The sequence below is a fragment of the Psychrobacillus sp. FJAT-21963 genome, from assembly GCF_001420585.1.
Taxonomy (GTDB): domain Bacteria; phylum Bacillota; class Bacilli; order Bacillales_A; family Planococcaceae; genus Psychrobacillus.
In genome coordinates this window covers 173,015-230,685 of the sequence record NZ_LJIY01000006.1, presented here as the reverse complement: position 1 = coordinate 230,685, position 57,671 = coordinate 173,015, and the positions used below count along the sequence as shown (strand labels likewise).

General features: G+C 35.4%; 66 protein-coding genes and 1 riboswitch (2 of these 67 running past the window's edge). Of the genes, 14 read left to right on the top strand and 52 right to left on the bottom strand.

The features are described 5' to 3' along the window. The 12 genes from accC to AN959_RS14685 form a co-directional block, all read right to left on the bottom strand. Positions 1-886: the 5' portion of an acetyl-CoA carboxylase biotin carboxylase subunit gene (gene accC, locus AN959_RS14740; RefSeq protein WP_056831741.1), read on the bottom strand. 464 nt of this gene lie to the left of the window's left edge; the window shows 886 of its 1,350 coding nt (coding positions 1-886); the start codon lies at positions 884-886; its stop codon lies off the left edge, out of view. A gap of 82 nt (positions 887-968) precedes the next feature. After that, entirely contained in the window at positions 969-1,466 is a 498-nt protein-coding gene (gene accB / locus AN959_RS14735; protein ID WP_056831739.1) for an acetyl-CoA carboxylase biotin carboxyl carrier protein, read from the bottom strand. A gap of 153 nt (positions 1,467-1,619) precedes the next feature. Then, on the bottom strand, positions 1,620-2,153 hold the full coding sequence (locus AN959_RS14730) for a SpoIIIAH-like family protein (protein WP_053588910.1): 534 nt from the start codon (positions 2,151-2,153) through the stop codon (positions 1,620-1,622). Positions 2,154-2,157: 4 nt separating this feature from the next. After that, positions 2,158-2,490 (bottom strand): hypothetical protein, encoded by a 333-nt coding sequence (locus AN959_RS14725; RefSeq protein WP_056831738.1) that lies wholly within the window; start codon positions 2,488-2,490, stop codon positions 2,158-2,160. A gap of 300 nt (positions 2,491-2,790) precedes the next feature. Continuing rightward, positions 2,791-3,702 (bottom strand): hypothetical protein, encoded by a 912-nt coding sequence (locus tag AN959_RS14720; protein WP_056831736.1) that lies wholly within the window; start codon positions 3,700-3,702, stop codon positions 2,791-2,793. A gap of 14 nt (positions 3,703-3,716) precedes the next feature. Then, on the bottom strand, positions 3,717-4,100 hold the full coding sequence (locus AN959_RS14715) for a hypothetical protein (RefSeq protein ID WP_053588907.1): 384 nt from the start codon (positions 4,098-4,100) through the stop codon (positions 3,717-3,719). A gap of 3 nt (positions 4,101-4,103) precedes the next feature. Then, positions 4,104-4,313: a SpoIIIAC/SpoIIIAD family protein gene (locus AN959_RS14710; RefSeq protein ID WP_053588906.1), complete on the bottom strand. Its 210-nt coding sequence runs from the start codon at positions 4,311-4,313 to the stop codon at positions 4,104-4,106. 426 nt (positions 4,314-4,739) lie between these two features. Further along, positions 4,740-5,297: an elongation factor P gene (gene efp, locus AN959_RS14705; RefSeq protein ID WP_056831734.1), complete on the bottom strand. Its 558-nt coding sequence runs from the start codon at positions 5,295-5,297 to the stop codon at positions 4,740-4,742. A 17-nt stretch (positions 5,298-5,314) separates the two neighbouring features. Beyond that, positions 5,315-6,379: a Xaa-Pro peptidase family protein gene (locus AN959_RS14700; protein ID WP_082461017.1), complete on the bottom strand. Its 1,065-nt coding sequence runs from the start codon at positions 6,377-6,379 to the stop codon at positions 5,315-5,317. A gap of 70 nt (positions 6,380-6,449) precedes the next feature. Then, positions 6,450-6,878 (bottom strand): hypothetical protein, encoded by a 429-nt coding sequence (locus AN959_RS14695; protein WP_056831731.1) that lies wholly within the window; start codon positions 6,876-6,878, stop codon positions 6,450-6,452. A gap of 134 nt (positions 6,879-7,012) precedes the next feature. Beyond that, a complete protein-coding gene (locus AN959_RS14690) occupies positions 7,013-9,577 on the bottom strand; it encodes a vitamin B12-dependent ribonucleotide reductase (RefSeq protein WP_053588902.1) in 2,565 nt (854 codons plus the stop codon). Between the two features lie 159 nt (positions 9,578-9,736). Next, on the bottom strand, positions 9,737-10,573 hold the full coding sequence (locus AN959_RS14685; RefSeq protein ID WP_056831729.1) for a biotin/lipoate A/B protein ligase family protein: 837 nt from the start codon (positions 10,571-10,573) through the stop codon (positions 9,737-9,739). A 111-nt stretch (positions 10,574-10,684) separates the two neighbouring features. Between AN959_RS14685 and AN959_RS14680 the strand changes: the two genes are divergently transcribed. Beyond that, entirely contained in the window at positions 10,685-11,059 is a 375-nt protein-coding gene (locus AN959_RS14680; protein ID WP_371256569.1) for a rhodanese-like domain-containing protein, read from the top strand. Between the two features lie 77 nt (positions 11,060-11,136). After that, positions 11,137-12,405 carry an ATP-binding protein gene (locus AN959_RS14675; RefSeq protein WP_056831726.1) on the top strand — a complete coding sequence of 423 codons (1,269 nt, stop codon included), beginning with the start codon at positions 11,137-11,139 and terminating at the stop codon, positions 12,403-12,405. Positions 12,406-13,011: 606 nt separating this feature from the next. Here the strand turns inward: AN959_RS14675 and gcvPB are convergent. From gcvPB to comGA, 11 genes are all read right to left on the bottom strand, one after another. Continuing rightward, on the bottom strand, positions 13,012-14,472 hold the full coding sequence (gcvPB, locus tag AN959_RS14670) for an aminomethyl-transferring glycine dehydrogenase subunit GcvPB (protein ID WP_056831724.1): 1,461 nt from the start codon (positions 14,470-14,472) through the stop codon (positions 13,012-13,014). After that, positions 14,465-15,811 (bottom strand): aminomethyl-transferring glycine dehydrogenase subunit GcvPA, encoded by a 1,347-nt coding sequence (gcvPA, locus tag AN959_RS14665; protein ID WP_056832102.1) that lies wholly within the window; start codon positions 15,809-15,811, stop codon positions 14,465-14,467. Before gcvPA ends, gcvPB begins: the two co-directional genes overlap by 8 nt. Before the next feature lie 24 nt (positions 15,812-15,835). After that, complete coding sequence (gcvT, locus tag AN959_RS14660; protein WP_056831721.1) at positions 15,836-16,939, bottom strand: glycine cleavage system aminomethyltransferase GcvT; 1,104 nt, start codon at positions 16,937-16,939, stop codon at positions 15,836-15,838. Between the two features lie 157 nt (positions 16,940-17,096). Next, positions 17,097-17,191, bottom strand: a riboswitch (glycine riboswitch). A 117-nt stretch (positions 17,192-17,308) separates the two neighbouring features. Continuing rightward, complete coding sequence (locus tag AN959_RS14655) at positions 17,309-17,821, bottom strand: shikimate kinase (RefSeq protein WP_056831718.1); 513 nt, start codon at positions 17,819-17,821, stop codon at positions 17,309-17,311. Positions 17,822-17,847: 26 nt separating this feature from the next. Next, positions 17,848-18,042: a hypothetical protein gene (locus AN959_RS14650; RefSeq protein WP_053588895.1), complete on the bottom strand. Its 195-nt coding sequence runs from the start codon at positions 18,040-18,042 to the stop codon at positions 17,848-17,850. Then, positions 18,020-18,475, bottom strand: a complete 456-nt coding sequence (comGF, locus tag AN959_RS14645) for a competence type IV pilus minor pilin ComGF (RefSeq protein ID WP_056831716.1) — start codon at positions 18,473-18,475, stop codon at positions 18,020-18,022. Before comGF ends, AN959_RS14650 begins: the two co-directional genes overlap by 23 nt. After that, positions 18,454-18,762 carry a type II secretion system protein gene (locus AN959_RS14640; protein WP_056831714.1) on the bottom strand — a complete coding sequence of 103 codons (309 nt, stop codon included), beginning with the start codon at positions 18,760-18,762 and terminating at the stop codon, positions 18,454-18,456. Before AN959_RS14640 ends, comGF begins: the two co-directional genes overlap by 22 nt. Continuing rightward, entirely contained in the window at positions 18,755-19,192 is a 438-nt protein-coding gene (comGD, locus tag AN959_RS14635) for a competence type IV pilus minor pilin ComGD (protein WP_056831712.1), read from the bottom strand. Before comGD ends, AN959_RS14640 begins: the two co-directional genes overlap by 8 nt. Then, positions 19,170-19,517, bottom strand: coding sequence for a competence type IV pilus major pilin ComGC (gene comGC, locus AN959_RS14630; RefSeq protein WP_056832100.1), 348 nt, complete (start codon positions 19,515-19,517; stop codon positions 19,170-19,172). The genes comGD and comGC overlap by 23 nt, the downstream gene beginning before the upstream one ends. A gap of 18 nt (positions 19,518-19,535) precedes the next feature. Next, on the bottom strand, positions 19,536-20,600 hold the full coding sequence (gene comGB / locus AN959_RS14625; protein WP_056831710.1) for a competence type IV pilus assembly protein ComGB: 1,065 nt from the start codon (positions 20,598-20,600) through the stop codon (positions 19,536-19,538). Beyond that, complete coding sequence (gene comGA, locus AN959_RS14620; protein WP_056831708.1) at positions 20,581-21,597, bottom strand: competence type IV pilus ATPase ComGA; 1,017 nt, start codon at positions 21,595-21,597, stop codon at positions 20,581-20,583. The genes comGB and comGA overlap by 20 nt, the downstream gene beginning before the upstream one ends. Before the next feature lie 167 nt (positions 21,598-21,764). Between comGA and AN959_RS14615 the strand changes: the two genes are divergently transcribed. Then, entirely contained in the window at positions 21,765-22,445 is a 681-nt protein-coding gene (locus AN959_RS14615) for a metalloregulator ArsR/SmtB family transcription factor (protein WP_056831705.1), read from the top strand. A gap of 187 nt (positions 22,446-22,632) precedes the next feature. Next, positions 22,633-22,875: a DUF2626 domain-containing protein gene (locus AN959_RS14610; protein WP_053588888.1), complete on the top strand. Its 243-nt coding sequence runs from the start codon at positions 22,633-22,635 to the stop codon at positions 22,873-22,875. A 243-nt stretch (positions 22,876-23,118) separates the two neighbouring features. Here AN959_RS14610 and AN959_RS14605 read toward each other — a convergent pair whose 3' ends face one another. Continuing rightward, positions 23,119-23,757 (bottom strand): MBL fold metallo-hydrolase, encoded by a 639-nt coding sequence (locus tag AN959_RS14605; protein ID WP_056832098.1) that lies wholly within the window; start codon positions 23,755-23,757, stop codon positions 23,119-23,121. Between the two features lie 152 nt (positions 23,758-23,909). Here AN959_RS14605 and AN959_RS14600 point away from each other — a divergent pair, with 152 nt between their 5' ends. Next, positions 23,910-24,089 carry a DUF2759 domain-containing protein gene (locus AN959_RS14600; RefSeq protein ID WP_053588887.1) on the top strand — a complete coding sequence of 60 codons (180 nt, stop codon included), beginning with the start codon at positions 23,910-23,912 and terminating at the stop codon, positions 24,087-24,089. Between the two features lie 46 nt (positions 24,090-24,135). On the opposite strand, the gene AN959_RS14595 is transcribed toward AN959_RS14600, so the two are convergent. The 5 genes from AN959_RS14595 to rpmG form a co-directional block, all read right to left on the bottom strand. After that, positions 24,136-25,245, bottom strand: a complete 1,110-nt coding sequence (locus AN959_RS14595; protein WP_056831704.1) for a hypothetical protein — start codon at positions 25,243-25,245, stop codon at positions 24,136-24,138. Positions 25,246-25,340: 95 nt separating this feature from the next. Continuing rightward, positions 25,341-27,245: an LTA synthase family protein gene (locus AN959_RS14590; RefSeq protein WP_056831702.1), complete on the bottom strand. Its 1,905-nt coding sequence runs from the start codon at positions 27,243-27,245 to the stop codon at positions 25,341-25,343. Between the two features lie 224 nt (positions 27,246-27,469). Next, the gene (locus AN959_RS14585) at positions 27,470-27,661 is read right to left on the bottom strand and encodes a YqgQ family protein (protein WP_053588884.1); all 192 of its coding nucleotides are present in this window, start codon (positions 27,659-27,661) and stop codon (positions 27,470-27,472) included. Further along, positions 27,645-28,247, bottom strand: coding sequence for a 5-formyltetrahydrofolate cyclo-ligase (locus AN959_RS14580; RefSeq protein WP_056831700.1), 603 nt, complete (start codon positions 28,245-28,247; stop codon positions 27,645-27,647). Before AN959_RS14580 ends, AN959_RS14585 begins: the two co-directional genes overlap by 17 nt. A 63-nt stretch (positions 28,248-28,310) precedes the next feature. Then, positions 28,311-28,460 (bottom strand): 50S ribosomal protein L33, encoded by a 150-nt coding sequence (gene rpmG, locus AN959_RS14575; RefSeq protein ID WP_053588882.1) that lies wholly within the window; start codon positions 28,458-28,460, stop codon positions 28,311-28,313. Between the two features lie 176 nt (positions 28,461-28,636). Between rpmG and AN959_RS14570 the strand changes: the two genes are divergently transcribed. Then, positions 28,637-28,987 (top strand): hypothetical protein, encoded by a 351-nt coding sequence (locus AN959_RS14570; RefSeq protein ID WP_056831698.1) that lies wholly within the window; start codon positions 28,637-28,639, stop codon positions 28,985-28,987. 1 nt (position 28,988) lies between these two features. Next, positions 28,989-29,480 (top strand): endolytic transglycosylase MltG, encoded by a 492-nt coding sequence (locus AN959_RS14565; RefSeq protein WP_056831696.1) that lies wholly within the window; start codon positions 28,989-28,991, stop codon positions 29,478-29,480. 50 nt (positions 29,481-29,530) lie between these two features. Here the strand turns inward: AN959_RS14565 and phoU are convergent, their stop codons facing one another. From phoU to AN959_RS14520, 9 genes are all read right to left on the bottom strand, one after another. Continuing rightward, positions 29,531-30,190: a phosphate signaling complex protein PhoU gene (phoU, locus tag AN959_RS14560; protein WP_056831694.1), complete on the bottom strand. Its 660-nt coding sequence runs from the start codon at positions 30,188-30,190 to the stop codon at positions 29,531-29,533. 18 nt (positions 30,191-30,208) lie between these two features. Next, positions 30,209-31,009, bottom strand: a complete 801-nt coding sequence (gene pstB, locus AN959_RS14555; RefSeq protein ID WP_053588878.1) for a phosphate ABC transporter ATP-binding protein PstB — start codon at positions 31,007-31,009, stop codon at positions 30,209-30,211. A gap of 28 nt (positions 31,010-31,037) precedes the next feature. Then, entirely contained in the window at positions 31,038-31,916 is an 879-nt protein-coding gene (gene pstA / locus AN959_RS14550; protein ID WP_053588877.1) for a phosphate ABC transporter permease PstA, read from the bottom strand. Between the two features lies 1 nt (position 31,917). Beyond that, on the bottom strand, positions 31,918-32,865 hold the full coding sequence (gene pstC, locus AN959_RS14545) for a phosphate ABC transporter permease subunit PstC (protein WP_056831692.1): 948 nt from the start codon (positions 32,863-32,865) through the stop codon (positions 31,918-31,920). A 78-nt stretch (positions 32,866-32,943) separates the two neighbouring features. Beyond that, positions 32,944-33,912 carry a PstS family phosphate ABC transporter substrate-binding protein gene (locus AN959_RS14540; RefSeq protein WP_056831690.1) on the bottom strand — a complete coding sequence of 323 codons (969 nt, stop codon included), beginning with the start codon at positions 33,910-33,912 and terminating at the stop codon, positions 32,944-32,946. Positions 33,913-34,096: 184 nt separating this feature from the next. After that, positions 34,097-36,310, bottom strand: a complete 2,214-nt coding sequence (locus tag AN959_RS14535) for a penicillin-binding protein 2 (protein WP_056831687.1) — start codon at positions 36,308-36,310, stop codon at positions 34,097-34,099. 204 nt (positions 36,311-36,514) lie between these two features. Then, complete coding sequence (locus AN959_RS14530) at positions 36,515-37,123, bottom strand: superoxide dismutase (protein WP_056831685.1); 609 nt, start codon at positions 37,121-37,123, stop codon at positions 36,515-36,517. Positions 37,124-37,240: 117 nt separating this feature from the next. Next, the gene (locus tag AN959_RS14525; protein ID WP_056832096.1) at positions 37,241-37,720 is read right to left on the bottom strand and encodes a DUF456 domain-containing protein; all 480 of its coding nucleotides are present in this window, start codon (positions 37,718-37,720) and stop codon (positions 37,241-37,243) included. After that, positions 37,720-39,351: a Na/Pi cotransporter family protein gene (locus AN959_RS14520; protein ID WP_056831683.1), complete on the bottom strand. Its 1,632-nt coding sequence runs from the start codon at positions 39,349-39,351 to the stop codon at positions 37,720-37,722. Before AN959_RS14520 ends, AN959_RS14525 begins: the two co-directional genes overlap by 1 nt. Positions 39,352-39,523: 172 nt before the next feature. Between AN959_RS14520 and AN959_RS14515 the strand changes: the two genes are divergently transcribed. From AN959_RS14515 to AN959_RS14500, 4 genes are all read left to right on the top strand, one after another. Continuing rightward, entirely contained in the window at positions 39,524-40,024 is a 501-nt protein-coding gene (locus AN959_RS14515; RefSeq protein ID WP_056831681.1) for a DUF1189 family protein, read from the top strand. A gap of 47 nt (positions 40,025-40,071) precedes the next feature. Beyond that, positions 40,072-40,398: a hypothetical protein gene (locus tag AN959_RS14510; RefSeq protein ID WP_056831680.1), complete on the top strand. Its 327-nt coding sequence runs from the start codon at positions 40,072-40,074 to the stop codon at positions 40,396-40,398. 93 nt (positions 40,399-40,491) lie between these two features. Then, positions 40,492-41,604, top strand: coding sequence for a flavodoxin-dependent (E)-4-hydroxy-3-methylbut-2-enyl-diphosphate synthase (ispG, locus tag AN959_RS14505; protein ID WP_172794391.1), 1,113 nt, complete (start codon positions 40,492-40,494; stop codon positions 41,602-41,604). A gap of 13 nt (positions 41,605-41,617) precedes the next feature. Then, entirely contained in the window at positions 41,618-42,196 is a 579-nt protein-coding gene (locus AN959_RS14500) for a hypothetical protein (RefSeq protein ID WP_056831678.1), read from the top strand. A 362-nt stretch (positions 42,197-42,558) separates the two neighbouring features. Here AN959_RS14500 and AN959_RS14495 read toward each other — a convergent pair whose 3' ends face one another. Genes AN959_RS14495 through AN959_RS14485 form a run of 3 tightly spaced genes read right to left on the bottom strand, consistent with a single transcriptional unit; the run spans position 42,559 to position 44,578 of the window. Then, positions 42,559-42,969, bottom strand: coding sequence for a Fur family transcriptional regulator (locus AN959_RS14495; protein ID WP_053588867.1), 411 nt, complete (start codon positions 42,967-42,969; stop codon positions 42,559-42,561). Next, positions 42,966-43,814 (bottom strand): metal ABC transporter permease, encoded by an 849-nt coding sequence (locus tag AN959_RS14490; RefSeq protein ID WP_056831676.1) that lies wholly within the window; start codon positions 43,812-43,814, stop codon positions 42,966-42,968. The genes AN959_RS14495 and AN959_RS14490 overlap by 4 nt, the downstream gene beginning before the upstream one ends. Next, positions 43,811-44,578, bottom strand: a complete 768-nt coding sequence (locus AN959_RS14485) for a metal ABC transporter ATP-binding protein (protein ID WP_053588865.1) — start codon at positions 44,576-44,578, stop codon at positions 43,811-43,813. The genes AN959_RS14490 and AN959_RS14485 overlap by 4 nt, the downstream gene beginning before the upstream one ends. A gap of 103 nt (positions 44,579-44,681) precedes the next feature. Here AN959_RS14485 and AN959_RS14480 point away from each other — a divergent pair, with 103 nt between their 5' ends. After that, a complete protein-coding gene (locus AN959_RS14480) occupies positions 44,682-44,948 on the top strand; it encodes a hypothetical protein (protein WP_053588864.1) in 267 nt (88 codons plus the stop codon). Positions 44,949-44,974: 26 nt separating this feature from the next. Here AN959_RS14480 and AN959_RS14475 read toward each other — a convergent pair whose 3' ends face one another. Together AN959_RS14475 and AN959_RS14470 are read right to left on the bottom strand one after the other, a co-directional pair. Further along, entirely contained in the window at positions 44,975-45,859 is an 885-nt protein-coding gene (locus tag AN959_RS14475; protein ID WP_056831674.1) for a deoxyribonuclease IV, read from the bottom strand. Positions 45,860-45,872: 13 nt separating this feature from the next. After that, a complete protein-coding gene (locus AN959_RS14470; RefSeq protein WP_056831672.1) occupies positions 45,873-47,171 on the bottom strand; it encodes a DEAD/DEAH box helicase in 1,299 nt (432 codons plus the stop codon). A gap of 102 nt (positions 47,172-47,273) precedes the next feature. Between AN959_RS14470 and vrrA the strand changes: the two genes are divergently transcribed. Both vrrA and AN959_RS14460 read left to right on the top strand, forming a co-directional pair. Continuing rightward, positions 47,274-47,807, top strand: coding sequence for a VrrA/YqfQ family protein (gene vrrA / locus AN959_RS14465; RefSeq protein WP_056831670.1), 534 nt, complete (start codon positions 47,274-47,276; stop codon positions 47,805-47,807). A 69-nt stretch (positions 47,808-47,876) separates the two neighbouring features. Beyond that, a complete protein-coding gene (locus AN959_RS14460; protein WP_053588860.1) occupies positions 47,877-48,857 on the top strand; it encodes a 4-hydroxy-3-methylbut-2-enyl diphosphate reductase in 981 nt (326 codons plus the stop codon). A 299-nt stretch (positions 48,858-49,156) separates the two neighbouring features. Here AN959_RS14460 and AN959_RS14455 read toward each other — a convergent pair whose 3' ends face one another. From AN959_RS14455 to AN959_RS14415, 9 genes are all read right to left on the bottom strand, one after another. Further along, positions 49,157-50,275: a Nif3-like dinuclear metal center hexameric protein gene (locus tag AN959_RS14455; RefSeq protein ID WP_056831668.1), complete on the bottom strand. Its 1,119-nt coding sequence runs from the start codon at positions 50,273-50,275 to the stop codon at positions 49,157-49,159. Next, positions 50,272-50,970: a tRNA (adenine(22)-N(1))-methyltransferase TrmK gene (locus AN959_RS14450; RefSeq protein ID WP_056831666.1), complete on the bottom strand. Its 699-nt coding sequence runs from the start codon at positions 50,968-50,970 to the stop codon at positions 50,272-50,274. The genes AN959_RS14455 and AN959_RS14450 overlap by 4 nt, the downstream gene beginning before the upstream one ends. Positions 50,971-51,056: 86 nt before the next feature. Continuing rightward, complete coding sequence (cccA, locus tag AN959_RS14445) at positions 51,057-51,443, bottom strand: cytochrome c550 (RefSeq protein WP_053588857.1); 387 nt, start codon at positions 51,441-51,443, stop codon at positions 51,057-51,059. A 137-nt stretch (positions 51,444-51,580) separates the two neighbouring features. Further along, positions 51,581-52,720, bottom strand: coding sequence for an acyl-CoA dehydrogenase family protein (locus AN959_RS14440; protein ID WP_053588856.1), 1,140 nt, complete (start codon positions 52,718-52,720; stop codon positions 51,581-51,583). Between the two features lie 257 nt (positions 52,721-52,977). Beyond that, the gene (locus AN959_RS14435) at positions 52,978-53,541 is read right to left on the bottom strand and encodes a hypothetical protein (RefSeq protein WP_056831664.1); all 564 of its coding nucleotides are present in this window, start codon (positions 53,539-53,541) and stop codon (positions 52,978-52,980) included. 91 nt (positions 53,542-53,632) lie between these two features. Next, positions 53,633-54,760 carry an RNA polymerase sigma factor RpoD gene (gene rpoD, locus AN959_RS14430; RefSeq protein WP_053588854.1) on the bottom strand — a complete coding sequence of 376 codons (1,128 nt, stop codon included), beginning with the start codon at positions 54,758-54,760 and terminating at the stop codon, positions 53,633-53,635. A gap of 26 nt (positions 54,761-54,786) precedes the next feature. Beyond that, positions 54,787-56,619, bottom strand: a complete 1,833-nt coding sequence (gene dnaG, locus AN959_RS14425) for a DNA primase (RefSeq protein ID WP_056831662.1) — start codon at positions 56,617-56,619, stop codon at positions 54,787-54,789. A 224-nt stretch (positions 56,620-56,843) separates the two neighbouring features. After that, the gene (locus AN959_RS14420; RefSeq protein ID WP_056831660.1) at positions 56,844-57,653 is read right to left on the bottom strand and encodes a pyruvate, water dikinase regulatory protein; all 810 of its coding nucleotides are present in this window, start codon (positions 57,651-57,653) and stop codon (positions 56,844-56,846) included. 11 nt (positions 57,654-57,664) lie between these two features. Continuing rightward, a protein-coding gene (locus AN959_RS14415; protein ID WP_053588851.1) for a helix-turn-helix transcriptional regulator crosses the window boundary here: on the bottom strand, positions 57,665-57,671 show its end. The gene runs 632 nt beyond the window's last position; 7 of the gene's 639 nt are visible here — the last part of the coding sequence; its start codon lies beyond the right edge, outside the window; its stop codon occupies positions 57,665-57,667.

Genomic DNA, 57,671 nt, shown 5'->3' with positions numbered 1-57,671 from the left:
CTACTTGAATACGCGTATTCATTTCCATAAAGTAAAATTTTTGATTGATATGATCAAATATAAATTCTACTGTTCCAGCACTCTTATAGTCTACAGCAAGCGCAGCTTTTACAGCTGCCTCTCCCATTGCAGAACGAATTTCTTCGGATAATGCTGGAGATGGTGCTTCTTCCACGAGCTTTTGCATTCTACGTTGAATAGAACAATCACGCTCACCTAAGTGTACAGCATTTCCTTGTCCATCTGCCAATACTTGGATTTCAACATGTCTAAATTCTTCTATAAATTTCTCTAAGTAAACTCCTGGATTACCAAATGCAGCAGCGGCTTCTTTTTGAGTAATTTTAATTCCTTTTACTAGTTCTTCTTCATCCCTAGCAACACGAATTCCTTTACCGCCGCCTCCAGCAGTTGCTTTAATGATTACTGGAAAACCAATCTCATTAGCAATTTTCAAACCCTCTTCTTCATCTGCGACAATTCCAACAGAACCTGGTACTACTGGTACTCCAGCTTTTCTCATTGTTTCTCTTGCAACGTCCTTAGTACCCATACTTGAGATGGCAGATGAGGATGGTCCGATAAATGTGATAGCACATTCTTCACATAACTCTGCAAAGCTTGCATTTTCTGCTAAAAAACCGTACCCAGGATGAATTCCATCACATCCAGTTAGTTTAGCAACACTAATAATATTAGAAAAATTTAAATAAGAATCCTTCGATAATCTTGGACCGATACAATATGCTTCATCCGCTATCTGAACATGTAACGCGTCGCGATCTGCTTCTGAATATACTGCAACTGTCTCTATATCCATTTCTTTGCAAGCTCGAATGATACGAACCGCAATTTCTCCTCGATTGGCTATTAATACTTTTTTCATCAATCTTGCCCCTTCCTCCGTAATTAAAAAGCAAATTTTTTCATAAAACCGAATCTACCTTGTTGAAGATAGCGTCTGCTTTTTAAACTTCTTTTACAAGGAACAAAGGCTGACCATATTCTACTAATTGTCCATCTTTTACAAGGATCTCAACCACTTCTCCATTTACTTCTGCTTCTATTTCATTGAATAACTTCATTGCTTCTACAATGCACACAACAGAATCAGTTGAAATCTTCGTTCCAACTTGAACGTATGCTGCAGCATCAGGAGATGAGGATTGATAGAAAGTACCTACCATAGGTGATGTGATTTTATGTAATGAAGTTTCTTCTACAACTTCTTCCACTTTTTCCTCCACTTTTTCTTTAGGAGTTTCACTTACCTGTACTTGTTTTTCTTCCACTACTATAGGTTGTTCTGAAACTACAGAACTTTCTAATGCGAATCCAGTAGAAGTTACAGAACCTTTATCATTCTTTTTTAATTTGATTTTAGTTCCTTCTGATTCATATAAAAATTCATCTAGTGTGGACTGATCAATTAATTTAATAATTTCTCTTATTTCTTGGATTTTCATTTTACCTGTCTCCCTTTTGTATACATAATTATACTTACTCTTCTCATTTTAGACGTTTTTATGATAATTTTAAATAGCTAGAGGATAAATCTTAGGAAATAATAAAAAAAAGCGCCAGTATGGCACTTTTTTTGACAGAACCTATAATATATGTTATTGACCGTCAAACTTAACTTCTACCTTATAAGCTTGTGGCCACTCTCTTTTTACAGCATAAATGATCTCATCCGCTTTTTGAGAGGACTGCTCATTTGACACAACATCTATTAATACAGATTCATTTTCAATTCTTACTAGCGCATCATCGTAACCTAATGATTTGATAATTAGCTCCAGCATTGCCTCTGTTGAATCTATTTTCACTAATTCTTCAATTTGGTTATATGCTTCATCTTTTTCTTCTGCAGTGAAATCGTTACTACCTACTTTAGTCGTTAATTGCTCACGAAGTTGACTTCTTTTCCCTTGAACTTCCATTCTCATTTCTTCAAAGGCATTGCTACTTGAAGTAAATGATTGTTCGTTTGTGGAAGAAGTTTCAACTAGGTCTACATCTTCTATTGTATCATTTGAGAATAATGCTATTCCATCGAATGGCGATGGTCGATCTGTTACATAAAAAACAGTAATAACAGCTACTAAACTAATTAAAGTTAAAAACCAAATAGATCTCTTTTTTACATTCATGTTATTATTCCTCCAATTCCATTTCTTCAATCACAATTCTATGTGGGGATATTTGTAAAACAGATGAAAGTGTTATTACAAGCTTGTTTTGAATGCGTTTATCGCTCGCTCCTTCCGCCACAACTAATACTCCAATTAGCTCCTCCTTGTCCCTTTTGCTGTCACTTGTCCATTGGAAAAATGATACATCACTCTCCGTAGCTTCCTCAGATCCATTTGAATAATGATAATAAACAGCTACACGACCAACGCCTCTAATTCTTTCAAGAACAGAAGCTAACTCATCTGGTGTTTGAAGTTCTTCTACATTCGTTTCTGTTTTACTAACATTATCCATATTGAGAAGACCTGAAAAAAGTAGACTTATGAAAAGTACTGCTCCTCCTATAACAACAAAACGAAAAGTGGGTTTTTGTTTAAGTGTGATAGTGCTTCACCCTTCTTTTCATTATGGATATAATACTTTATGCATCAAAAACTATTTATATGAAGAGATTAGACAGAATCCAAAATATTATCGCAATTTTTACTATAAAGCTCGATTTCTCTTTATCTACATGTTCTAATAGAATTGAAATAAGCTCCCCAATCACGACAATGATTAATATGCCAAATAAAATTGTTTGAATGATGAGAGTTATCCTTTCCCACTAACTAATAGTTTTGCAAAGAGCATCGTTAATATAATCGTGAAAAAGAACGCAAAAGCAATCAATACCGAAATAATAGATAGTACAAAAAGTGTTCTTCCAATATCATCTAGAAGCCCACTTATCCCTGAATCTAAAAACGGTTCCAAAATTGCAGCTAATAGTCTATATAAAAAAGCTATTAAAATTGTTTGAATCGTTGGAATCGAAACTAAAACTAATACGGAGATTAGTAATGAATTTCCAGTTATAACCGAGGCAGATGAAGAATACGTTTTCATCGTGCTAATACTTTCAGTTAATAAGGACCCTACAAATGGGATAGAGTTTTGTATTAATCGTTTAACAGATTCATTAACCGCTCCTCCTACCGTCCATGTAATCACACCATTGACTGTTATGAAGAAGCTATATAATACAAGGATTACTGACGTAATACCAATTAATGTCATCCTAATGAGATCTGACAGTTTTGAAAAAGAGGTTGCTGGATGTATTCGACTGATCAAATCTAGAAGAAATGCAGCCATAATTGATGGTATCAATACTTTCTCTGCCATAAATGCTGTAAACGTTGAAAAGAATACTACCGCTGGATTCCATAAAGTTACTAGCAACGCTCCACCAGAAACAGCAATACCTGCGGTTAGTACTGGATACATTCCTAAAAAAAGTGTAACTAACTGGCTAGTAAGGGTTTGAATCATTTCTAGCGTTCGATAAGCAGGTTCTAAACATAAGAAGCAAATAAGATAAATAAATAATAACTTTAACAATCTTTTGCTCTTTGGAATGAGCCATTCTAAGCAAAGAAAAATAAAACCAAATAGCAGGATATACGTAAATGTTTGAATGACTTCTTTTACTGGGAGTAGCAAATTCGTGAGCATTTCATCCATTTTGATTCATTCCTTCAAGAGAGTAGTCCCATTATGGAAAAGAATTTAGAGTAAAATTGTTTCATATGATCGAGCCAGGCAAGTAGCAATATTGCTTTTGTTGTAAAAGTTAGTATAGTTGCAAGGCTTGTATACTCATAATCCGTCAAAAGTTCCTCAATTATTTGAGAAACTATTAAAAGAATGACAGAGAACATAAGTAGCTTAAATACTGGTAAGAGATTAGTTGGTATAACGGAGATAAATTGATTTGTATTAGGGATAATATAAGTCATTAATAAGTATGTTAAGAATAAAAATATAAAAATTGTATAAATAATAGAGTGAAGTCGTGGATAAGTTTCATCAATAAATTGCAGCAAAATGAATGCGATTATAATCGTTATGTATACTATCATTTGCTAACTCGACATAATAAGCCATTCAAGGAATGTGGATATTTCATAAAAAAATACCCTCAGTAAACGAAGCAGCTCAATGGTCATATAAATATATCCTACAAAAAATAAAAAAAAGGCAAACTCTTTTTTTCCGGTTGATTCAAAAAACAAATGAAGTATAGCAATTAATAACCCTATACCAGCAACTCGAAGTACATCGTGAAGTTCCACAATGCCTCCCCCTTCCATATCTTCAGCATATGATACAAGTTCTTCAAATATGAAAAAGAGTCACGCTTTTGCGTGACTCTTTAGTTTGTAGACAAATTTGAAGAATTTGAGTTCCTTAAATTTTTTCTTTCACAGTACATTTGATTTCCGCTCCTGGCGGACGCTTTCCGCGGGCGGGGCCGAGCCGCTTCCCTCGCTCCGCTCAGTCCAGGGTCTCGACTGTCCCGCTTTTCCCGCTGGAGTCGCCGCCATCCTCTCCAATCCTCAGATGATTACATAGGATATAAGAAGAAACTCTAATAAAATAATATGATGCAGCAAAAAGAGGCAGTTAGAATAAAAATCATTCTAACTGCCTCTTTTTCATGAAAAGCCACATCTTTAAATAACTTTCTAATGAAATTAAACTATATAACTATTTTTAAATTAAGCTCTTGATACGTATGATCCTTCATCTGTGTTGATAATTAGTCGATCTCCAACATTGATGAAAAGTGGAACAGTTACAACTAAACCAGTTTCAAGAGTTGCAGTTTTAGAACCACCGCCAGAAGTATCCCCTTTAATACCAGGTTCAGTTTCAGTCACTTCCAGTTCAACTGATTTTGGTAATTCCACTCCAAGTGTTTCTCCTTGGTACTGAATAATATGAATTTCCATGTTTTCACGTAAGTATTTTAATTCGTATTCGATTTGTGTTTCGTTTAATTCAAGTTGCTCATAAGAATCTGTATCCATGAAAATGTGTTGATCTCCACTTGCATATAGATATTGCATTTTTCTGTTATCAATTTGAGCTTTCTCTACTTTTTCACCAGCACGGAAAGTTTTCTCATTTACTGAACCATTTCTAAGGTTTCTAAGTTTAGAGCGAACAAACGCTGCTCCTTTACCTGGTTTAACGTGTTGGAAATCCAGTACACGATAAAGAACTCCATCTACTACTATTGTTAAACCTGTTTTAAAATCATTTACAGAAATCATTATTTTTCCTCCAAATATTAAGATAAAATGAGTAATTCTTTTGTCGAATGCGTAAGTTTTTCTAGACCATTTTCAGTTACAATTGCATCGTCCTCTATACGAACTCCACCGATATTCGGTAAGTAAATTCCCGGCTCAATTGTAATAATCATCCCTGGTTCTAGTGTAATATCAGATCGGAAAGAAAGCCCTGGACCTTCATGTACTTCAAGCCCAATTCCGTGACCTAAAGAGTGACCAAATGCTTCACCATATCCTTTTGAAGCAATATAATCACGTGCAATTGCGTCTGCTTCTTTACCTGTCATTCCTGGTTTTATTTTTTCCAATGCAAGTAATTGTGCATCTAAAACTACTTGATAAATCTCTTTTAATTGGTCACTCGGTTCCCCAACAGCAATTGTTCGAGTCGTATCTGAAATATACCCATTATAAAGTGCACCGAAGTCAAGTGTCACAAAGTCCCCTACTTCAATGACTTTGCTAGTTGCTACGCCATGAGGAAGTGCAGATCTTACACCAGAAGCAACGATCGTATCAAAAGATGAAGACGAGGCACCAAGTTTTCTCATGAAGAATTCAAGCTCATTTGACACTTCAAGCTCTGTCATCCCCGGTTTTATGTATGTAACAATATGGTTAAAAGCCTCATCCGCAATACGACAAGCCGACTTTATAATACTAATCTCTTCCTCAGTCTTAATCAAGCGAATTTTTTCCACTAGTCCTGAAAGTGGTACTAAATCTGCTTGGATAGCTTGTTTATACAATTCATAGCCACTATACGTTAAATCGTCTTTTTCAAATCCAATAGAATTAATGCCCATTTCTGTAACTTGGTTAGCAACTTCTTCTATTAAAGTTTTTGTATGCTGTACAATACGGTAGTCCTTTATCTGACTAGCCGCTTGCTCTGTGTAACGAAAATCTGTAATGAATACTGCATCGTTTTTAGACACAATTGCTACACCAGCTGTACCAGTAAAACCAGTCATATAACGTCTGCTATAACCGTTTGTAATCAGTAAAGCATCCACACCTTGTTCTTCTAAAGCAGCACGTAACTTCTCAAGTTTCATCATTATACCCCATCTCATTTTCTATTTATATCTTCACTTTATTTTATCATAGGAAGAGACGCGGGTAAATTTTTCATTTACTAAGAGGATTATCCTGTGCATGAAAAATAGCAGATTCCATCATAAACCTTACTAACATTACAACGATACAAATAAATGGAATCGACAAATGTTTAATTGTTTTCGCAAGCGTATCCTTATCTAAAAATATCCATTCCATAATAATTGCAAAAATGATTCCAAGTGCCAAGCTAGTAATAGAGGCAGGAATTTTAATAAAAATCAGACTTATATAATAAAATACAAAACAAATAAACCATACTACAATAAAAAGAATGACCCATTTCCCTAGAGGACGGACTGATTCGAACATTTGTAATTTGTCTGCATAACCAATTGGACTCCACTTGATCCAATGAAACAAATCGATCACTTTAAGCAATAAAGTGCAAATTAATGCAGCTACAAAACTAGTACTAATCGATAATCCCTTTTCTTTCATAATCATCTCTCCTTTTTGCTTCAGTTTGATGCTGAAAGATGAATATTAAACAAAAAGGAATAAAACTTCTAAAAAAACAAAAAAACACATACCGAGGAGTTACTCTCGAGCATATGTTTTTTTGCGCATTTATTTTATAATCCGCACTTTAATTGCGCATTACAATTTGTACATGTGTTACATCCGCCCATTTCTTCCACAGTTCCTTTTCGGCAAACTGGACAAGTATTACCAACTTCAGAACCGATTGTAACATTTGTTGAACGCAAATCCTGAATCGTATCAATTAAAACGATTGGTCGTTTTTCAAATACTTTTTCTTCTTGTCTTTGATCGTCAAGCGTATTTTCTTCTGCTTTCAATGTTAGAACCTGAGAATCTCGACTTCCATCAACATAAACAGTTCCACCTTTAGCTCCGCCACGGTATAGACGTTCATATACACCTTCTACTTGTTCAACCGTATAGCCTCTTGGTGCATTAACTGTTTTAGAGATTGAACTATCAATCCAGCGTTGAATAATACATTGAACATCCGCATGAGCTTCTGGCGCTAACTCCATTGCAGTAACAAACCATTCAGGTAAGTTGTTTTCATCTGCATCATTGTTAGCTTGCAAGTACTCTTGAACGATATCCGCTTTTACTTCAATGAACTTTCCTAAACGTCCACTTCTATAATATGTGAAAGAATAATAAGGTTCTAAACCAGTAGAGACTCCTACCATAGTTCCAGTAGATCCTGTTGGAGCAACTGTTAGTAGATGTGAGTTTCTAATTCCATTTTCAACGATAGAATTTCTGATTTCCTCTGGCATAGATTGCATAAAACCAGTCTCTGTAAATGCTTTACGTAGACGATTTGTTTCTTCTTCTGTTTCTGCAGTTAAAAATGGGAAGCTTCCTCGTTCAATTGCTAAGTTCGCTGAAGTTTCATAAGCAGCAATTGCAATCGTTTTAAATACCTCGTCAACGAGAATATTTCCTTCCTCAGATCCGTACTCTTTTTCGCAGTAGATTAAAAGATCTGCTAATCCCATAACTCCAAGACCTACGCGTCTTTCACCTAAAGCTTGTACTTTATTTTCTTCTAAGAAATATGGAGTTGCATCTATTACATTATCCTGCATACGAACTCCAACACTCACTGTTTCTTTTAGAGCTTCAAAGTTAACCGTTTTAGTTTCCTTGTTAGCAAATTGAGCTAAATTAACAGCTGCAAGGTTACAAACTGAATATGGAGCAAGCGGCTGTTCCCCACATGGATTCGTAGCAACTACTTTTTGTCCATATGCTTTTGCATTCGTTTTTTCATTCGCATTATCTATAAAGAAAATACCTGGCTCTGCAGAATAAGTAGCACAAATATTAATTAAATTCCATAACTCTTTTGCTTTTACAGTGCGATATGTTCGAACAGCATAACCCATTTTCTCCCATTCACGAACATCTCCAACTTCATGCCAATGTTTGTTATAAAATACCATCTCTTCTGGAGAATAGGTTTCAATCGCTGGGAAACGTAGTTCGAAGTCTGCATCTTCTTCGACAGCTTTCATAAAGTCATCTGTCAACGTAACAGAAATATTTGCACCTGTTAAAAATTCAGGATTGTGAACAGTAAAATTACCACCATCACGAAGTTTTGTTTCTGCTTCACGAATGATATCATCGCTGAAGCCACCTAATCCAGGAATCGCTTTATAATTTACTATTCCCTGGTACATTGCTTCTTCTTGATTGGATAAAGGGGTAAATTTAAGCTTGTCCTTAGCTAATTGTTTAATCGTCTCATCATTCGTATTTTCAATTAAAAAACGAAGAATTCGAGGGTTTTGCATTTTAGAAATGATAAATTCCGCAATATCCGGGTGCCAGTCAGCAAGCATTATCATTTGTGCTCCTCTTCGTGAACCACCTTGCTCAACTAAGTGGGTTAGTTTAGCAATATCATCTAGCCATGATACCGAACCAGAAGATTTACCATTTACACCTCTAGCTAATGTATTACGCGGGCGAAGCGTCGAACCGTTCGTTCCAACACCACCACCACGACTCATAATTTCCATCACTTGCTTACGATGGTCACTGATTCCCTCGCGTGAATCGGGAACAAATGGCATTACGTAGCAGTTAAAGTAAGTTACGTCTGTACCTGTACCCGCTCCATAAAGAACTCGTCCAGCTGGAATAAATTTTAAAGAAACTAATTGTTGGTAGAACTTCTCAAACCATTCCTTGCGTTTTTCCTCTGTTTTTTCAACAGAAGCAAGTCCAGTAGCATTGCGTTTGGCAATTTGCTCATAATACACTTCCAACGGTTTCTCAATAACATTAAGAGAACGTTTTACAATTCCTGATTCAAGTTCATCTTGATCATCAATTGCACTTCTATAGTCTTCTTCAATAAGCACTTCTGCAGTTTTTGTCGATTGGTCGATTGAAACGATATGACCTAAGCCGCGTGCAGGAAATTTCGGGTCAGCTTTTACAGTAAGAACGACAAAATCTCCTGCTTTTAGCGTTTTCTTTTCCGTATCTTTAAATGAATAACGGTCAATCATTACTAGTCGGGAAACACCTTTGTGCGTCAATTTCATGTCTTCTGTAATTGGATGTACTTGTGGAAATAGTTGAATGTCTTTGTTTAACTGATCAATGTTAATGGTTGCATTATTGTTCTGAGATGCTAATACCATCATATTGCCTCCCTTTTATTTAAAAATAAAACACACCATATATGGTGTATGGTTATTTTTAAACCATACTATATGTTGTGTTTTTTTGCAAATATATGAATTTCTTCAAAAGTCATATGTAGCAATGGTCAATGGACTTATTTCCTAAAAAAATAAATTTTATTTTTTAAAATTCCATTGATTATTATCATAACGCTTTTTTTCAAGCGCATTTACGTATAATTCTTGTTCTTCTGATAGGGCAAATTCTACTAATTCAATCTGCAACGCATCTTCAAATCCTTTTTTGAATGCTTTTTTGCACTCGTCGATTGTTACAGGATTTTGACTAATTTTGTTGATGGCCACAGCTTTTTTAGATAAACTTGCTTTTACTCTCTCACGTAGCGCTTCAGAAGAAAATTTAAACGTCTGGATAAGTTTATCTTCATCCAGATCTAATAAGATTGCACCATGCTGTAAAATAACACCTTTTTGACGTGTTTGGGCACTTCCTGCAACTTTCTTTCCTTCTACTACTAATTCATACCAACTTGGCGAATCAAAGCAGACAGCAGTTTTAGGCTTCTTTAGATTTTGCTTTTTCTCTTCTGTGTCTGGAATAGAAAAGTATGCATCTAAACCTAGATTTTGAAATCCAAGCAATAACCCTTCACTTATCACACGATAAGCTTCTGTCACGGTTGCTGGCATATCAGGATAACTTTCAGTCACAATCACGCTATATGTTAGTTCATGCTCATGTAGTACTCCTCTTCCCCCAGTAGGTCTACGAACAAACCCCAGACCTAAACGATTTACTGCATCTAAATCTATTTCTTTTTCAACAGATTGAAAATAACCGATCGATAGAGTCGCTGGATTCCATTCATAAAAACGAATTACTGGTGGAATCAGCCCTTCACTGTGCCAATCTAGCAAAGCCTCATCAAGCGCCATGTTATAAGATGGACTACAAGGTCCAGAATTAATAAAGTACCATTTTTTCTTTTCCATCAAATCTTCCCCCTAACAACCTTATTCATTTTATCAAATAGATTGAATTGTATCTAGTGAATCTTTTATAATGAATATGGAAACATAGAAAGGGGAAAGACCGTGTTAAATATTTTATACACTCTACTTGTAGTAATTATTGTTTTACTAGTTTATGCTGGTATCCAAGCTCTCCGTTTAAAGAAGACCGTTACAAACCTTAATCAGGAACAATTTATCGAAGGCTATCGTAAGGCACAATTAATTGATGTGAGAGAACCTAAGGAGTTTGAATCAGGTCATATTCTTGGTGCAAGAAATATCCCTTCCACACAGCTTCGTCAACGTTATAAAGAAATTCGTCCAGATAAACCAGTTTATCTATATGATCAAAACGGCGCAAGAAGTGCACGTGCAGCAATGTTCCTAAAGAAAAAAGGATATACACAATTAAACCAACTTCAAGGCGGATTTAAAACTTGGACAGGTAAAATTAAATCTAAATAATAATACATAAAGGTTCTTCTTATCGTTAGAGGAACCTTTTTTATTTCAACACTCACTAAATTTTCTGGAGGTATGGAATGAAGGAGAAAACGTTATTTTCACATCACGAGGATTTTAGAAATACTCTTCCTAATTATGAGGACTTTGCGCTTGTTTCAAAAAGGATCATTTGGGCCTTAAATGAAAGAAAACAAGGCGATTGGAAAAATATTTCAATTGGAGAAACAATATCTCAACTTGATGCAAACTTATTAGAAATGATGGAGAAGAACTTATTAGCTTATGAAAAACTGAGCTATATTTTCGAAACACAGCCTCTAGGTAAAATTATGAGTAAATCTACATTAAATTTAGGCACAGGTTTAGAAATTACGGAAACCTTTGAAAATAAATTGATCTACTTTCCAGAATATGATGTAGGAATGACATTGTCTTTTAACTATTCTTCTAGTCATAGTTGGCCGGAATATCGTTTCTTTTCTACGTCAGCAGAAAAAGCATTACTATTTTTAAACGAAATCAACGAAAAGTTAAGACAATTACTTATGCAATCGATTACTTATTTAGTTGATACAGAAAATGGAGTCCAGCGAAGAAATTATGGCGAGCAAGCTGTTGTGAATCGTGAGGACGTATTATTAACACATAGCATAAAGCAAGATATATTTCGTTCTATTGATGAATTTTTCAAAGAGGACGGTCATTTTTTCAAAGAATATGGCCTACCCTATAAACGAGGAATTTTACTATATGGCAGTCCTGGGAATGGGAAAACAACTTTAGTTAAGTCCATCACAGGCTCAACGAAAGCACCTGTTGTTTATTGGCAAATTACCGAATTTACTGGAAGTCATTCTATTCAAGAAGTATTTGGTATCGTGACAAGACTTGCTCCTGCAATTCTCGTTATTGAAGATATTGATTCGATGCCTGAATATACGAGATCCGTTTTTTTAAACACGCTAGACGGTGTTCAATCTCGAGAAGGGTTATTTATCATCGGAACGACAAACTACCCGGAAAAAATAGATCCAGCGCTTATAAATCGTGCAGGTCGGTTTGACCGTGCATACGAGATACCATCTCCTTCGGATAAAGTTCGAGAGCAGTACTTACGAAAGTTAGATATTAGACATATTTTTACGGACGAACAATTTACAGATATGGCGAAACGTTCAAAAGGGTTATCTATGTCCCAGCTTAACGAATTGTATATGTCGGTTGCATTAAATTGGCATTATGATGGGAAACTGGCATATGAAGAGCGTATTGAAGAGTTGTTAAAACAAAATAAAAGATCTATGAAAAAAGAATGGGAGAATGACGAACATTCTATTGGGTTTTGAATCGAAGAAGTGAATAAAGTTCCATGTACAATGGTTTTTCTTTTACAATAAATAAAGCTAACTAGTATCCTTGATTTTCACTGCGGACGGACGCTTTCCGCGGGCGGTCCGTTAGCCTCCTCAGGCCGACAGGATGTTGGTCATGAAGGCTTGAGGCCCACAGGATGTGGGTCATGCAATCGTTGCCGCAGAACGCGGCGAACTTAGATTGCCTTCCGTTTGACAAGGCGTCCTTAGCCTTCGTTCCTTGTTAGCTCCTGCGGGGTCTCACCCGACACGCTCTTCCCGCTGGAGTCACCGTCCTCCTTTTCAAACTAGTGAAGGCTCCATGAACTCCAAACAGATCTATAGAATTAAATAAACAAGCACATCAAACATTGAAACGCTCCTTTGTGACATAAAACTATAGATTCCCTAAAGATTTTTTCATCTAAACATATTTTAGATACTATTATCGCTGATTTTCAACTGAAGGCTTCATATAAATAACATCCTCAGCTTTTCTATTAAAATCAATAAAATGACAAAAGGTATCGAGAGGACATCCTCTTGATACCTTTTGTCTATAATTACGAAATGCGATTATCTCGAATCTCTTTTCAAGTTTTATGCTTTTGTATAGCGTAATACTGGATGACGAGCAGCTTTTGTTTCGTCTAAGCGATTGATTACTGTCGTATGTGGTGCGTGTTGAACGATTTCTGGATTTTCTTCTACTTCTTTTGCAATTTGAATCATTGCATCACAGAAAGCATCTAATGTTTCTTTTGATTCTGTTTCTGTTGGTTCGATCATCATACCTTCTTCTACATTTAATGGGAAGTAGATTGTTGGTGGATGATATCCGAAGTCAAGCAGACGTTTTGCCATATCGAGTGTACGGACACCTAATTTCTTTTGACGACGACCGCTAAGTACGAATTCGTGCTTGCAATGGCGGTTATATGGTAAATCAAAATATGCTTCTAAACGTCTCATCATATAGTTTGCATTTAGAACTGCGTATTCAGTTACAGCTTTTAGACCATCTGGACCCATTGAACGAATGTATGTGTATGCACGTACGTTAATTCCAAAGTTCCCGTAGAATGGTTTCACACGTCCAATTGTTTGAGGACGATTATAGTCAAATTTATATTGATCATTTTCTTTTACAAGAACTGGGCTTGGTAAGAAAGGAATTAGATCTGCTTTAACTCCAACCGGACCTGAACCTGGACCACCGCCACCATGAGGACCTGTAAATGTTTTATGCAAGTTTAAATGAACGCAGTCAAAGCCCATATCTCCAGGGCGTGCTTTAGACATAACTGCATTTAAGTTAGCGCCATCATAGTATAGTTTTCCACCTACACCATGAATGATTTCCGCTAATTCTAAAATACTTTCTTCAAATAAACCAAGCGTATTCGGGTTTGTAAGCATTAGAGCTGCTGTATCTGGACCAGCAACGCGACGAAGATCCTCTAAATCTACTAATCCATTTTCGTCTGATTTTACTGTAATCGTTTCAAAACCTGCAACTGTAGCTGATGCTGGATTTGTACCATGTGCAGAGTCAGGAACAATTACTTTTGTACGCTGAGTATCTCCATTTGCCTCATGGAATGCACGAATCATCATTAAAGCAGTCCATTCACCATGGGCACCAGCTGCTGGTTGTAGTGTTACTTCATCCATTCCAGTAATTTCAACTAGATGTTGTTGTAGATCATACATTAATTCCATAGCGCCTTGAACAGTAGACTCATCTTGTAATGGGTGAATATTTGCAAATCCTGGGAAACGCGCTACTGATTCATTAATTTTTGGATTGTACTTCATCGTACAAGATCCAAGTGGATAGAAACCAGTATCTACTCCATGGTTACGATTCGATAGAGCTGTATAGTGACGCATAATATCAAGCTCTGATACTTCTGGTAGCTCCGCTTCTTCTTCACGAAGTAAGCCCTGTGGCAACAAAGAATTAATATCTACTTCTGGAACATCGAGCTCAGGTAGACTATATCCTACTCTACCTTCCTTTGTAATTTCAAAAACTAATGGTTGATTATCCTTATGCATGAAGAGCCCCCATTTCTTGCACGAGTGCATCTATTTCTTCTTTTGTACGTTGCTCTGTAACGGCAATTAATACATGATTTTTAAGGTCAGAGATAACACGACCTAGGTCGAAACCTCCAATAATTCCTTTTTCAAGAAGTGCTTTGTTAGCATCTGCTACAGATCCATTTACTTTAACTACAATTTCATTGAAGTGAGGTCCTTGGAAAGGAACTTCAAATCCAGCTTTTTCAAATGCTTGTTTTGCATAATGAGTCTTTGTGATATTTTGAATTGCCATTTCTTTTACACCTTTTTTACCAAGAGCAGTCATTGCTACTGATGCGGCAAGTGCATTTAACGCTTGGTTTGAACAGATATTTGAAGTTGCCTTGTCACGACGAATATGTTGTTCACGAGCTTGTAATGTTAAAACATACCCACGTCGACCTTCTTCATCTGTTGTTTCCCCTACTAAACGTCCTGGAACTTTACGCATAAGCTTAGAAGATACAGCAAAGAAACCACAATGAGGTCCACCAAATGCTTCTGAGATACCAAAAGGTTGAGCATCCCCAACTGTAATATCTGCACCAAACTTTCCTGGAGGAGTTAAAGCTCCAAGAGCAAGTGGATTTGCAGATACAACAAATAATGCTTTTTGAGCATGTGTTAGTTGCTCCACTTTTGCTAAATCTTCAATTTGACCGAAGAAATTAGGATATTGGACTAGAACAGCTGCTGTTTCTTCATCTACTAACTCTTCTAATTTCCCTAAATCAGTTACACCATTATTAGTAGGAATCGTCACAACTTGAACGTTTTGACCTTTTGCATACATTTTTACTACATCAATATACTCTGGGTGAACAGCTTCAGAAACTAATAGTTTTTTTCTACGCGTGTGACCAGCTGCCAAGTTACCAGCTTCCGCAAGTGCAGTACCACCGTCATACATAGAAGAGTTTGCAAGATCCATTCCAGTAAGCTCACAGATCATTGTTTGAAATTCAAAAATAGCTTGTAGTTCACCTTGAGAGATCTCCGGTTGATAAGGTGTATAAGCAGTGTAAAATTCAGATCTTGAAATAACGTGATCTACGATTATCGGTTTAAAATGATCATAAACTCCTGCACCAAGAAAGGAAGCATACTTTTTACTATGTGCATTTTTATCAGCAAGTACAGATAATTCTTTTAACAAAGCAGACTCCGCTTTAGCAGGTTTAATATTATACTCACCTTTAAAACGCACTTTCTCCGGAATGTCTGCAAACAATTCATCAACGGAAGAAATGCCTATTACATCTAGCATTTCCTTTTGATCTTGTTCAGTCATTGGTAAATAACGATGCTTTATCAAATGGACAACCTCTTTCTGCGATTATTTTTGTTTTTTATAAAATGGCGTAGCTACTGTGACAGCTTTCAAACGCTTATTTCTAATTTCAACTTCTAATTGCGTGCCGATTTCTGTAAAGTCGGCATCGATCAGTGCAAGGCCAATATTCTTTTTAAGAGTAGGAGATTGCGTTCCAGTAGTTACAAATCCAATTTGTTTTTCACCAGCGAAAACTGGATACCCTGTACGAGGAATTCCTTTATCAATCATTTCAATACCAACGCTTTTTCTCGGTACACCATTCTCTTTTTGTTCAACTAGTACAGATTTACCGTTGAAGTCTTGCTCTTTTTTGAGCTTCACAACAAATCCGATTCCAGCTTCTAATGGAGTAATATCTTTTGAAAGCTCTTGCCCGTATAAAGGAAGACATGCTTCAAAACGTAAAGTATCGCGTGCTCCAAGTCCACAAGGAAGTAAACCTTCCTCTTTACCAGCATTTAAAATGCTGCTCCATAATTCGGAAAGATCCGTACTAGCTGCATAGAGTTCAAATCCATCCTCACCTGTATAACCAGTACGAGAAACAAGAACCGATTTTCCAGCTACTTCGACATGATCTGCAAATCGGAAAAATCCAATTTCCTCTAGATTTTTGGAAGTTAACTTTTGTAAAATACTTTGTGCGAGTGGTCCTTGTAACGCTAACAGTCCATAATCATCTGATTTATTGACAAGTTCTACATCACCAGATGCATTTTGCTTCAGCCATTCAAAATCTTTTTCAATATTAGATGCATTTACGACTAAAAGATAGTGGTTATCTTCCATCTTGTAAACTAATAAATCATCTACTATACCACCGTCTTCATAACACATAGCCGTATACTGAGCTTGGTTATTTACAAGTTTAGAAACATCATTCGTCATCACTTTTTGTAAAAAAGACTCGCTTTGCGAACCGGTTACAAAGATTTCTCCCATATGAGAGACATCAAAAAGTCCTGCTTTCGTTCTTACCGCTTCATGTTCTTCCTTAATACTAGAAAATTGCACGGGTAATTCCCATCCACCAAAATCAATGGTTTTCCCACCATAATTGGCATAGTCTTCATATAGAGGTGTACGCTTCAACTGTTCTGACACAAAATTCTCCCCCTTTATAATTTTCACACAAAAAAAGACAGAGTGACCCCTTTAAAAAAACAGGGGTTCTCTGTCCTGGCACCTGAAAGTTTACCGAAAACGGCTTTCCTCTTTGGTGGCTTTGCGTGATACTCAACGAAAGCACTCTCCAGAGTTGCGTCCTATACGAGTTCTTTTGCCTGAGAGATTCATAAATTTCTTTACTTGCTCCTTCGGCGACGCACTTTAGGCGTTCTCTCCCCGTATCCTCATCCGCTAAATCTGTAATTATCACTCGCTTTGTCTATATCCTAACATTGAACACAAAAGTAAGCAATCCTTTTTAATAAATTAGATTAAAGACGAATATTTTATATAAATTTTATAAAATCATTCGCCTTTCAGCCTATTTACCTGATAACCAGCATATTCTGTCACTTGTCGTAAATGACGATTTTCCGTAAGAATTGTAATGTGTGCAGCTTTCTTATAATTTTTACGTCTTTTAATATATAGCTGCTCCAATTCTTCCCTAGTACTACTTTGAACGACAGGTCTGTTTTTATCATTCTTCACTCTCATCCAAATATCTTGAAAAGTAGCATCTAAATATAAAACCAGTCCCGTCTTACGCATTATTCGAATATTTTCCTCATTCATCGCAACGCCGCCACCAGTGGAAATAATACAGGACTCATTACGGAAATTTTGAAGAAACTCTGTTTCAATCTTACGAAAATAGGCCTCTCCCTCCTGCTCAAATATTTCAGGAATCGTCCTTTTTTCTTTTTTTACAAGCTCTTTATCCATATCATAATAGGGCATCTTCAATAAATAGCTCAGTCTTCTGCCGACCGCACTTTTACCACTCCCCATAAAACCAACTAAATATACTTTGTACACGATTCACCAACTCACTACTACCAGAATTATTGTTCGATTGTATTAAAAATTTCTATTCTTTTGATAGTAGCATTAATATTGCTCAATTCCAACGAATCATATGTTCGATATTTTGATTGATAAGCAGTAGTGATAGATAAAATTGTTAGTGAAACAAATAATAGAAGTAAGATAGAAGCCGGCAATAGTACACCTCTCTCACTCTGAATTATACGTAACATAGAATGTATGCTCCTTATCTATCCCATTCTCAAATTCTACAGAAAAATATAACAGTTGACCTTCCATACTTACGTTTATAGATTTCACATGGAGTAACATTTGCTCATGTCCTAATCTATTTTTTTGTTTTCGAATCAAATTTTGATAAATTTCTATATCAAACTCAACTTCTTCCTTAATAAAACGTATACCAGTGTTTCTTGTTTGTACCATTATCATATCTAAATCGTTCAAATAGTTTTCTACATCTTCTATAAACAAAGCCCACTCTGTTTCGGTAGGATTTGTCACCTGAACCTCCATCAAACTCAACCAACCGATAGTTACAGCGAATATATGAGAAAAAATTAGAAGTACTGAGAGTTGAAATACTGATTCGATCAAGGTATACCCTTCTTCATTATTTTTGTTCAATATGTTATAGGTAGGCAATTCATTTTCTCCTCACTCATTCCTTCATAATTTACACATATTTGTTGATTTTCAATTGTAAACGTATATTCTATCTCATCAATCCACAAGGAACCATGTAGCAAACGTTCTGCAAAGTACATTTTTACACCTTCATTTATTACAATCGAGGAATGATATTGCCTTTTTTTCTCTTCCAGTTGAACTACCATATTACTTAATAAAGGCAGTAACATAGTTGCTATTAAAAATATTACACTTAAAGACACGATAGTCTCTGGCCAGGAATACCCCTTGCTATTATTCATATTTTAATTTTCCTTTACCTATATAAACGTAAACTTCCTTTAAACCATTGTCTGTTTCAAACAATAGAGTTCCAAATTCTTTGACAGTTCCATTTGGGTGAAAGACTATTTCTTTCAAGTAACTATTTCGAGATAATCGAATTCCTTTCGGCAATTCATATTCCATATATATTTCATTTGAATGTCTTGCTTTGTATTTTGTTCCATTCTCAAAAAAGTTTAAATGAGTATAAATTCCTTCTGCCAAAGCAGTACTCTGAAGACTTTGTACATCCAAGTGAAACTGTTTGAAAAAACGCTTCTCTTCCATCTTCTCAAACTTAGAAGAGGTCACAAAAATTATAGAGGCAGACACTACCATTACTATAGCAAGAACAAGAAGCATTTCGATAAAAGTAAATCCTTTTTCATGTAAGAGATATCGTTTCATTTCTAGCAGTTACGTCTCCAGTAATTGTTACACTTCCATCATTCTCATCAATGATGATGTCTGTGCCATTAGGGCAACTCTCAATTCCTTTAAGATATCCCTCTTTTGTTAAATCCTCTACTTTTGGAATCTTTTTAAACTCTATTTTGTACGCTTGAATTTGTCCTTCCACCATTTTAGCAAAAGCCTTGCAACCCTTATCATCTATGGAGGCTGAATGCTTCGTCACATTTGGTATTGTTATTAATATCAGAATAGAAATAATTAGTAACACTATCATCATTTCTATCAAAGTAAATCCTTTGTTGTTCCTTATCAGTTTTATCAATAGTTCCTTCTCCTTTTATACAATATTGATCATTTTATAAATTGGTAACAAGATTGCCAAGTATGCGCCAATGATAAAAATAGCTAGTATTAAGAAAAGTGTAGGTTGAAGAATACTTAAGTATTTGGATAGCTTTTCTTCTATTCTTTCTGTTACGAATTCGCTATACAAGCTCAACTCTCTACCTAGGTAACCACTTATTTCCCCGTGAATAACAAATTGATGGAAGTCTTTAGTAAAATGATTTAGCAACAATAAAGCATCTGAAAAAGACTCTCCATGTATTATTTTCTTTTTCATTTGAATCGAGATATATTGAAGAGTTTTATGTTCTTCCTGTTTGATCAACGAATCAAATGCTTGCTGAAGTGACATGCCGCTATCTATCAGCACTCCCATTTCTCTAGAAAATACTCTTGTCAAAAAGAGTCGATACCATTTATTTACTAACGGAACTTTTAAATAGAAAGCTATCTGAAACTCTATTTTTTTATTACGTATCATTTTTATAAGAACTAACATAGCAAAACAAAGAAATAGGAAACCAATCAAGAAATAATTAGGCAATTGCAGTAGTATACTCGTCCAAATTAAAGAATTGTCAGTATCTCCAGAAGATCTTGTATGTAGCAACGATTCCATATTTGGCAGGAAATAAATCTTAAATACAGTAAAAAGTAGGAAAATTACTACAAACAAAAATAATGGATACATCAATAAACTATTTAATCTTTTTCTAGCCCTTTCAAAAATAGCCGCTTGGACACTTAGAACAAATATAGTATCTTGAAGTTTCCCGTGGTTTGTTGCCAAATCGATTGGAAGCAATAGCCTATTAGGAAAGCCTAATAATCTAAAAACTTCCGTAACACTTAAACCGTTTTTGTGCACTTCCGTCATTTTTTTAATTACCATATCAGAATTTTTCACATGAAATGGTAGCAACATAGAAACAGATTCATGAAAGGTATAACCTTCTTGTAATAGTTCACTAAGTCTTTTTAAGAAGGAAGGTTGTATATGCGATGGGATCGTTTCCCGTTTACGCGTACAATAGTCGTTAATTTTTTTGAATAACACCTTCACGCACACCTCTCTCTATTTGATAAGAAAGTGTTAACGAATGAGGAATCTTAAAATCCGTTCCAGATATTAATGAGTTTAATGCTTCCATCAAAAGGTCTTCGGAAATAATTTCAAATATTGCCGATAAATCTGGCTGTTTCGTGAAGGAAACCGTCACTAGTCTCTGCGCAACTATACCAATTACTGTTTGCTTTAATTCCTCAGCCGATACTCCAAGATCCATCAACCGATATAATGAACCTACAGCATTTTTGGCATGAATAGTTGAAACGACCAAATGACCTGTCAAAGCAGCTTGAATAGCAGCTTTTGCAGTATCTTCATCACGTATCTCGCCGATCATAATGACGTCTGGTGAATGCCTTAATATCGCTTTCAATCCTGCTGCATACGTGACGCCTGAGCGTTCATTCACTTGAATTTGCAATAAGTGAGATTGACTATTTTCAACAGGATCTTCTAGCGAGATTACATGTCGATTCAAATTCTCCGAACAATACTTAGTGAGTGAATACATAGTTGTAGATTTACCTGAACCAGTAGGACCAACAAAAAGAACTAATCCTTGACGATTAGTAGCAAGCTCCATTATTTTGTCGGAAGCATCTTGAAATAAGGATAAGGAATGCAATAGTTTTGCATTATCATGTTGTTGGAGTCGAATAACTAATGACTCTCTTCCGAAAATGGATGGTAATGTAGAAACACGAAATGAAAATTTTTGAGAGTTAAAGATTTGTTGAAAGGAACCACTTTGTGGTTTTCTTTTTTCGCTGATATCAAGAGAGGATAAAAATTTGAAGAATGAAATAAACCGTTCTCCCATGTTTAGGGGAAGCTTCCCTGCTTCAAACATTTGAGAATTTTTCTTAAAGTAGTAATAGTAATTTTCTTCGTTTGGAATCATGTGCAAATCTGAAGCACCAAAACCATGAGCCTTCTTAAGTAGCTGAAAGCATTTTTGTTCGATAATATTTTCTAATTGCTGCATGCATCTTTCCTTTCTCCAGGTACAAGTTGTGACCGCAAAACAGCTTGTACAAAACTAGTATACTTGGNATAGAATTTTCTAATAATTATATCGAATTAGTGAAACTCCTTTGGTAATTACAAAAGTTTTATTATAATAGAGACAACATGTAGAAAAGAGGGAAAAAGATGCCGAATACATTACAGCTTACTAGTACGTTAGCCGATGAAACAAGGTATTCTATTTATCAATATATAGTAAAAGAAGCAAAAGTAGTTTCGGTACAGGAAATAGCCGATCAATTTGGTATACATCCGAATGTTGCGAGATTGCACCTATCTAAACTAAATGATTCCAATTTTTTGCGTTCTGAGCTTATCAAGAACAGGAAAGGTGGAAGACCTGCAAGAATTTATAGTCTTGCTGAAAATCCTGTATATTTAAGCTTTCCAAAGCAAGAGGATCATCTTCTGTTACAGTGGTTAATAGATCTTGTAAGCTCTCTTGGTGAGCAAGCTATTGTAAAAGGAAAAGAAATTGCTTATGAAAATGGGAAACAGCTAACGAGCAGTAAACTCACTTCTCCAGCGTCCTTTGAGGAAAAAATACAAATATTAACGGCAAATGCGGCATCTATCGGTTATTTTCCGACTATACAAGAGAAAAATCATAAAAAAGTGATTACGTTCGCCATTTATAATTGCCCGTACAAAAATCATTTGAAAAGTCAATCCGAATTAATTTGTGCATTACATGAATCCTTTTTAAGAGGACAATTTGATGCATTATTTCCAACAAATGATTTTATTCAATTGGAAAGCATGCAAGATCAATGTCAAAATTGCTTATATCACATAGAAGTTTTATAATGAGAATTAATGAACGAACATGTAACACTCAAAGTTACTTCTTTTAAAAACTTATAAATGGAACATATTTGTGACAAAATAAAGTGGAATACAAAGAAGAAATATTTTATACGGTTTACATGCGCGAACACTTTCATTTATAATGAATATGAGAATATTTGTGTCGTTGCAAAAGGAGGGACTACAAATGGGCAATATGTATAAAGTAATGGCTTTCTGGACAGGGATTTTTGCAGTTATGTTTTATTTAGGTGATATGACAGAAGCTTCTTTACTATTTTTAGCAAATACGGGGATTTTCCTTCTTTTAGGGTTCTTAAACCTTTCTGAACGTATGTATATGTACATCTTTGGAGCTTACCTAATGTTCTTCTTCGCTGGTTTTACATACTACACAACGTTTATTCACGTACCAGGAGCTGGACATTAATAATGTTCACAAAAAAGGCAGTTAGAATGATTTCATTCTAACTGCCTTTTAATATGGATTTTGCTTATGGTTTACCATTAACTTGTTGGAGCGTTCGCTCGACTCCTTAGGAGTTCATGTAATAAAGGGTAAGAACGCCACATCGTCATGCTATACAACATCGTGTTTGCTCCAGTGGCTCTGCGCTCGCCCACGGAAAGCGAGTGGTTAGCTTCGAAACTATCTACTTCTCTATTGTTTCAGTCAAAAACCATTTAAAAATGGATTGTATTCCATTTCATTTTCTGGAGTTGTCTCTGGACCATGACCAGGGTATAAAATCGTTGTTTCTGGCAAGGTTAATAATTTTGTATGAATAGACTTCATTAATTCTGCGTTGTTACCTCCGGCCAAGTCCGTTCTTCCTACACTATTTTGAAAGAGTGTATCGCCTACAATTGCAAAAGACTCACTTTCAAAATAATACGTTAAACTACCTGGTGAATGGCCAGGTGTATGAAAAAGCTGAATGGAGAAATCCTCTATTTCTAAAATGGATTCGTTTGACAATATAACATCCGCTTCTTTGCATGTAATAGATGGAATTTCCGCATATTTACCAGAACCGTTTTTGGAAGGGTCCATTAACCATTTCTTTTCAGCATTATGTATATAGACAGGAACCTTAAAAGCATCTCTTACAGGGTCTACCGCACCTATATGATCAAAATGGGCGTGTGTTAACAAAATTGCGACTGGTTTTAAATTCAATCGTTTTAGTTCACTTATTAATTTTTCCGCATCACCACCTGGATCAAATACTAAGCATTGCTTAGATGCGTTTGATACGATATAACAGTTTGTTTGTATATATCCTAATGGATAAGATCTAACATTTAATATAATTATCACCTCTTTCCTATTCTAATCGTTTCTAATTCTTTGTTCAATTATTCGCCACTTTTATCTCTCGACAAAAATGGCGAATACAATTACAATAGAAGAGGAATATGTAAAGCGACATTCATTTTCTGATGTCGAAAGGAGTGTCTTTCATGAACTTATTAATGGTTATTTTTGGACTCGTTACAGTTTTAGCTGTAATCGGCACTTTCCAAGCTTTCAAAGAAAAGAATGTGCTAGGAGTTCTATTTAACTTTGGTACATTTGCTGTTTTTGGCTTCTTTACAGTCATGACAATCGTGAACCAAGGTTTTCCACCAAGCTTACACTAAAATGTTATGAAAAAAGCTGTTGTACAAGTTGTACAGCAGCTTTTTTCTATTCTTCTAGTTGTAACCATCGCTGTTCTTTAAAAGGATTTGTCTGAATCCAATGATCTTTCTCGTATCCTGCAAGACAGGTTTCTCCGTTTGGTGAACAATCAATTGGTTGAGAGTTTACCTCTCCCAACTCTTTCTCGCCTTCCAATGAATAAATTGAAATAACTCCTCTTTGATCAATCTCATCCATATTCCCTGCTTCCACCGGTTTAATAAGAAATAATGAATTTGTATCTACAATAGAAATGGTTGGCATAACCCATTCCGAATAATTGCTAATAGCAGGCGTTGTCCATTCAAAGGAATTTTCATGATTCTTATCTTGCAAGCGATATTCAAATATATTTTTCGGTTCATTGATTTGAATATATAACATACTTTCACCTAAATTTTGAACATCCACTAAATGAGTTTCCCCTGTTTCTTTCAGTGTCTTCTCTTGAACAGAATATAGCATTAATTCATATCCATCTAAACCACTTTCAGACCCTCTAAACACCATCAAATGCTCATCATCATACCATTTAACGAATGGATTTTCTACCTCAATTGATTGTAATTGTTGAGTAGACCCATCATAAACAAATGTACTAAACGTCCAATCCTCATAAAAAGCCGTGAATACTATTAGATCTTGATTTGTTGGATGCCAATCCATATATAATTCATCTGATTCAAAAGTTAAACTTTGTACTAAGAAACCATTCTTATGTATAATTTGCACTTCTGCTGAAGAAGAATTATTTGATGTATGTAATAATATCAATTCTTTGTTTGGATGTATGGTTGCTTGAATAATTGGTAGTGTAGAAGAATAAATAACCTTCCATGCATTTTTTGAAACTGAATAAGATTGCACAGTCCATTTTCCTTTATCTATAAGTACAAAAGCAATCTCGTCATTAGAAAGCCAACCAATCACACTGTGAAAGTTTGAGGAAGCCATTGAAATGGAAGGGATTTCTTGAGAAGATGATTTGGACGTATTTTCTGGAACTGAAATTTCATCTGTAACTGGGGTCTTAACTTCTTCTCCCCCGGGATTATTGATCTCTGTACAAGCTTGAAGCAATAGAACAAAAACAATAAGAATACCGATTCTCTTCAACTGACTCCCCCTTTCACCTTTATAATATTAGACGCACGAGTTGCCCTTTTGTTTCATACGAAAAGCACAGACTTTAATTTGTCTGTGCTTCTTTACTACTGCTCTTCTTTTTCAGCTTCATCAATTAATAGGTTTCCTGTTTTCAAATCGTAGAAACGTAGTAAATCTCCATTAATAATTTGATCAGAATAGCCTAGTTCTTGTGTTGCTCGATCTATATAAGGCTGGCAGCTAGCCATATCAGTTTCTTCTCCTGTTTCATTGTCAAAACAAGTGTTTCCGGCGTAAACCAATTTATCTGTAACAAATCCACCGTCTCGGAAAATAACAAAATCCTCATGGTCGTTAGAGAATACATCTGCTCCTAATTGCATATCTTTAGCAGTTTCTACACCAAGTAAATGCAATACTGTAGGTCTAATATCAATTTGACCAGCTGTTTCTGTTACTTCTTTTCCAACTCCACTATTAGGAATGTGAACAAAGAATGGAACTCTTTGAAGTTTTGCAGATTCATATGGTGTAATTTCTTTTCCTAAATATTGAGACATTGCAGCATTATGGTTTTCAGAAATACCATAATGATCCCCATACATTACAATGATAGAATTGTCATACAGTCCTTGTGCTTTTAAATCTTCAAAGAACAACTTCAACGCTTCATCCATGTAACGTACGGATTGGAAATACTTGTTCAATGTACGTGAATTAGAATTATATGCAGGGATGAGTTGATCCTCAACATCTAAATCAAATGGATGATGGTTTGTTAATGTAATTAGTCTAGAATAGAACGGCTGTGGCATTTGTGCCATATGATCAACTGATTGTTCAAAGAATGGAATATCCTTCATACCCCAGTTAACAGCATCGCCTTCTTTTACTTCATAACTATTTACATCATAAAATTTTTGAATAGAAAGTGCTTGATACATCATATCGCGATTCCAGAAGCTTTTGTTATTAGGATGCATTACGTTTGTGTAATAGCCTTCTTCGTTTAAGCTTTCTGCCATGGAATGAAACTTATTTCCTCCATGGGTAAAGAATACAGCTCCACCACCAAGTCCGTAGAGTGAATTCTCCACAATAAACTCTGAGTCTGATGTTTTACCTAGACCAGTTTGATGATAAAAGTTAGAGAAGTAAAACGTATCTTTATCTTTAGTCAAAGAATTTAAGAATGGGGTAACTTCATATCCATTCATATCATTATTAATAACAAAGTTTTGTAATGACTCCATGGAGACTACGATTAAGTTACGACCATCTGCAAGCCCAAACATTTCAGCCTTAGGTTCTGCTTGGTTAGATCGTACATAGTTATTTACTTCTACGAGTTCACTACCATCAGCAAGTGCTCGCTGTGCATGAGACTTAGACTGAATATATATATCATACAAATGATAATTGTAAGGTCCTAGATTTTTCACTAACATTTCACGGTCAAAGCTTCTTGTAAGAAGCTGAGGTCTTTCTATTTCAGCTAATCCCAAATTTAAAAACAACACTGCAGCAGAAAGTACAAAGTATGCTTTTCTTTGTGCAGGTTTTACAATCGATATTTTGTCACCAATTTTCAACCATTTTAAAGCAGCTATAATGATTACTACATCTGTAAAGAAGAATATATCTGTTATGTAGATACTTTCCATAGCAGATGAACCTAAATCACCAAAATTACTTGTTTGGAATAATACTGGTAACGTTATAAAGTCTGTAAAGAAACGATAGAATACAGCGTTTGCATACAGAACGATTGCAAGTATTAAATTTGTAATGACAATATATCTATTTCTTGCTTTTGGACTTTTAAAGAAAAGTGATAGCCCATATACAAATAAAAGAAAACTTAACGGGCTTATAAATAGTATCGCTTGTTGCATCATATTCTCGATTTTCATATCAAAGCTAGTATGGTAAACCACATATGTTTTAATCCATGTTGCCACAATAGCTATAACAAGAATAGAATGTGTCGGCCAATTTTTTTTCTTCATGCCTACATCCTCCCCTTTTGTACTCTTAATAGTAGGAATAAAAGTAACAAAATATATCTTAATCCTTTCTTAACAATAAATCAATATAAATGATATTTACATTTGATATAATTTTATAGGTCCATAATTTTGCTACCCTCTATTAAACGTATTAAAACCAAAAAAGTTTCCTTTTTTAGTAAAAGAATATAAAAAAGCGATTAATTTACGTAAATTAATCGGCTTTATTTCTGTCTATTATGTTCTTGTCGAAGTATGAGCAGCGCAAGTTGAAAGTCTTGTGCCTCAATCATTTGCATTTTATATAGTTCTTTTATTTCGTCTTCCATTAGTTCAAGATCTGCCAATCGATCTTTTGTATAAATGTACGTACCGAATCGTTTTAATAACTGCATAACATCATATACTGTCTTCATATTGTCCATCCTCATCCCGGTATAAATGACATTTTATCATTTGCTCATTAGTAATAATCAAGTCTACTGGGAGGTCAAAATGCTCCTTTTCCAAGTCATCCCTTAATTGAAAATCAAACGCTAACGAAACTTTATGCCCTTTATAATTCATTAAAAAGCGATCATAATATCCTCCACCATATCCTATTCGATAACCAGATAGGCTATAAACAATTCCAGGAACAACTAAAAGATCAATGTTATTCGGAGCTACTGGAGTTGTTAACAATGGATTTGGCTCTAATAATTGCATATACACGGTTTCTAATTGATCGAAGCTCTCTATCTTATAAAAGGTCATTGTCCGATCTTTTGGGGAGCATTTTGGCACAACAACGGTTTTACCCTTTTCCCATAATGCACGGATAATCCCTTCGGTATCCACTTCTGGAAAAGCCGAGATGGTTATTCCTATAGTAGATGCTTGTTGTACAGTTCCTAGTGTGAAAAAGCGACTCATGATTTGCTCTGATAATGTATGATAGGAGGACTGCTCTAAAGACGAAAGCTGTTGTTTCATTTCTTCTCTTAACTCTTTCTTTTTCATGTCATTTCCCTCCCATTTCAAATAGAAAAAAACCAAAACCGAAGTTGGTTTTGGCTTAGGTTATTATTTAGTTTCTCTATGAAGAGTCATTTTCTTTTCACGTGAGCAATATTTTTTAAGTTCAAGACGTTCTGGATTGTTACGCTTGTTTTTCTTAGAAATATAGTTGCGCTCTCCGCAATCTGTACAAGCTAATGTAATATTAACGCGCATGGTTGTCCCTCCCACTCTTTTACAGGATGAAATATAAATTCTGAGCATGATTTATACGACTAACCCATTATAGCATATTATCCAAGAAAATCTACTATTTAATGAAAGAATTAATTCAAAGTTTTTTGGTATATGTTAGTATTATAAGAAGAAGTAATTATTTTGAGGTGAATTTGATGAGCTATTCAATTATTATCATGATTATTGGAATTTTACTAATCATCGTTTCCTTTTTTCTTAAGGATTCCACGAAAAAAATGGAGTCAGAAGTAGAGGAACTCTCCATTACATTATATCAAGAAACAAGCGCTATTAAACGGAGACTAAAAATAGTGGAAGAGGAATTATTACTAGAAGGTTCTAAAATAACGGTTCCCAAAAAGCAAAAAACAAAACCTGTTATACACGAAATCATTAGAAGCCAAGTGCTCGAGCTGCATAAACAGGGCTATTCTCTACCAGAAATAAGTAAAAGGTCATCCCTATCTATAGAAGATGTTAAATATGTAATTGGCGGTGGAAAATAAGATGAAAAGGACATCCATCCGTTCATTTGGTATCGGTTTGTTTATAGCAGGTGCTGTTCTCCAATTACAACATTTAACGCAAGAGGATGAAATCACATCGAAGCGCTCCATCACGGAGGAAGCATATGAAAAGTCACAAACAGAACTAAAAAACGTAAAGCAGCAATTAGCACAACTTCAGATGGACTTAGAAAATGCCCAAAAGGGACAACCTGTTACAGACGAATCGAAAGAAGAAGAAACAGCAAAAGAGGAAGCAACACAGAGCGATACTTCTAACAGTAGTACTCCATATACTTTAATCGTTCAAGCAGGCATGAATAGTAAAGAAATTAGTACTCTATTAGAGGAAGCTGGAATTGTCCAAAATAAACAAGATTTTGAAGATTATTTGGTCTCTCAAGATTTAGCTGGGCGTATTCAAATTGGTGAGTATAAACTCGACTCCTCTATGACATTGAAACAGATTGCTGAAAAGTTAACAGGAAAATAGAAAATGAAAGAGGTCGTCCAGAAGATTTAATTTCTGAACGACCTCTTTTGTTAGTTATTCAGTTCGTAATGCTTCCCTTTTAATAAAAACAATAATCGTTCTGCCATATTTGTAGCGTGATCAGCAGATCTTTCAAGATAGCGACATACAAATGACAACTGCGTCACTTGACTTAGTTGTGCAGGTTGTTCTACCCCAACTGAAAGAAGTGTTTTAATTGCGTGACCATACAATTCATCTACCTCATCATCAAGTTTTGCGATATTCTTAGCTTCTTCAATGTCTTCATTTATAAAAGCATCTAAAATTGATTTTAACATTGCGATCGTTTTGTCACGCATCTCTTCTAACAAATGAATTGGAGCGATATGTTCATCTTTTCCTATACGAATCGTTTCTTTAGCAATGTTTACTGCATAATCACCTATACGCTCCATATCGGATGCAGCCTTAACAAGCACCATTAATCTACGTAGATCTGTTGCAACAGGCTGTTGCTTAGCGATCAGTAAAATTACACGGTCATTAATTTCTTCTTCCATACGATTAATATGAATATCATTATTAATGATCGTTAGTGCACCTTCAATGTCATTTGCAAACAAATAATCCATTGCAGAATTCAAGGTATTAATCGCCGTATCACATAAATCATACATTAAATTCTGAACTTGCTGTAATTCCGCATCAAATTTCTCTCTTCCTACCATCCCTAACTGCCCCTTTCCTCATCCGAAACGTCCTGAAATATAATCCTCTGTGCGCTTATCTTCTGGAGTTGAAAAAATTACATCTGTATTATCAAACTCTACCACTTCTCCGTTTAAGAAGAAAGCAGTTTTGTCCGAAATACGAGCTGCTTGTTGCATATTATGTGTAACAATGATGATAGAATAATCGTTTTTCAATTCTTGAATTAATTCCTCAACTTTTAATGTAGAAATTGGATCTAACGCTGAAGTAGGCTCATCCATTAAAATAACGTCTGGTTCAATTGCAAGACAGCGAGCTATACAAATACGTTGTTGCTGACCACCAGAGAGGCTGTACGCATTCGTAGATAAGCGATCTTTTACCTCATCCCAAATTGCTGCACCACGTAAACTTTTTTCTACGATTTCATCCAGAATTTTTTTATTTTTAATACCATGTATTCTCGGACCATATGCAATATTATCATAGATGGATTTTGGAAATGGGTTTGGTTTTTGGAAAACCATTCCAACTTTCGTACGTAATTCTTCTACTCCATAATCTGCATCAAAAATATTGCGGTCACGATACAAAATTTTACCTGATGTTTTTACTGTTGGAACTAATTCTACCATACGGTTCAAAGTTTTAATGTACGTAGATTTACCGCAACCAGAAGGTCCAATAATTGCTGTTACTTCATTTTCTTTAATTTCAAGATCAATATTTTTTAAAGCATGATGATTACCATACCATAAGTTTAATTGTTGCGTGTTATACACAATATTTGAAGTTGAATTATTTACTGATGTATCGTTATTTAAAGACTGTACCATCATTACTTCCCCCTAATCACAAATTAGCTTAGTACCTTTTTTGAAATTTATTTCGAATAAATATAGCGATGGAATTCATGATCAATAAGAATACCATTAGAACAAGAATCCCTGCTGATGCGACATATTGAAATTCTGCCTGTGGTCTTTTAGCCCAATCGTAGATTTGCATTGGTAGAGCAGTAAACTGACTAAGTAAATTTTCAGGTAAAAACTGAATAATTACAGGAACACCAATGACTACTAATGGTGCCGTTTCACCGACTGCACGGGAAAGAGCTAAAATTGCACCAGTAAGAATACCTGGAATAGCCGAAGGTAGGACAACTTTAACAATTGTTTGCCACTTTGTCGCACCCATTCCATATGAAGCTTCTCGAACATCTTGAGGTACTGCACGAATTGCTTCCTGAGAACCAACGATAATAACAGGTAATATTAACAAACTCATCGTAAATCCTGCAGCCAAAATACTATTTCCTAAAGCTAAAGCCCGAACAAAAATTGTTAATCCCAGCAAACCAAATACTACTGAAGGAACACCTGCTAAGTTGGAAATGTTCATTCGAATAAAATCATTTAATTTATTTTTTTTAGCATATTCTTCTAAATAAATTGCTGTACCTACTCCTAAAATTAATGATATAGGTGCAACTACACACATTAACCAAATTGACCCTATTAACGCAGCCTTTATTCCGGCTTTAGCAGGGAAACGAGATCCATAGTTTTGGAAGAATTCTGGTGTAAGATATCCAACACCTTGAGTAATGATTCGATAAAACAAGATTCCAAGAGCAACTAAAGCAAACAATGTAGCAAAAAGGAATATTACTTTAAAAACACGATTTACATTTAATCGACTATTCATTTTTTTTATGACTGATTCTTGATTAACATATTTCATATTAATATTCCTCCCGGAATTTTTTCGAAATCGCGTGAGCAATAAAATTCATCAATAATGTAAATAGGAAAAGAGTAAATCCTACTGCATAGATGGAATAATAAATCGTTGTTCCATATCCCGCATCACCTGATGAAACTTGTACAATATATGCAGTCATAGTTTGAATAGAGTCCGTTACATTTAAATCGAATTTAGGAGTAGATCCTCCTGCTAAAGAAACTATCATCGTTTCTCCAATTGCACGAGACAATGCTAGTACTACGGACGCAACAATTCCTGATAGAGCAGCGGGTAGTACAACCTTGATCGCTACTTCTAATTTTGTTGAACCCATAGCTAAGGCACCTTCACGTATTGAATTAGGTACAGAGCTCATTGCATCTTCTGATAAGGATGCGATCATTGGTAAAATCATGATACCTACAACAATACCCGGGCTCAATGCATTAAAGATTTTCAAGTCAGGAATAAATTGTTGTAAAAGCGGTGTTACAAAAGTCAATGCAAAGAAACCATAAACAATTGTTGGTATACCTGCTAATACTTCTAATATAGGTTTAATAATTCTTCGAGCGTTATCACTTGCATATTCACTTAAAAATATAGCAGAACCAATACCAAATGGAACTGCTACAATAGCAGCTATAAAAGTTACTTTTAATGTACCCGCTATTAAAGGAAGAATACCATATAGCTGTTCCGTATTAGCAAATGGAAACCATTCTTTTCCGAATAAAAAATCTAATATCGGTACACGAGTGAAAAATATTCCTGTTTCTATAATAAGAGTAAAGACAATACCCAAAGTAGTTAATACTGAAACACATGCAATTAGTAGGAGAATAATTGGAATTATTTTTTCTACTATTTTTTTCTGTTTCTTGCTACTTGATTTTGCAATTAGCTCTTGTACTGATGGATGACCAGTCGCATTCTTTTGAGCCATAGTGAATCCCCCTTTTACCAAACGCAAGAAAAGAGTAGCAAGCCCTGCTACTCGTCTCTTACTTTTTAGATCAACCTATTATTTTAAAGCTTCTAAATCAGCTAAACCTTTGTCGTAATTTTCTTGTGGAAGACTTACATATCCAACTGCTTCAGCCATTTCTCCTGCATTTTCAAGTGTATATTTCATGAAATCATAAAATGCTGGATTTTCTTTAAGCGCACTATTTTTTGCATATACAAACAATGGACGAGAAAGTGGTGAATATTCACCTGATTCAATTGTTTCGTTTGTAGGTTCTACACCGTTAACTTTAACAACTTTTAAAGTATCTTGGTTAGCTAAATAGTATGCATAACCGAAGAATGCTATTGCATTTTTATCGCCTTGTACACCTTGAACTAATACGTTATCATCTTCAGATAGAGTTGCAGATTTTACTAAGTCAGCTTCATCAAGAATTACTTCATCAAAGTAGTCATATGTTCCAGAATCAGTACCTGGTGAATAGAATACGATTTCTTCAGCTGGCCATTCTGGATTAATGTCAGACCATTTTTTTGTTGTTCCATCTTCAATCCACATTTTCTTTAGATCTTCAACTGTTAAATCTTCAACCCAATCATTGTCTTTGTTAACTACTACTGATAAACCATCATTAGCTACTTGGAATTCAGTAAAGTCAATTCCAGCTTCTTCAAGTTTTGTTTTTTCTTCGTCTTTAATTGGACGAGATGCATTAGCGAAATCTGTTTCACCTGCGATGAATTTTTCGAATCCGCCACCAGTACCGGACACACCAACTGATACTTGTACTTTATTTTGAACGCCTGCATATTCTTCAACAAGTGCTTCCGTAATTGGAGCAACTGTACTAGATCCATCTCCAGCAACCTTACCTTCTAGAACTGCCTCATCTTGTGTATCACCAGCAGTTTCTGTCTCTGTTTCTTCTGTTGGTTCTGAACTTGTATCGTCTCCACAAGCTCCAAGTACTAATGCTGATCCTACCATTGTTGTCATTAATAAGTACTTCCAGTTCTTCATCAGGTAAATCCCCCTAAAGTTTTGTTTTCTATTTTTCTTACAATGTTTACTATAAAGGCTTCATGTTGAGTCGATATGAATGCATTGTAAAGCTTTTGTAAATAAGAAACTAAAGAATTCCAATGTTATTTACATAAAAAAAACAGGCCTCCTAAATGGTTTCTTTAGGTTGACCTGTTTTGAATTAGTTGTTCGTTTCTTCTTCATCTATTTTTTCATTTGTAAAGGCTGGTTTTATAGTTGGAATCGGCATAGCCTCTTCACTATCCTTTAATGCACCATTTTTAAGTTGTATTTCAAAATACTTATCAACTAGCTCACGTGCAATACCAGTAGAAACATTCGTTTTGTAACTGGACTCTAAGGATGCATGAGGAATAACAAGAGCATATGCAATCTCTGGATTATCATATGGCGCAAATCCTATATGAGTTAAATTAACTGTTCTAATATTACGTTCTTTAGGATTTTTTATAGTAGCATCAAAAAAGAATGATTGAGCTGTACCTGTTTTTCCAGCGCCATTAAACGGTGCTGTACCAAAGGCTGAACGAGCTGTTCCTTTCGCTCCGGAATATACTCTTTGCATACCTTGACGCATACGATTGATTTCCTCTTGCGAATTATCAACTGTATTTAAAACATTTGGTTGAAACTCTTTTACTACTTTCCCCATTTTCACACCATCCGCAGATGGTTCTCTAATTTCTTTAACAACACGTGGTTGTATACGTTTGCCCCCGTTTGCAATAGTAGAGACAAATTGTGCAAGTTGTAATGGTGTATACGTATCGTATTGCCCAATACTTAAGTCAAGTAACTTCCCATCTTCTACTCCACCAATTACACCAGTCACTTCTCCAGGTAAATCTATTCCTGTCGGGACACCCAGTCCTAATTGTGCATAACCATTACGCATTTTTTGAAATGCCTCTGGACCAAAACTAATAGATTGGTTTTCCTTATAAGTCCGTCCTGCTAAACCATATGCAGTCTTAAACATATAAACATTGGATGAACGTTCAATCGCTTCTAAATCATTTAATGGGATTCTACCAGAACGGTTGAAGACAGAACTTTTTGGCGCAGAACCTTTTATGCGAATCGGTTCATCTACTAATACATCCCCAGGTGAAATAACATTTTCACGATATCCCGTAAGCAATGTTCCAGGCTTTACTGTAGACCCTACTTCATACGCTGTTGTAAATGATCCGAAAGCATAATCCTTTATTTCGTACTTTCCTGTTTTAGCGTTTTTTTCTACTCTCTTACCAACCATGGATAGAACTTCTCCCGTGTTAGGATCCATCATGATAAAGAAAGCCCTATCTAAATACTTTGCAGATGCTCCATTTCCTGTTTTTAATTCAAGTAGTTTTTGCCCTAAAATTTCTTCTTGCGCTAATTGAACTTCACTATCCATGGATAAAACTAAATCTTTCCCTGGTTCCCCTTCATAGACAGTTTTAATATCAATTACTCGCCCTTTACCATCTGTGATATTCTTTACTACACTTTTTTGACCTTGTAAAACATCCTCATATTGCTGTTCAATATAGCTTTTTCCTACCCGGTCATTTCTAGAGTAGTCTCTAGATAAGTAATAATCTAATCGGTCTTTTGGTATACCCTCTTTCGGCAATGATGCAGTTCCTAGTATAGCAAGGGAAGATGTTTTTACTCTACGCCAATCAGTTGTTGTATTAACGCCGATTAGATCCCCTAGCCTTTCGGAAACTCTTGCAAATTCCTCATCTGTCACATCTTCCCCTTTAATAATTTGAGGAGACAGTGCGTATCCTGATGCCATTTCACGATAGATAGCAATAATTTCTAATTCTTCTGGAGAGAATGCCTCTAGTTGCTCCTCAGGTATCCGACTTCGAGTTAGTCGGTTAATCTCAGCATTTTTTTCTTTCTCTTCAAGTTCATCATTTTTCTCTATTTTGTTTCGTTCTTCTTCGGAGACTAACTTTAAAGCTTCCTTTGGATATTTACGAAGCCAAAAATCTTGTAAATCGCTTTTTGTAATTCCATCTGCTTTCTTTTCAATTAATAAACTAAGCTCTTTCGCAATTTCGAACATTTCTTCTGACTTGGTCGTCTGCATTTTCGTATAGGTAATCGCAAGTTGAGGCTCATTGTCTACCATGATACGACCTTGACTATCAAAAATACGACCACGAGGAACGCTTGTGTTTACAGGAACTTCCTCCGTTCGTTCTATTGCCCTTGTATAATCTTCTCCTTTGACAATTTGCAAATAGCCTAATCGCAAGATTAACAATGTAAATAGCAGGAAAATAGAAAAGAAAAGAATGTTCATGCGAAATGTAATATTGGCCCTTTGTTTAGCCTTTACACTTTGTGCACGTTTATTAGGAATTTTTCGCATGAGTTTCACCTACTTTTTTGAATTCTAATTGGCTTTAGCTGCCAAGATTTGCATTTAAAAAATTTGTTTTAATTGCCACAGGCACTAACATCATTTAAATACAGTAAATAATTTAATCTACCTATTAGTGTAACATAAAAAGCACACACTTTTAGACGAAAAAGTGTGTGCCAGGTTTCTTTTTTATTAAGATCTCAAAAAGAATTATTTTGCTGCAGCGTAGCGTTTTGAAACTTCATCCCAATTAACTACATTCCAGAAAGAGCCGATGTAGTCTGGACGACGATTTTGGTAGTTCAAGTAGTAAGCATGTTCCCAAACATCTAAGCCTAATAATGGAGTTTTACCTTCCATGATTGGAGAGTCTTGGTTAGCTGTAGAAGAAACTTCTAGTTCTCCATTAGCAACTGATAACCAAGCCCAGCCAGACCCAAAACGAGTTGTAGCAGCTTTAGCGAATTCTTCTTTGAATGCATCAAAGCTTCCAAATTTAGAATCGATCGCTTCTGCTAATTCACCTGATGGATTTCCTCCACCGTTAGGAGAAAGAAGTTGCCAGAATAATGAATGGTTAGCATGTCCACCACCATTATTACGTACTGCAGTTTTGATATCTTCTGGTAATGCATCTAAGTTAGCAATTAACTCCTCAACCGATTTGTTCTCTAAGTCGGCTTTGCCTGAAACCGCATTGTTTAAATTAGTAACGTACGTGTTGTGATGTTTAGTGTGATGAATATTCATCGTTTCTTTGTCAATGTGTGGTTCTAGTGCGTCATACGCGTAAGGTAGTTCTGGTAATTCGTAAGCCATTTTTTGTTTCCTCCTAAAGAATATTTTAGAAAATTCTTTCCACGTATTAGCGTATCAAATTAATGAAAAACGTTCAATTAAAAACGACTCGATTACTTTTCATACTTTTGACTGAGACTAAACAAAAATAAGAAAAATGACCAACATCACCGCAAGAATGATAATCTTGACTATGGATGAAGTAAGGAAACCGATAAGAGAGCCTACCCCTGATTTTATAGCTTGTTTTATCCCTTCTCTTGTAACAATTAGTTCCGCTAACACCGCTCCAAGGAAAGGTCCAACTAATATTCCTGCTACAGGAATAACAAATGGACCAACAATTAAACCAATAGTACTTCCCCATAAACCCGCTTTAGTTCCACCAAACTTCTTTACTCCAAAAGCGTTCGCAACCATATCTGCACTAAACAATAAGACAACAAACAATAATTGAATTACCCAAAACAGCCACGTTAGTTCTGAAAAAGAGAAGAATAAACCATAAATAATATATCCTAATATCATAAATACAACCGAAGGTAGAATAGGATAAAAAGTTCCGATAAACGCAATAATGAAACTAGCTATTATTAAAATCCATCCAATAATTTCAATCATACTCGTTTCCCCAATATGGCATCTGCAATATTTACTGCATGATCACCAACTCTTTCTAAATTACTTAACATATCAACAAAAATTACACCAGCATGACCTGTGCATAGTCCTTCATTCAATCGTATAAAATGATTTTTTCTAAATTTACGTTCCATCCGGTCTATTACATTCTCTTGTTCTGCAACCTCTCTAGCTAACTGATCACTATTTAAATCTAAAGCTTCTATCGCTTTTTTAACTGTACTTATCGTTAGTTCAAACATCTCAGATATATCCTCCAATGCATCCTCGGTTAGTTGGAAATGATGTTCGTCTTGATAATCAATCAGCTCGATGATATTTTCAAAGTGATCTCCTATCCTCTCAACATCACGAACAGTTGCCATTAACATTAGATGCCTATTCGAATCCTGACTGGATAGCGGTTGGCTAGAAATTTTTACTAAATAATTAATAATTTTTGTATCTAAATGATTAATTGCGTCTTCTATTTGATTTGCCTCGTCTGCATCATTCTTATTTCTATCTTTGAGATAAGAGAATGTTTTCTCTAAACCTTGTACACTTAAATCACCCATACGTAGAATTTCCTCTTTCGCTTGCCCAATAGCAATGGATGGGGATTCTTCTATAAAATCTTCCTCTAAATGTTTCGGTTTATACTTCGTATTGAAATCTTCCCCTGGAATTAATTTGGTTAATAGAAAGACCCATGCTCCTATAAGAGGAAACTGAAGGATTACATTTACTACATTAAAAGTTCCATGTGCCACTGCAATTTGCATTTTGTTCTCAATTGAAAGAGCTTCTGAAATCCATTCAATATATAAAGTAAATGGGGTTAATAAAATAAGAAAGACAAGTGTCCCTACTACATTAAAAAGAACATGAGAAAAAGCTGCTCTTTTAGCACCTGCTGATGCCCCTAAAGAAGCAAGAATCGCGGTAATGGTTGTCCCAATATTATCACCAAACAAGATAGGTAAAGCACCTTTTAAAGAAATTAAATGTTCTGCGTAAAATCCCTGTAATATTGCTACAGAGGCACTAGAACTTTGTAGAAATAAGGTCATTACAGTTCCCGCTATGACACCTAAAAGAGGATGATTACTTACACTCAATGTGATATCCGTAAACGTTGGAAGCTGTTGCAAAGGACTCATACCACTCATCATTAAATCTAGACCTAAAAAGAGTCCTCCAAATCCAAAAAGGACTTCTCCTACATTTTGCAATATTTTACGTTTGAAAAAAAAGATTAAAAATGCCCCTGTTGCCATAATTGGCAGAGAATAATCACCTATTTCAAATCCAATAATAAATGCTTTAATCGTAGTACCAATATTAGCTCCCATAATTACACCTATTGATTGGCGTAATGTCATAAAACCTGCACTTACTAAGCCAATGACGATAACGATTGTTCCAGCACTAGATTGGATTAAAACAGTAAATAGTATACCAGCTAACACACCCACAAGTGGATTTGTAGTATAACGATCCAGTAAATCTCTTAATCTATCCCCGGCCGTTTTCTGTAGGGCATCCCCCATATATTTAATGGCAAATAGAAAGATTCCTAATCCGCCAAAAAATTCGAACAGCATTTCTTGCCAATTGAGATTCACCTTGATAGTCAACTCCTATTTCGACATATTTCACATATCTATTATGGTTAATATATAAAGGAATTGTAAAGAGAATAAAATCATTCTTTCTTTTTTTTTAATTTAAGCCCCTTATTACTTTGTTTTTCTTTCTGTGAAGAGGTGATAAAATGTAAATGAAAGGGTGAATTTAATGAATTTGTTACAGCTGTTTAAAGCAAGCTTGCATAGTCCTAAAAAAATTGCAGCATTCCGACTTATTCCAATTGGAAAGGTTATGCAATACATATTTATATACATACTGATCATCACATCTATTTCATTTGTTCAGTTTATGAATGGAATTTCGGTTCAACAAGCTAATATGGAAGGTCTCTTAGAGTATTTTCAAGAGATACAATGGTTGCTTTATCCTTTTTCCTTTATATTTTTATTTGTCTTAAACACTTTACTTATATTTGTACGTATTAGTATTTTTGCTTATGTGGGAGTGATTATCCTCTCACTTTTAAAAAGAAAAGGAGAATATAGGCATTTGTGGAGAAGTACACTTTTTGCCAGTACTATTCCAATGCTAATTTCAGTTGTGGTTGCTTTTTTCAATATATCAACTGGGTACATACAATTCTGCATCTATTTCGTTACGCTCGTTTACCTGTTTTTAGCATGTAAATATTATCCTATCAAACGGTAATCATAATTCCTCCTTGCTCACATATAGTGGGACAAGGAGGTTTTTATATGAAAATATTCTTAGCAACGATCACCATTCTAATCACACTTTATATTATCAAAGTAGATATGTTCGAAGGAACGATTCCTCTTGCATTTTATCCACCAGAAGAATGTGTGGAAACAATGGATTATGTAGCAGTAAAAAAACACCCAGGAGATACTTTATATACTCTTTTTTCCATGTACCCTGCTGAAAAGGATATTACCTTTTCTGAAAGAGAAATGGACTTTTATGCTTTAAATCCACATTTGATCAATCAAACCATTACAGACGGCGAACTGATTTTTTTACCGATATACACATCATCTGAATCTTGCAAAAATGAAAGATAGAGGTTTCCTCCTTGTCATTTCAATCCTATCACTGATAAAATGAATGATAGTGATGGCATAAAGCCTCAAGAAGGAGAGAATTTCATGAGTGAAATAATTCATCGTTCCAAAACTCGTCCAGTTCGAGTTGGAAACTTAACAATAGGTGGAAGTAACGAGCTATTCATCCAAAGTATGACTACGACCAAAACGCATGATGTAGAGGCAACAGTAGCCGAGATTTTGCGCCTGGAAGAAGCAGGTTGCCAAATCGTACGTGTTGCATGTCCAGATGAACGAGCGGCTTATTCTATTGGTGAAATAAAAAAACGTATTAATATACCACTTGTAGTGGATATCCATTTTGATTATAAGCTTGCTCTTATAGCAATTGAGCAAGGTGCAGATAAAATTCGTATTAACCCAGGGAACATTGGGCGCAAAGAAAAGGTAGAGGCTGTTGTAAATGCTGCAAAAGCAAAGGGCATTCCAATTCGTATAGGTGTAAACGCAGGTTCACTTGAAAAGAAAATCCTCGAAAAATATGGTTATCCAACTGCTGATGGTATGGTTGAAAGTGCATTACACCATATTAAAATTCTCGAAGATTTAGATTTTCACGACATCATTGTTTCTATGAAGGCTTCAGATGTAAATTTAGCTATTGAAGCATATACAAAAGCTTCTCAAGCATTTGACTATCCCCTTCATTTAGGAATCACAGAATCAGGAACGTTATTTGCTGGATCGATTAAAAGTGCAGCAGGACTTGGAACTTTACTAAGCATGGGTATTGGAAATACATTGCGTGTATCGCTAAGTGCAGATCCTGTTGAGGAAATTAAAGTTGCTCGCGAATTGTTAAAAGTATTTGGACTTTCATCTAACGCTGCAACGTTAATCTCTTGTCCGACATGTGGACGAATTGAAATTGACTTAATCTCAATCGCAAATGAAGTAGAAGAATATATTTCTCATATTAAAGCGCCAATTAAAGTTGCAGTATTAGGATGTGCTGTTAACGGACCTGGTGAGGCCCGTGAAGCGGATATCGGAATTGCCGGAGCACGAGGAGAAGGTCTGCTATTTAGAAAAGGTAAAACTGTACGAAAAGTTCCAGAAGAAACAATGGTAGAAGAACTTAAAATTGAAATTGATAAAATTGCAGCTGAATACTTTGCTCAACAAGAACTAGAGAAGCAAGAAATAGAAAAACAAGAAGTGTAAGGAGTAATGCAAGATGGTAATTGCTAGATTCGGAATTGATATTGACGGGACAGTAACATGTCCTACTTCTTTACTTCCACATATTAATAGTGCCTTTAATTGTAACTTGCAATTGGAGGACATTAAAGAATATGACTTAACAAAAGCTTTTTCTGTAGATGAGAAAGAATTTTATGAGTGGTTTAAAAAAACAGAATCTACCATTTATGCATCATCCCCTATTCAATCTGATGCACATGCTGTATTGTCTGCTTGGAAGGATAAATATGAGCTATATTTTATTTCTGCCAGAGGAGAAAATGTGCGGGATGTTACGCTTAACTGGTTCAAAGAACAAGAATTACTGTACGATCATATTGAATTAATTGGAACACATAACAAAATTGAAACGGCTCGAAAACATGGTGTGCATGCTTTTTTTGAGGATAAGCACGACAATGCCGTAGAAATTCATGAAGAGCTAGATATCCCAGTAATTCTATTTAACACACCTTATAACCAACAACCTGCTCCAAAAGGAGTTATTCGTGTTAACAATTGGATTGAAGCAAATGAATGGATTGAAAAAGAATTTGCATTGCAACGAACGTGAAGAGTAATCTTCACGTTTTTTTTTGGTAAATGATAGTCAGAAAATCTAGTTTGGGAAAAGCCACTCTCTTTCAGCGGACTAATTAACGGGCCTCACCCTTCGCTACGCTGAGGGTGAGGCAAACGCAATTCCCACAGGAGCGTCGCCATTTTCAACGATTTTCTATAAATACTGAATTTAAGTGATAAAAACTTGCTCTATTAATGGCATGATAGTTTACTAATCGGGAAGCGGCTGAAGCCTTGTCGACGGAACGCGTCCGCCTGGAATGGAAAGATGAAGCACTTATTGGAAGTTCGCTCTTTTGTTTATAATATAACTAAAAAAGAAAATCCTGCCAAAGGTTAATTTGGCAGGAAATATTAATGACATTCTGGACATTTACCGTAGATTTCAAATTTATGGCTATCAATTTGATAAGCTGGTATAGCATTTTGAAGTACTTCCATAGGACAATAATTTATTTCTTTTATGTTACCACATGACATACAAATAAAATGATGATGATGGTGATCCATTTCACATTGCATACGAAAATGTTTCTCTCCACTTAACTCTGTCTCTTCTAAAATTCCAAGGTCCACGAAAGTACTCAAGTTACGATAAATAGTATCGTAGCTCATCCCTGGATGTTCCACCATCATAACATTCAAAATATCTCGAGCTGTAATATACTTCTCTGTTTTCGAAAAAATATCTAATATCTGCTCTCGCTTATCTGTTTTTTTATACCCTTCATTTTTGAGAATATCCCATGCTCTTTCAATGTTCATTGTGAAGTTACTCCCTTCATCGATATCTTTTTCAATGTAATAGTAAGTAGTAAGATAACTATTGACGTAACAACAATTGTTCCACCTGGAGCTATATTTAAATAAAATGCACTTACCAATCCAATGATGACGGCAAGCTCTCCAAATAGTACTGAAAGTATTATTGCTTGCTTAAAACCTTTCGCTATTCTCATAGCAGCAGCCACGGGCAAAGTCATTAGGGATGAGACTAAAAGAATACCAACTATACGCATAGAACCTGCAATAACTAAAGCCGTAACAATCATAAACAAAATATGAATCCATTTTGCAGGTAATCCAGAGGCTTTTGCATATTCCTCATCAAAAGATAGAACAAATAATTCCTTGTAAAATAAAGATAAAAATACAACAACAACAATGGCTATACTGATTACGATATAAAGATCCTGACGACTAACAGCAGAAACAGAACCAAATAAATAACTAAAAAGGTCGGAGCTAAATCCTTCTGCAAGTGACACAAAAATAGCACTAAAACCAAGCCCAGCAGACATGATTATAGGAATCGCAAGCTCTTCATAATGTTTATAAAGTCTTCTTAATCTCTCAATAAATAGTGAACCCGTTACAGAAGCCACTATTCCTAAATATAGCGGGTTAAGAAGTGCCAAAGCACCAACCGATTGACTTAAGTAAAGACTACCTGCTATTCCAGCTAAGGTTACATGACTAAGAGCATCTGATATTAAAGAAAGCCGTCTAACAACGATAAATACTCCTAGCAATGGAGCAATAACCCCAATTATTAAACCGGAAGTAAATGCATTTTGTAAAAATTGATATTGGAATATTGATTCAATCATAATTGACCCTCGTTTCGGTGGTTCACTTTACGAACAGAGTGACCATACCAAGCTTCTAATTGCTCATCACTCATCGAATCCATTTCGTTTTTATAACCATGAAAATGAATTGTTTGATTGAGGCATGCAACATGGCTAATGCTCTTCGATACAGCATCTACATCATGTGTAACTAATACAATTGTAATTTGATGTTCCCGATTTAAATGAGATAACATATGATAAAACGAGCGAACATTTTTGCTATCCACTCCTACAGTCGGTTCATCTAAAATAAGGATTTTTGGATCGCTAACTAAAGCCCTAGCTATAAATACACGTTGTTGCTGTCCACCTGATAAATCTCCAATATTTTTTTTTGCAAACTTTTCCATACCTACAGAAGTAAGTGCTTCCTTCACCTTATTTTGCACATTTTTAGGGTAAGAACGAAAAAGTCCTGCCTTTTTTACTAACCCACTTTGCACAACTTCTTCGACTGTTGCAGGAAAACCAGTATTAAATGCGTTGGATTTTTGAGAAACATAGCCTATTAATTCTTTTTCCTTAAACAAAGGAACCGGTTTGCCAAAAAGTAATACCTTTCCTTTAGTAGGCTTTAAGAGTCCAAGAATTATCTTAAGAAGTGTAGACTTTCCTGATCCATTAGGTCCAATAATCGCTAAAAAGTCCCCTTCTTCAATTTTTATAGAAATATTTTTTAGTGCTTCAGTTTGTTCATATTGATAATAAACATTTTGTAACTGAATTAAGGGTTTACCCATCATTTTTCCTCTATTCTAATTAATAATCATTACGATTTACAAAGTTAAAGTATAGAGGAAAATATAGAAAGTGTAAATAATTTTAACTTGAGAGGATGTTCAGATGGATATCGCACGGTTTATTAATGAATTACAAACTTGTTCGATAAAAGATTTTAAAAAAATACTTAGAGGGTTTGATATTAAGTTATCAGATAAAGAGATTAAAGAAGTATATCCACTTCTACAAGAAATCTCATTAAGTTGGCTATTACTTGGTGTCCCTATGGCAATACAGCAAAAATTAATTAGTATATTAGGTGAGCAAAGAGCAGTAGACTTATTTTATCAATTAAAAGAAAAAGCCCCCTCATTTTTACGTGAAAACTGAGGGAACTACTTATTTAGTATAATATTTTATCTTAAAGCATCTATTGCTTCTGGTGTAAAAGTATTTGAACGAAGCATTTCAATTTCTATTTTATATGGAGCTTGTTTTGATTTTGCATCTACCCCTACAAATGGAGTTTCCAGTATTTTAGGTAAATGCATTAATTGAGGATGGTGCACAATATACTGCAGTGCCTCGAAGCCAATTTCTCCAAAGCCAATATTTTCGTGTCTGTCTTTTGCAGCTCCACGAACATTTTTACTATCATTGATATGAAGTACTTTTAGACGGTCTAATCCAATAATTTTATCAAATTCATTCAATACTCCATCAAAATCATTCACAATATCGTAACCTGCATCATGAATATGACAAGTGTCCAAACATATTGAAATTCGATGATTGTTAACCACTCCGTCAATTATTTGTGCTAATTCATCAAAAGTTCGACCGCACTCAGACCCTTTTCCAGCCATTGTTTCGAGTGCAATTTGTACAGATTCTTCTTGAGTCAATACCTCGTTTAAACCCTCAACTATTTTAGCAATGCCTGCATCTGCTCCTGCTCCAACATGAGCACCAGGGTGCAATACGATTTGTGTTGCACCTATTGCAGCTGTTCTCGTCACTTCTTTTTGTAGAAAATCTACGCCTAAAGCAAATGTCTCAGGTTTTGTCGTGTTACCTAAATTAATAATATATGGAGCATGAACAACAATATTGGATATATCATTTTCTTTCATATATTCTAATCCAGCTTCAATATTCAATTCTTCAATTGGTTTTCTACGTGTATTTTGAGGTGCGCCTGTGTAAATCATAAATGTATTTGCACCGTATGATGCTGCTTCTTTGCTAGAAGCAAGAAGCATTTCTTTCCCACTCATGGAAACATGTGAACCTAAAAGCAACGAAAAATCCCCCTTATTTTTTACGATTTTTTATACGTCGTTCTCTCTTTTTAATTTTATCCATTTCCCATTTCATATTGCGCTTATAGCCTGGTTTCACTTTTTTAGGCTTGCGAACCATGGATTTCGCTTTTGCATCAATCTCATTTTCATTTTTTGTACGATTTTTACGAGCATGTCTTTCCTTTAAATCTGACCATTCTCCATTTATAACGTCTTTGTGTACTAACGGTATACCCATTTTTTCAATGCGGACTAAAGCATCTTCATCCGAAGGTTCATATAATGTAATTGCAATACCAGTCAATCCAGCACGTGCTGTTCTTCCTACACGATGAACGAAAAACTCTAGATCTTCGGGTATTTCATAGTTAATCACATGACTAACACCAGGAATATCGATTCCACGAGCAGCAAGATCTGTTGCGACGATGTATTGATATTCAAGATCGTGAATCTGTTTCATTACTCGCTTACGATCACGTGGTGATATATCACCATGAATAACTCCTACCTTTACACCGTTTCCTTGTAAATAGTTTGCTACCTCGTCTGCATTTTGCTTTGTGTTAGCGAATATAATAGCTAAGTATGGATTAATTCCTTCCAAAACATCCAATAATCGTTTCTTTCTAGATTTACTACGGACCGGTGTAACAATAAAATCAATACCCTCTGCTACTGGTCGCTTGTCACCAATTTTTATATGGATCGGTGAATCCATATACTTTTTCAAAAATGGTTGTAATTTTTCAGGTATCGTAGCTGAGAAAACAAACATCTCTAGTTGTTCTGGCATACGTGAAGCAAATTGATCAATTTCATTGATAAAACCTAAATCAAATGCTAAATCTGCTTCATCTACTACTAAAATGTTAGACGTATGCACTAGCAATGCTTGTTCAACTGTTAAATCACGAATACGACCTGGAGTACCTACAACAATATGTGGTTGTGTTTTTAGCTTTTCAATAGAACGAGCTTTATCTGTTCCACCAATGAATAATTTAGTTTGGATTTCTGTACCCTCAACTAGCTTATTTAACTCATTATAAATTTGAGTTGCTAGCTCTCTAGTTGGAGATGTAATAATTGCTTGTACATCGTGTTTACTAGCATCTATTTTTTCAACAATTGGGATCAAAAAACTATGTGTTTTTCCTGTTCCTGTATGCGCTTGACCAATCGCACTTTTCCCTTTTAAAACTAAAGGAATCATTTCTTTTTGAATTGGCGTTGGTTCTTGAAAGCCTAGTTTTTCAATTGCATTTTGTAAAAAAGGCTGAAAATTATAATCTGTATATTTGGACATTTGAGTCCCTCCCTCACATTTCTTTATTGTACCACGATTGTACATAAAACGTATAATTTGCATAGAATAGAAGGACTCACTTTGATGAAAGGAGATGATTAAATGCGCTATGAGTCTTTTTATCCGTTCTCACAAACAAGATCAAATTTTAATAGTCCACCACCTGTAAATTCTCCTACCCCAACACAAAATCCATTCGGTTTTGGTATGCCTTCAACTCAACAAGGAGCACAACCAAACAATTTCTTACAAGGAGTTCTCGGAAGCTTCCAGCAAAGAGGATCAGAAGGATTTGGAGGACAGGGTAATATAGGTGGCCAAGGTGGATTTTCACAAGGACCGCCTGGAGGAAATAGGACAATGTCGTACTTGCAAACAGCAGATAAATTTTTATCCACAGCTCAACAGCTTACACCTATGGTAAGACAATATGCACCGATGCTCCAAAATGTGCCTGCTCTTTGGAAGCTTTACCGAGGTTTCCAATCTGCTCCTAACGCAACTGCAGCTGCAACAAATGCACGTGCTGCTAGTCCCCCTTCTATTTCTGGAGCAGCCCGAGCTGCAGCATCTGCAACTACAAACGCAAATCCAACTGGAGTTTCCTTACCTAGAATATTCCAGCCACCAATTTAATGTTTTGAATTCGAGTAAGAGCTCCGTTATAATATGAGTATGCTCGTATTGAAGGGAGTTCTTTCAAAAATGATTGTACAAAAAATTTCGCCAAGAGGATATTGTTATGGGGTTGTTGACGCAATGGTTATTGCACGTAATGCAGCTTTAGATACTTCACTTCCTCGGCCAATATATATTTTAGGAATGATCGTTCATAACAAACATGTAACAGACGCATTTGAACAAGACGGTATTATTACGTTAGATGGTGAAAATCGTTTAGATATTCTCTCCAAAGTGGAAAAAGGAACAGTTATATTTACAGCTCATGGTGTATCTCCAGAAGTTAAAGAGCTAGCACGAAAAAAGGGATTGGTTTCGATTGATGCTACTTGTCCAGATGTGACAGTTACCCATGACTTAATAGAAGAAAAAACGGCTGAAGGCTATGATATTATTTATATAGGAAAAAAAGGTCATCCTGAACCAGAAGGAGCTATTGGCGTAGCACCTACAAAAGTACATCTTGTCCAAACATTGGAGGATATTGAGAACTTACAACTAAAAACAGAGAAACTGCTTGTAACCAATCAAACTACGATGTCTCAATGGGATGTTGTACATTTGATGAAAAAATTAGAAGAAAAATTCCCACATATCGAGGTTCATAAAGAAATTTGCCTTGCTACGCAAGTTAGACAAGAAGCTGTCGCGGAACAAGCTGGAGAAGCAGAGTTATTAATAGTTGTTGGTGATCCAATGAGTAACAACTCTAATAGATTGACTCAAGTTTCGGAGGAGATTGCTGGTACTCCTTCTTACCGTATTGGTGATGTATCAGAACTAAAGCTGGAATGGTTAGAGAATATTAATCACGTAGCAGTGACAGCAGGTGCTTCCACTCCTACTCCAATAGTTAAAGAAGTGATTCAGTTTTTAGAAAAATACGACCCAAATGATCCTTCTACTCATGATACAACCAAGAAGGTATTACCTGAAAAAATTCTACCGAAGATTAAAGTTCCTAAACCAGTAGTTCGTATTGAGCCACACCCAATATCTGAGTAAATATGAAGGGGCTGTAAAATAAGTCCCTATAATAAAGCAGAAGGAGAAAAACGACTCGTTTTTCCCCTTCTGCTTTTGTGTTTCCATCTAATATTGTTGATTGAGTGAATAATTGATTGGAGTGAAAGGCGGCGACTCCTGCGGGAAAGCGAGACAGTCCGAGACCCCGCACGTAGCGTGAGCTGCGGAGGAGGCTCGGCGCTCGCCCGCGGAAAGCGTCCGCTTGGAACGGAAATCTATCTTAATAGAAGCTACGAAGAAAGAGAGTGCCCTTAAGATTTTCAGGACAGGCCATTCTATTATATAAGTTGAAATGGTTCGGTCGAAATTTCCGAAGGGATAAATTCAACTAAAAGTTGTTTATTTTTACAAACTGTTTTCATATAATCTGAAACACCTGTTTTCATAATTTGCTCTATGTGATGCCCAGGATCAATCACTGCAAGATTGATTGCTTCAGCATCTTGTGCAACATGAAAGTATAAATCACCTGTAATAAATACATCAGCACCAGCTCTTTTGGCAGCGTGAATATATTTATTCCCATCTCCCCCTAGAACAGCAACCTTATGAACATTACTATCTAATTTTCCTACAACACGTACAAATGGAACTTGAAGTTGGTCTTTTACCGTTTTAGCATAATCTGCAAGGCTGACTTGCTGTGGTAATTCACCAATTCTTCCTAGACCTTTTTCATTCACCTCTGACTCTAGTTGGAACAAGTCATACGCAGGTTCTTCATACGGATGTGAGGAAAGTAAAGCTTTTAATACTCGGTTTTTTATAGAAATCGGAAATACCACTTCTATCTTATCTTCTTCTACAATCGATAACTTATTGGCTTGTCCTATATATGGATCTGCATCTTCAGTCGGTTTAAACCTTCCTTCTCCAGCAGATGTAAAACTACAGTTTCTATAATCTCCAATTTCTCCTGCCCCTGCATTTCCTAAGGCAACTCTAACTTGCTCAGTAGATTCTTTAGGGGTAAATACAGCTAACTTCATTAAATGTTCCGAAGCTGTTTTTTCTAAAATTTGTACATTTTTTAATTGTAATCTATCAGCTAAAAGATCATTTACTCCTCCTGAGGCTATATCTAAATTAGTGTGTGCTGCATAAACAGCTATATTATGCTTAATCAGCTTTTCTATTAGACTTCCTTGGGGTAAGTCAGTTCGAACATTTTTTAAACTACGATATATTGGCGGGTGATGGGCAATTATCAATTCACATTGTTTTTCAATTGCTTCATCCACTACTTTTGAGTTTACATCTAATGTAACAAGCACCTTGGAAACAGGTTTATTGAGCGTTCCTATTTGTAGACCGATTGAATCGCCTTCAACTGCAAGAGATTTAGGAGCCCATTGTTCAAATAGAGATATTATTTGTTGACCGTTTGTAGGTTTCACGCTTTTAAAGCCTCCTCTACTAACGCTATTTTATGTTCTAACTCTTCTTTTTTCTGTTTCACTTCTGAAGTTATATTAATTTTATTAAATTGATTTAATATTCGACGCCATTCGGCCATCTCGTTTACCCATTTTTTCGTAAATACAATAGACTTATGATGGATTAAAATAGGACCAATTAATAATTCTTTATCGGTGAGAGTCATATGTCCTCTTTTAAGTACTAAAATTTCATAAATCTTTCCATGCTCTTCCAATATTGTTTCGTCAACAATTTTCCAATCATTGTTGATTGCCCATTCACGTATAGCCTTCGCGTGAATATTCGGCTGTAAGATTAATTTTTCTACAGTATGGAGTTTATCTTTACCCGCTTCTAAAATAGATGCAATGAGTGGCCCCCCCATTCCTGCGATCGTAACGGTTTGGACACCATCTGTCGGTTGAATCACTTCTAATCCATCCCCAAATCTTACATCTATGTGTTCCTCTAATCCTTCACTTTTCACTTGTTTTAGAGCTGATTCAAACGGCCCTTTTACTACTTCCCCAGCGATTGCTTGTGTAATTATTCCAGAGTGCACTAAATAACATGGTAAATAAGCATGATCACTTCCAATATCCGCTACTATAGAATTTTCTTCAACAAATGAAGCTACTGTTTTTAATCGTTCAGATAAATTTTTTGCATTCAATATAAACACCTCTGCCAACCATTATATCAAAAATTGAAAAAGACCTCGATTCTTTTAAAGAATCTGAGGTCTTTTTAAAAATATTATTATTCACCTAAAGATTTAACCCATGCCGCCATAGCGTCAAGATTTTCTTCTGGAACTAGTCCACCAGGCATAGCGCCCTTACCATTAGCTAAAACATCTTTAATCTCATCTTCAGATAATTTTGTAGCTACTAGAGAAGGGAAAGCTCCTTGTCCTTCATAACTGTTACCATGACAACCGATACATTTTCCTTGAGCAAGAGCTTCCGGATCAAAGTTACCAGCTGCTGCTTCCTCGCCACCTTCAGCAGCACCTTCTTCACCGCCTTCAGCATGTTCTGAAGCAATTTCTTCTTTGTTATTTACGCCTTCAATAGATAAGAAGAAAATTAGACCAATACCAAATGCCATTATTAAGATAAATGGAATAATTGGATTCTTTTTCATTAGTTAACCCTCCCTCTTGATACATTCATTCTAATATAGAATTAGTCAACACTAATATTGTACTGCATTCTAAGGAAAACGAAAAGTCTAAAAGAGGAAGTTTTCTTTCTTTGTGACAATTTAGACATAAATTCGACTTAGCAACCAATATGTCTAGCTATAACCATACGCTGAACTTCTGAAGTACCTTCACCGATTTCTAGAAGTTTTGCATCTCTCATATAACGTTCAACTTCATATTCTTTCATATATCCATAACCACCGTGAATTTGTATTGCTTCATCTGCTACTTCCATTGCAATTTCCGAAGCATATAATTTACACATAGATGCTTCTTTACTGAATGCTCTACCTTGATCTTTTAACCATGCAGCTTTATGAACCATTGTTCTAGCTAACTCTATTTTCATAGCCATATCTGCTAATTTAAACTGAGTTATTTGAAACTCAGATAATGTTTTACCAAATTGCTTACGTTCTTTTGAATAACGAAGCGCGCGGTCAAAAGCTGCTTGCGCGATACCTACCGCCATAGCTCCAATTCCAATTCTCCCACCATCAAGTGTAACTAAGAATTGTCTGAAACCATTGCCTCGTTTACCAAGTAAATTCTCTTGTGGAACTCGAACGTTTTCTAAAACTAATTCAGTTGTATTAGAAGCATTTAATCCCATTTTTTCATAATTATCGATTACGGAAAAGCCCTCTGCATCTGTTGGAACAATAATAGCTGAAATTTCCTTTTTACCATCTTTTACATCAGTAATAGCAGTTAATGCTAGATGCTTCGCATAACTAGCATTTGTGATAAAGGCTTTATTTCCATTAATTACGAAGTCATTACCATCTTCTTTTGCTGTAGTTTGTGTTCCACCAGCATCGGAGCCTGCATTAGGCTCTGTTAAACCAAAAGCACCGAATGATTCGCCAGTACATACTGGAACTAAATATTTTTGCTTTTGCTCATCAGTTCCAAAAAGATTTAAAGGAGCCCCACCTAATGAAATATGAGCTGAATAAGTGATACCTGTAGAAGCGCATGCACGACTTAATTCTTCTGTTACGATGGCAAAACTAACTGTATCTGCTCCTGCCCCTCCATATTCTTCAGGAAACGGTAAGCCCATCATCCCCATGTCGGCTAACTGTTTGAAGATTTCTTTTGGGAACTCTTTTGTTTTGTCTCGCAGGATAGCACCTGGAGCAACAACTTCGTCCGCAAATTCACGTATCGTTTTGCGAATCATTTGTTGTTCTTGTGTTAAATCAAAATTCATTTCTCCATCCCCTTTGTAAATAAAAACGCTTACATTCTTATTATACTAAAAATAAAATAAATTCACACGGAAAATAAAAATTCTACTATTACTATTCTATTAAAAGGACTGTAACAGTAGATTTCTTAAGGTTTTATACTTTTACATAAATAGACTATGAATCAATACAACTGCAAGACCGACAATAATAGTAGGACATATTTATTATTCATAAAAAAATGCCAGCTGGTTTAACATACCAGCTGACATTGTAAATACTAAAAATAATATCGAAACATATAAAACAATATAAATGCAATTCCTATTACTCCAGAAATACTAAAATAAACTAGTTTAAGCAGCAAACCAGAAAAAAGCCAAATCAAACAATTACCAATGATTAAACCTATTAATACAGAAGGATATTCAACAAAATAGACATCCCATACTTTAAAAGAGGCACCTAACAATAAAAGAGCAGAGCAAACCATTAATATGGGTGTCATAATAGATTTGTTTTTCGCTAATTTAAAACCTATGTATAAAAAAGAAACTATAACAATGCCTGCAAGAATAATAGGGATAAATGCTAATGTCGTAATAAATGTTAAAGAAACTATTAAAATAAAAGTAATTATAGCTAAAGTGGAATAAGCCAGTCGTCTCTTACCTTTTTCTTTTGCTAGTACTGCCTTAGTTGATTTCTCCTTCACTTCCGATTCTCCATCTTCCCCTTGTGCATATAGAGCAGTTAGGAAGTCGCAATAATGTTCAGGAAGCAGTTTATTTTGTTTCCAAAATGCTATTTCATTCAAAATTATTTGCTTACGTTGAAGTGACATTATTCGGCCTCATTTCACATGCAATTATTTCTATTATAACATTGTCAAAGCCTAGAAAAAAAGACATCCTTTATATAAGGATGTCTTTAAATTATTCTAAGAAATCTTTTAGACGCTTGCTTCTAGATGGATGGCGAAGTTTTCGTAATGCTTTCGCTTCAATTTGACGAATACGCTCTCTCGTAACGCCAAATACTTTCCCTACTTCCTCCAATGTTCTCGTACGGCCATCGTCTAGCCCAAAACGTAAACGTAGAACATTTTCTTCTCTATCTGTCAGCGTATCTAATACGTCTTCTAATTGCTCTTTTAATAGTTCATAAGCTGCATGATCTGAAGGAGATTGAGCATCTGCATCCTCAATAAAATCACCTAAATGTGAATCATCCTCTTCCCCAATAGGAGTTTCTAAGGAAACCGGTTCTTGTGCAATTTTTAATATTTCTCGAACTTTTTCTGGAGGTAAATCCATTTCTTCTCCTATTTCTTCTGGAGATGGTTCACGTCCCAAATCTTGCAGTAATTGACGTTGTACTCGAATCAACTTATTGATCGTTTCCACCATATGCACTGGAATACGAATTGTTCTTGCTTGGTCTGCTATTGCACGTGTAATTGCTTGTCTAATCCACCAAGTAGCATACGTACTAAATTTGAATCCTTTTCTATGGTCAAATTTTTCTACTGCTTTAATAAGACCCATATTTCCTTCTTGGATTAAATCTAAGAATAACATTCCTCGTCCAACATAACGTTTAGCAATACTAACAACCAGTCGAAGGTTTGCTTCCGCTAGACGTTTTCTAGCTTCTTCATCTCCTTGCTCGATACGTTCAGCAAGTGCTATTTCCTCTGATGCTTTAAGTAGATCCACACGACCAATTTCTTTTAAGTACATACGTACTGGGTCATTGATTTTAACACCAGGCGGAACACTTAAATCGTTTAAGTCGAAAGTTTCTTCCTCTTTCCCCTTCATCAAACGATCTAAATCTTCTTCATCTCCGTCTTTACGACTAAGCTCAATTTCTTTTCCTTCCAAATCATCTATAAATTCCTCAATTTGATCGGATTCTAATTCGAAGTGAGCGAGCTTCTCAGCGATATCATGATAGGTTAATTCACCATTTTTTTTACCTAATTCAATTAGTTGTTTTTTTGCTTCTTCTAATGAGATTTCAATTTCAGTTTCTTTTGTACGTTCAGACTTGTCCGCCATAAGAATTTCCTCCTTTTGCTACCGGTTTATTTCTCAAAAGCCGCTAATGATTTTTTTAACTGGATAGCTTCCTGAGCAAGTTGTAGAGCCTTAACCATATCAGTCATTTTCTCTGCTTCTTTTGCTTCGTGTAGCTTTTGTTCTATTTGCTGCTCTACCCGGTATTTTCTAATATGGCGCAAACAGTCCATGACTTCCTCTTTTTCATGATCTGGATCACGTTCTGAGAGCGCTGCTTCCATAACTATATTTCTAATATCTGCATCATTTATTACTTCTAAAAATCGTTGAAAATCTCCTTCTGGATAATCTTCATAAAATCCTGTTAACCTTACATAAGCAGCCTCATACGCATCTCGAATGAAGCATTGCTCACCATTTATACTTCGAGCAATATCAAGTACTTGTGAATTATGAAGCATATGGGAAAGTAAAATTCTTTCCGCTCGTTCATCCGCTGATAAAGTTTTTTTCTTTTTCTTCATCTCTGGATTCACTTGAAGAGATACAGGATGTTGATCTTTCGATTGCTTTGCTTTATTACCTTGTAGTTTTCTAAGATGTTGATAAATTGCTTCCTCAGAAACGTTCGTTTCCTGCGAAAGTTGTCGAATATATAAATCACGTTCTACAGAAGAATTTCTTTCACTCAGTATTTCCAAAATTTCTTGAATATACTGCAAAGTATCATTTTCATTATTAAAGTTCTTGTCTCTTTTGGAGACAATCATCATAAAAGATAAGTAGGAATGCGGTTTTTCTATAATTTTCGTTCTGAATGCTTCTTCCCCATAGTTTTTAATATAATCGTCTGGATCCATAGCATCAGGAATTATTGCGACTTCCGTTTGAATATTTTGAGCTTGTAAAGCAGATGCTGCTCTTTTAGCTGCCTCCATACCAGCTTTGTCGCCGTCATAACAAAGCGTCACATTGGATGTTAATCTATTTAGCTTTAATATATGTTGTGACGTCAAAGCAGTACCCATTGTTGCAACACCATTAGTTATACCCGCTTTTGATGCAGCTATAACATCTAAAAATCCTTCAAAGACAATAACATTGCGCTGCTTTCTTATATCTAGTCTGGCTTTATCTAAATTATAAAGTACTTGGCTTTTTTGAAATATGGGAGACTCAGGACTATTTAAATATTTTGCTTCATTTTCTGATTTATGAAGAACTCTCCCAGAGAAAGCAATAACATTACCACCTTCATCAAACACTGGAAACATAATTCTCCCTCGAAAACGATCAAAATACTTTAGTTCATTTTCTTTTCGGATAATGAGCCCAGTTTTCTCAATTTCTTGTAAATCCATACCTTTACGTTCTAAAAGCGTAGTAAGAGCATCCCAACTTGTAAGGGACCAGCCAATTTTGTACTTTTCAATGATTTCCTTTGAAAACCCTCTTTCCTCTAGGTAATTTAATGCATCTTCCCCTTCCACGGTATGAAGTAATAAATGATGAAAATAATCACTTGCAAACTCATGTGCTTTTTTCATAATTGTTACTTCTTTTGAGACTGGGGCTTTTACTTCTGAACTATCAGAGGAACTTTCTTCTATCGTTAATCCAATTCGACTTCCGAGTTTACTTACTGCATCCTGGAACGATAGATTTTCGATATCCATTACAAAAGTTATAACATTACCACCTGCACCACAACCAAAACAGTGAAATATTTGTTTTTCCTGTGTTACAGAGAAAGATGGTGTTTGTTCGCCATGAAAAGGACATAACCCAAAATAGTTTCTCCCTCTTTTCGTAAGCTGAACATATTCGCTTACTACATCGACAATATCATTGTTATTCCTAACTTGTTCGATAATCTCTTCTTCTATACGATTTGTCATTATTTCACCATCTTTACTTGCTATTTAACTTAATTCGAGAGAATCAATAAAATTCCTGCAAGAATCGACAAAATAATTCATAAAAAAAGTTTCATAGAGAATAAATTCTTTTTTCCACAAATAACAATTATAAAACAATTATTCATATTTATCTATTACTTTATTCGATAGACAATACAAAAAAACCTTTTCACAAAACGTGAATCGGTTTTATTTCTTATAATTTATTTTTGTTGAGTATGATTAATGACTTCATTTGCTGTTTCTTCTACAGCTCTATTCGTAACATCAATCACTCTGCAGCCTATTTTTTTAACAATCTTCTCAAAATGTTTTATTTCATCATTTATACGTTCTATTTTAGCATAACTAGCATCATCATTTAAACCAATTGCGATTAATCTTTCTTTTCGAATGGTATTTAACTTCTCAGGTGTAATTACCAAACCAAAGCATTTATTTGGATCAACTAAAAATAATTCTTCTGGTGGCTCTACTTCAGGAACTAGCGGAACATTTGCCACTTTGTATCTTTTATGTGCTAGATATTGAGATAAAGGTGTTTTAGAAGTTCTTGAAACGCCTATCAAAACTATATCTGCTTGCAATAAGCCTCTCGGGTCTCTTCCATCGTCGTACTTCACTGCAAACTCAATAGCTTCAATTTTTTTAAAGTAATCCTCATCTAGTTTCCTAACTAACCCTGGTTCTTCAAAAGGTTTTTCGTTCAGGTTTTTTTCCAGTAATTGAATAACTGGGCCAATTAAATCAACTGAGTCGAGTTGATACTCATCACAATATTGTATCAATGCATCACGCATCTCTTTTTGAACAAGCGTATATAAAATTATCGCATCTTGTTCTTTTGCAAGTTCAGTAATTTCTTTAATATGATCCAATGAATCAATATGAGTAAATCTTTTCAACTTTGTATGTTGAAGGCCAGGCCTAAATTGGCTAACTGCAGCTTTCGCAACTAATTCACCAGTTTCTCCAATAGAATCTGAGATAATAAATAGGTTAAGCATTTTCATAGTTTTCCCCCTCACAGA

What these genes read in the sequence shown, in the direction of transcription:
- AN959_RS14495 (WP_053588867.1), bottom strand. Translation starts at nt 42,969, where the DNA reads ATGAACATTGAAAGAGCATGGGATATTCTCAAAAATGAAGGGTATAAA.
- AN959_RS14565 (WP_056831696.1), top strand. Translation starts at nt 28,989, where the DNA reads ATGAAAAGGACATCCATCCGTTCATTTGGTATCGGTTTGTTTATAGCA.
- AN959_RS14585 (WP_053588884.1), bottom strand. Translation starts at nt 27,661, where the DNA reads ATGAAGACAGTATATGATGTTATGCAGTTATTAAAACGATTCGGTACG.
- AN959_RS14685 (WP_056831729.1), bottom strand. Translation starts at nt 10,573, where the DNA reads ATGGAAAAGAAAAAATGGTACTTTATTAATTCTGGACCTTGTAGTCCA.
- AN959_RS14515 (WP_056831681.1), top strand. Translation starts at nt 39,524, where the DNA reads ATGAATTTGTTACAGCTGTTTAAAGCAAGCTTGCATAGTCCTAAAAAA.
- AN959_RS14600 (WP_053588887.1), top strand. Translation starts at nt 23,910, where the DNA reads ATGAACTTATTAATGGTTATTTTTGGACTCGTTACAGTTTTAGCTGTA.
- AN959_RS14590 (WP_056831702.1), bottom strand. Translation starts at nt 27,245, where the DNA reads ATGAAGAAAAAAAATTGGCCGACACATTCTATTCTTGTTATAGCTATT.
- AN959_RS14580 (WP_056831700.1), bottom strand. Translation starts at nt 28,247, where the DNA reads ATGAAAAAGAAAGAGTTAAGAGAAGAAATGAAACAACAGCTTTCGTCT.
- AN959_RS14570 (WP_056831698.1), top strand. Translation starts at nt 28,637, where the DNA reads ATGAGCTATTCAATTATTATCATGATTATTGGAATTTTACTAATCATC.
- AN959_RS14650 (WP_053588895.1), bottom strand. Translation starts at nt 18,042, where the DNA reads ATGTTACGTATAATTCAGAGTGAGAGAGGTGTACTATTGCCGGCTTCT.
- AN959_RS14490 (WP_056831676.1), bottom strand. Translation starts at nt 43,814, where the DNA reads ATGATTGAATCAATATTCCAATATCAATTTTTACAAAATGCATTTACT.
- AN959_RS14500 (WP_056831678.1), top strand. Translation starts at nt 41,618, where the DNA reads ATGGTAATTGCTAGATTCGGAATTGATATTGACGGGACAGTAACATGT.
- efp (WP_056831734.1), bottom strand. Translation starts at nt 5,297, where the DNA reads ATGATTTCTGTAAATGATTTTAAAACAGGTTTAACAATAGTAGTAGAT.
- AN959_RS14470 (WP_056831672.1), bottom strand. Translation starts at nt 47,171, where the DNA reads ATGTCCAAATATACAGATTATAATTTTCAGCCTTTTTTACAAAATGCA.
- phoU (WP_056831694.1), bottom strand. Translation starts at nt 30,190, where the DNA reads ATGGTAGGAAGAGAGAAATTTGATGCGGAATTACAGCAAGTTCAGAAT.
- vrrA (WP_056831670.1), top strand. Translation starts at nt 47,274, where the DNA reads ATGCGCTATGAGTCTTTTTATCCGTTCTCACAAACAAGATCAAATTTT.
- AN959_RS14510 (WP_056831680.1), top strand. Translation starts at nt 40,072, where the DNA reads ATGAAAATATTCTTAGCAACGATCACCATTCTAATCACACTTTATATT.
- AN959_RS14690 (WP_053588902.1), bottom strand. Translation starts at nt 9,577, where the DNA reads ATGGTATTAGCATCTCAGAACAATAATGCAACCATTAACATTGATCAG.
- AN959_RS14730 (WP_053588910.1), bottom strand. Translation starts at nt 2,153, where the DNA reads ATGAATGTAAAAAAGAGATCTATTTGGTTTTTAACTTTAATTAGTTTA.
- AN959_RS14610 (WP_053588888.1), top strand. Translation starts at nt 22,633, where the DNA reads ATGGGCAATATGTATAAAGTAATGGCTTTCTGGACAGGGATTTTTGCA.
- AN959_RS14715 (WP_053588907.1), bottom strand. Translation starts at nt 4,100, where the DNA reads ATGATAGTATACATAACGATTATAATCGCATTCATTTTGCTGCAATTT.
- rpmG (WP_053588882.1), bottom strand. Translation starts at nt 28,460, where the DNA reads ATGCGCGTTAATATTACATTAGCTTGTACAGATTGCGGAGAGCGCAAC.
- comGA (WP_056831708.1), bottom strand. Translation starts at nt 21,597, where the DNA reads ATGCAGCAATTAGAAAATATTATCGAACAAAAATGCTTTCAGCTACTT.
- comGD (WP_056831712.1), bottom strand. Translation starts at nt 19,192, where the DNA reads ATGAAACGATATCTCTTACATGAAAAAGGATTTACTTTTATCGAAATG.
- dnaG (WP_056831662.1), bottom strand. Translation starts at nt 56,619, where the DNA reads ATGACAAATCGTATAGAAGAAGAGATTATCGAACAAGTTAGGAATAAC.
- rpoD (WP_053588854.1), bottom strand. Translation starts at nt 54,760, where the DNA reads ATGGCGGACAAGTCTGAACGTACAAAAGAAACTGAAATTGAAATCTCA.
- AN959_RS14725 (WP_056831738.1), bottom strand. Translation starts at nt 2,490, where the DNA reads ATGGATAATGTTAGTAAAACAGAAACGAATGTAGAAGAACTTCAAACA.
- AN959_RS14420 (WP_056831660.1), bottom strand. Translation starts at nt 57,653, where the DNA reads ATGAAAATGCTTAACCTATTTATTATCTCAGATTCTATTGGAGAAACT.
- AN959_RS14435 (WP_056831664.1), bottom strand. Translation starts at nt 53,541, where the DNA reads ATGTCACTTCAACGTAAGCAAATAATTTTGAATGAAATAGCATTTTGG.
- gcvPB (WP_056831724.1), bottom strand. Translation starts at nt 14,472, where the DNA reads ATGCATAAGGATAATCAACCATTAGTTTTTGAAATTACAAAGGAAGGT.
- AN959_RS14460 (WP_053588860.1), top strand. Translation starts at nt 47,877, where the DNA reads ATGATTGTACAAAAAATTTCGCCAAGAGGATATTGTTATGGGGTTGTT.
- cccA (WP_053588857.1), bottom strand. Translation starts at nt 51,443, where the DNA reads ATGAAAAAGAATCCAATTATTCCATTTATCTTAATAATGGCATTTGGT.
- AN959_RS14700 (WP_082461017.1), bottom strand. Translation starts at nt 6,379, where the DNA reads ATGATGAAACTTGAGAAGTTACGTGCTGCTTTAGAAGAACAAGGTGTG.
- AN959_RS14530 (WP_056831685.1), bottom strand. Translation starts at nt 37,123, where the DNA reads ATGGCTTACGAATTACCAGAACTACCTTACGCGTATGACGCACTAGAA.
- AN959_RS14695 (WP_056831731.1), bottom strand. Translation starts at nt 6,878, where the DNA reads ATGAAAGAAAAGGGATTATCGATTAGTACTAGTTTTGTAGCTGCATTA.
- AN959_RS14640 (WP_056831714.1), bottom strand. Translation starts at nt 18,762, where the DNA reads ATGAATAATAGCAAGGGGTATTCCTGGCCAGAGACTATCGTGTCTTTA.
- AN959_RS14480 (WP_053588864.1), top strand. Translation starts at nt 44,682, where the DNA reads ATGGATATCGCACGGTTTATTAATGAATTACAAACTTGTTCGATAAAA.
- AN959_RS14440 (WP_053588856.1), bottom strand. Translation starts at nt 52,720, where the DNA reads ATGAATTTTGATTTAACACAAGAACAACAAATGATTCGCAAAACGATA.
- pstA (WP_053588877.1), bottom strand. Translation starts at nt 31,916, where the DNA reads ATGAAATATGTTAATCAAGAATCAGTCATAAAAAAAATGAATAGTCGA.
- accB (WP_056831739.1), bottom strand. Translation starts at nt 1,466, where the DNA reads ATGAAAATCCAAGAAATAAGAGAAATTATTAAATTAATTGATCAGTCC.
- AN959_RS14485 (WP_053588865.1), bottom strand. Translation starts at nt 44,578, where the DNA reads ATGGGTAAACCCTTAATTCAGTTACAAAATGTTTATTATCAATATGAA.
- AN959_RS14540 (WP_056831690.1), bottom strand. Translation starts at nt 33,912, where the DNA reads ATGAAGAACTGGAAGTACTTATTAATGACAACAATGGTAGGATCAGCA.
- AN959_RS14535 (WP_056831687.1), bottom strand. Translation starts at nt 36,310, where the DNA reads ATGCGAAAAATTCCTAATAAACGTGCACAAAGTGTAAAGGCTAAACAA.
- AN959_RS14720 (WP_056831736.1), bottom strand. Translation starts at nt 3,702, where the DNA reads ATGGATGAAATGCTCACGAATTTGCTACTCCCAGTAAAAGAAGTCATT.
- pstB (WP_053588878.1), bottom strand. Translation starts at nt 31,009, where the DNA reads ATGGTACAGTCTTTAAATAACGATACATCAGTAAATAATTCAACTTCA.
- AN959_RS14615 (WP_056831705.1), top strand. Translation starts at nt 21,765, where the DNA reads ATGCCGAATACATTACAGCTTACTAGTACGTTAGCCGATGAAACAAGG.
- AN959_RS14675 (WP_056831726.1), top strand. Translation starts at nt 11,137, where the DNA reads ATGAAGGAGAAAACGTTATTTTCACATCACGAGGATTTTAGAAATACT.
- pstC (WP_056831692.1), bottom strand. Translation starts at nt 32,865, where the DNA reads ATGGCTCAAAAGAATGCGACTGGTCATCCATCAGTACAAGAGCTAATT.